This window comes from Caulobacter segnis (assembly GCF_029543125.1).
Classification (GTDB): Bacteria; Pseudomonadota; Alphaproteobacteria; order Caulobacterales; family Caulobacteraceae; genus Caulobacter; species Caulobacter segnis_D.
In genome coordinates this window covers 1-57,322 of record NZ_JARQWW010000006.1, presented here as the reverse complement: position 1 = coordinate 57,322, position 57,322 = coordinate 1, and the positions used below count along the sequence as shown (strand labels likewise).

Here is a 57,322-nt window from a genome sequence, read left to right as displayed (position 1 = left end):
ACGTGGGACTGCTTTTCACCGGGGTAGGGGCCGGCTTCCTGACCGGGATCGTGCTGCTGGGCGCGGCGGTGAGCCGACGGTTGCACGACAGTGGTCTGAGCGGATTTGTCGGCTTGCTGCCCACGCCTTTCATGCTGTTTGGGGTCATCGTCGGGTCGCGCCTGTTCGCCAGCTTTGGGGCTGAGGAAGTCGACCTTTCGCTGTTCATGCTGATGTTCACGAACAACGTGTTCTACATCGTGTGCCTGTTCCTGCTGGCGGCGCTGCTGGTGCGGCCGAGTACTGCTGGGCCGAACCGCTATGGCGAGGCGCCCTAGCCCGCGTCACCCCCGCACGCGACAAACGGGCTCGCGTCGGCTATTCCCCCGCGCATGTCGCCGAACCCGTCATCGCGTCCGTTCTGGGAATACAAGCGCCTGGAGCAGATGACCGTCCCCGAGTGGGAGAGCCTGTGCGACGGGTGCGGGCTGTGCTGCCTGGTGCGGTTCGAGGACGAGGAGACCGAGGAGGTCATCCCGACGCGGGTGCATTGCAAGCTGTTCGACAGCGAGAAGTGCAGCTGCAAGGACTATGCGAACCGCAAGCAGTACGTGCCCGACTGCATCAAGCTGACGCCGTACAACATCGAGGACCTGCAGTGGATGCCGCCGTCCTGCGCGTACCGGCGCCTGCATGAGGGCAAGACCCTGCCGGCGTGGCACCCGCTGATCACCGGCGACCCGGAGAGCGTCCACAAGGCCGGCGTCTCGGTGCGCGGCCAGACGGTGACGGAAGAGGCCCTGGACGACCCCGAGGACGCGCTGGACTTCGCCGCCTGGGACCTGAACCGGGACAAGGGCGACGAGGGGTACGAGGGGTAGGTTTTGATCCCTCTCCCTTGATGGGAGAGGGGCAGGGGTGAGGGTGGCTGCTGAGATTCAGCCGCGCTTTCGTCCGACGTCGCATCACCCTCATCCCCGACCCTTCTCCCATCGAGGGAGAAGGGGGCTTAGGGCTCTCCGTCCGCGCCGAATATCCGGCCCCTGAACTCAACAAAAACAACCGCTTCCCACTTTCTCGGCGCAAAGGATCAGCGGCGCCCGGTGGTCTCGTATGTTTGTGGCATGACGGGAAGATCCGACAGAGACAAGCGGGTGCTGGCTTCGGTGGAGGCCAAGTTCAACGAGGCCATGGAGGCCTTCGATGTGCTGGCGGAGGCGGGGACGATAACCGCGCGGGCGCCGACGTCGATCAATGCGGCCAACCTGTCGCCGCAGTTCGTGGCCGACCTGACGGCGGGAACGGATGGCGCCTCGATCGGCAGGTGTCGCTGGCCCTGATCGTGACCCTGCTGCTGCAGGCGGCGGGGGGCTTCATGTGGGCGGGGCGGAGGGGGACCGCGAAGCGGTGGAAGGGAACTTTGCTGACTCGGCAGGCCCCCTCCGGCCCTCTGGGCCACCTCCCCCTGAGGGGGAGGATTGGGGGATTGGAGGCTTGAACCACGCTGCGAATGGCGTAACTGAGGGCCTCAAGTCACGCGGGGACCTTTAGTTGGCCAACGATCCGTACACCGAGCTGGGCGTCTCGCGCACCGCGAGCGCGGATGAGATCCGCAAGGCGTTCCGCAAGCTGGCCAAGGCGAACCACCCGGACCAGAACCCCGGCGACAAGGCGGCCGAGGAGCGGTTCAAGCGCGTGTCGGCGGCGTTCGACATCGTGGGCGACGAGACCAAGCGCAAGAAGTTCGACGCCGGCCAGATCGACGCCGACGGGCGCGAGACCTTTGGCGGTTTCGGCGGGGCGGGCGGCTTTGGCGGCGGACGCGGCCCGTGGGGGCAGCGCGGCGGCGGACGCGGCGGCGAGGCCGAGTTCGAGGGCGTCGATCTGAACGACATCCTGGGCGAGATGTTCGGGCGCGGCGGCGGGCCGAACGCCCGTCGCGGCGGGTTCGGCGGCTTTGGCGGCGGTCAGCCGGCCAAGGGCGCGGATGTGCGCGCGCGGCTGGACATCGACCTGGAGGAGGCGATCCGGGGCGGCAAGAAGCGCGTGGCCTTCTCCGACGGGCGGACGCTGGACGTGACCATTCCGGCCGGGGCCCAGGAGGGCCAGGTTCTGCGCCTGAAGGGCCAGGGACAGCCGGGGCGCGGCGGGGCGGGGGACGCCCTGATCGAATTGGCGGTCAAGCCGCACAAGCTGTACCGCGTGGAGAACGGGACGCTGGTCATGGACCTGCCGATCTCGGTCCCCGATGCGGTGCTGGGCGGCAAGGTCGAGGCGCCGACGCCGGATGGGCCGGTGAACCTGAATGTGCCCAAGGGCAGCAACAGCGGCGCGACCCTGCGCCTGAAGGGCCGGGGCCTGTCGGACGCCAAGGGGAACCGCGGCGACCTGCTGGCGCGGCTGGTGGTGACCTTGCCCGAGACCGTGGACCCGGAGCTGCAGAAGCTGGCCGAGGTCTGGCGCAAGGACCGGCCTTACGCGCCGAAGCGGAAATAGCGGCGGGCTGAAACAGGCCGGAAACGTGACAGTGTGAACCTGTCGCTCCATAAAGCTTTCCGTTCAGGGGCTATTCAGCCGCGACCATGCACAAGGGGGTCATGACGCGCTTCGCCGCCATATTCGCCGCCGCTCTTGTCGCCGTGACCCTGCCGGTCGCGGCCGAGGCGCAGGGCCGCCGCCAGGACAGCCTGGGCGCCGACTGGCGTCCCCGGCAGGACGAGGCGCGCTCCGGCGCCCGTGAGGGCCGGCTGGTTCCGCTGGAGCGGGTGATCCAGAACATCGCCCGCCGGGTTCCGGGCCGTCCGCTCGATGCGGGGCTCGAGGGCCAGTACTACCGCGTGCGCTGGGCGACCGAGGACGGGCGACGCATCGACTTCATCGTCGACGCCACGTCGGGTCAGATCGTCAGCGGCAATTGAGTTCGAACTAGGGAAATCACATGCGCATCCTGCTGGTCGAGGACGATCCGGACCTGTCGCGGCAGCTGAAGGCCGCCCTGGGCGACGCCGGCTACGCGGTGGACCACGCCGGCGACGGCGAGGAGGCGCAGTATCTGGGCGAGAACGAGCCCTATGACGCGGTGATCCTGGACCTGGGCCTGCCGAAGATCGACGGGGTGTCGGTGCTGGAGCGCTGGCGCCGCCAGAACGTGGCGACCCCGGTGCTGATCCTGACCGCGCGCGGCGCTTGGAGCGAGAAGGTCTCGGGCTTCGACGCCGGGGCCGACGACTATCTGACCAAGCCGTTCCACACCGAGGAGCTGCTGGCGCGTCTGCGGGCGCTGCTGCGGCGGTCGGCGGGACACGCGGCGCCGAGCCTGTCCTGCGGCGGGCTGCGGCTGGATCCGCGCGCGGCGCGGGCCAGCGTCAACGGCGAGCCGCTTCGCCTGACCTCGCTGGAATACCGGCTGCTGCACTACATGATGATGCACCAGGGCCGGGTGATCAGCCGCACGGAGCTGGTGGAGCACCTGTACGACCAGGACTTCGACCGCGACAGCAACACCATCGAGGTGTTCATCGGCCGCCTGCGCAAGAAGGTGGGCGCCGAGCGCATCGAAACCGTCCGTGGCCTGGGCTATCGCCTGGCGCCGCTGGAGGGCGAGGCCTGATTTGAGACTGCTCGAAGCCCTGGCGCGGCCGTCACTCGTCCGCCGGCTGGTCCTGCTCGCGGCGGGATGGAGCCTGGCGACGCTGGTGGTGGCGAGCGTGGGGCTGGGCGCGTTCTTCCGCCAGGCGGCGATCGCGCGCATGGACACCAACCTGTCCGAGCTGATCGACAATCTCTATGCCGGCTCGTCGGTGGACTACAGCGGCACGGTGACGGCGCCGCCCCTGACCGACGCCAAGGCGTTGCGGGTCTATTCCGGGCGCTACTGGCAGATCGCCGAGCCGGACGGGAACGGGGGCCTGCGGGCCCTGACCTATTCGCGGTCGCTGTTCGACGCCGAGCTGAAGGTCGACGCCGACACCCTCAAGAAGATGCATGATCAGCGCGGGCGGGCGGTCTATTTCGACACCATGGGCCCGCTGGAGCAGCCCCTGCGTGGGGCGGCGCTGGAATCCATGCTGCCGGGGCGGGCGAAGCCGGTGGTGTTCATGGCCGCCGAGGACCGCAGCCCGGTTGAGCGGGACACGCGGCGGTTCGCGGTGACCGCCTCCATCGCCGTGGCGCTGCTGGGCGTGGGCCTGGTGGCGGCGGTGTTGGTGCAGGTGCAGGTGGGCCTGGCGCCGCTGTTCTCGCTGCAGCGGGAGGTGGCGGACGTGCGCAAGGGCAAGGCCGAGCGGCTGGCCCGGCGCTATCCCATGGAGCTGGAGCCCCTGGCCGACGAGCTGAACGGCCTTTTGACCCATAACCAGGAAGTGGTGGAGCGGCAGCGGACCCACGTGGGCAACCTGGCGCACGCCCTGAAGACGCCCCTTTCGGTGATGCTGGCCGAGGCCCAGGCGCAGCCGGGACCGCTGGCCGATGTGGTCACGCGGCAGGCGGACGCCATGCGCGGGCATGTGGACCACCACCTGCGCCGGGCGCGGGCGGCGGCGCGGTCGCAGACCAGCGGCGAGCGGACTGAGGTGGCCCCGGTGCTGGATGATCTGGCCGTGGCGCTGGAGCGGATCTTCCAGGACAAGAACCTGGAGATCGACTGGCGCTGCCCCGACGACCTGTGCTTCCAGGGCGAGAAGCAGGACTTCCTGGAGCTGGCCGGCAACGTGGTCGAGAACGCCGGCAAGTGGAGCAAGCGGCGGGTGAAGGTGATCGCCGAGGCCATCGCCCCGAACCGCTTCACCCTGACCGTGGACGACGACGGGCCGGGCCTGCCGGCGGAGCGCCGGGACGAGGTTCTGAAGCGCGGAACGCGGCTGGACGAAAACGCGCCGGGCTCCGGCCTGGGGCTTTCCATCGTCGATGAGCTGGCCCGGGCCTATGGCGGCGAGGTCAAGCTGGATGACGCACCCCTTGGCGGGCTTAGGGTCGTGCTGACATTGCCCATGGCCGAGAGCTGAGCAGCACGCTGCGCGCAATGGCCGCGAACGTCGTTTTCACGTTCTTAACCTCGTCGCCCGCATCATTAGATTTAGCCCTAGACTCAGGGCATTAGCTGCGTCCTGACCATCAGGACAACCGAGCCGGGGGCCGATGGCCGCGCTTTCTCCGAACAAGCTGAAGATCGTTCGGGCCATCGTGGAGACGGCTCCGGATTCCGCGATCCGCAGTCTGGAAATGGCGCTGTCGGCCGAGGGGGGCTCCGGCGCCCTGGCGGCCGTGCGCGAGCTGGTCGAGACCGAGGCCGCCGACCGCTTTGTGCGCAATGCGGTGTTCGCGCCGGTGAAGGCGCTGTTCGCGTCGTCCAGCAGCAAGATCTCGTTCCCGCCCCGGGCCCTGGGCCTGATGTGGCGGGGGCTGAAGGCGGACCACGCGGACCTGATCCGCGAGGCCGCGGCGCATTGCGGCCCGTGGGATGCGGAGATGGACAGCCCGCAGGTGCTGAACGACCTGTGCACCCTGGCGGCCAAGGGGTTGCGGGAGCGGACCCAGCCCGACTTCAAGGCGGCGGCGGAGCTGTGTGACGACTTCTCCAGGGGCGGAGGCAGCGACGCCCTGATCGCGTGCCTGGACCTGTCGCCCATGACGCGGGGCGCCCTGGCGCGGCTGAGCGAGTGGGTCAGCCGCATGACCGTGGAGCGGACGGTGTCGGTGCGCCTGGCCTATCGCGACACCCTGGAGGTGGCGCCGGACGCGGGGCCGCGCTTCTTCGAGATGCTGGCGGCGCCGCTGCCGGAGCCGTGGCTGATCCTGCGGGTGATCTCGGCGGTGATGGACCGGCCGCACGAGACCTATCTGGCGGAGTCCGAGCTGGGCGACTTCGGCGAGCGGACCCTGGACGACATCGACAACTGCGTGAACTTCGTCCGCAAGTTCCAGGCCGATGAGGGTGTGGAGGCGGGGCGCAAGGCCGGGCAGATGGTGCAGCGCGCCCTGCTTCAGGTGTTCGAGTTCGAGGGCGCCATAGAGACCACGCGGCTGGGGCCGTGGGGCGGGCGGCTGGGCCGTCTGCGCGAAAGCCTGGCCCAGAGCGTCGAGCGGATCATGACCGGGGCGGGCGAGGCGGTGAACAACGCCCTGCCGGTGGAGACCTCGCGCCTGCGGGGCGGGGCCAACCGGGGCGCGCCGCGCATGACCGACGACCCGAACCCGCGTCTGGTAGCGCGGGCGGAATCCCTGCTGGCCTTCGCCGACGAGGTGCGCAGCGCGGCGGCCAACGGCGGCTTCTCCGGCGCGCGCAACCGGATGATCGAGAAGGCCAACCAGCGGCTGGACCACTATATCGACTATTTGATCGCGGTGATGCGCGACAACGAGGTGGACGACCGCGAGCGGGCCCGGAAGTACCTCGAGGTCGCGGCGGACTTCATCGCCTACACCCGCGACGAGAAGACCGCGCAGATCGTGCGGCGGCGGCTGGCGGCGGCCTGAGTTCTTCTCCTCCCTTGCGAAGCGGGGGAGGAGATATGATTGACCCACATCAAGACGCGCGGCGTCAGAGCGCTCGCCTCGGCTCCCCTTTTTCGGTAACAGGCGCGCATGATCGCGTTCTGGATCGCAGCCGCCGCCGTTTCGGCCCTCGCCGCCGCCCTGGTGCTGCGCGGCGCGGCGCGCCCGGCTCCGGCCGGCGATGAAACCCTGAGCCTGCACAAGCGCCAGCTGGCGGAGATCGACGAGTTGGCCGAGCGCGGCCTGCTGGCCGAGGGCGAGGTGCGTTCGGCGCGGACCGAGGCGGCCCGCCGGCTGCTGTCGGCGGCGGATGAAGCAGCGACGGCGACGCGCCAGGGCGGCCGGCGCACGGCGCTGATCGTGGCGGGGATCGCTCCGCTGGCGGCGGTGGTCATCTATGTGCTGGTGGGCGCGCCGGATCAGCCGGACCAGCCCTACGCCAAGCGCATCGCCGAGTGGCGGGCGTCGGACCCGCGCAGCCTGGAGCCGGACGCCATCGCCGCGGTGCTGGAGGCGGCGGCCAAGGAAAAGCCCAACGATCCCGAGCCGCTGCGCAATCTGGCGATCCTGAAGTCGGCGCTGGACGACGCGCCGGGCGCGCAGGCGGCTCTGCGCCGGGCCTTGCGCGTGGCGCCGGATCGGGTGGACCTGTGGACCGCCCTGGGCGAGGCGTTCGTTCTGGAAGCCCGGGGACAGATCAACGACGACGCCGTGCGGGCGTTCGACGAGGCCGTCAAACGCGATCCCAAAGCCCTGACGCCCCGGTACTATCTGGGCCGGGGGAGGATTCTGAAGGGGGAGGCCGCGGAAGGCCTGACCCTGTGGCGCGGCTTGCTGCCGGACATTCCGGCGGGCGACCCGCGCCGGACGGTGCTGGAGGGCGAGATCGCCGCCGTGGCGCGCGACGGACGCCTGCCCATGCCGGAACCGGAGGCGGCGCAGCCCCAAGTCAGTCCCGCCGACATTCAGGGCATGGTCGACGGCTTGGCGGCGCGACTGAAGGAGCAGCCGGACGATCCGGAAGGCTGGGTGCGCCTAGTGCGGGCCTATGCGGTGCTGGGCGATGCGGCCAAGCGCGACGCGACGCTGGCCGAGGCGCGGGCGCGGTACAAGGATCAGCCGCAGGTGCTGGATGCCCTGACGGCGGCGGCGGAGGTTCCGCGATGAGTTTCAGTTTCTGGCCCAAGTCGCGCACGGCGCGCCGGCGGCTGATGGTGGTCCTGGCGGCGGCGCCGGTCCTGGCCCTGGCGGTCGGGCTGTCGCTGTACGGCCTGCGGGACTCGATCTCGCTGTTCTACACCCCGGCCCAGGCGCAGGAGGCGAAGGTGCCGGCCGGCCGCGCCGTGCAGCTGGGCGGTCTGGTCACCGCCGGCAGCGTGGTGAAGCACCCCGACGGCCGCGTGGAGTTCGTGGTCGCAGACCAGAAGGCCAGCGCGAAAGTGGTCTATCAGGGCGACCTGCCCGACCTGTTCCGCGAGGGGCAGGGGATCGTGGCGACCGGCTCGTTCGATACAGAAGGCGTGTTCGTGGCCAAGCAGGTGCTGGCCAAGCATGACGAGCGCTACATGCCGCGCGAGGTGGCCAAGGCCATCAAGGAGCAGGGCGAGTGGCGCGGCGAAGGTACGCCGCCGGTTGATCCCAAGGCCTATGGAAAGCCGACCGAATGATCGCTGAACTTGGGGCGTTCTGCCTGGTCCTGGCCCTGGTCCTGTCGGTGGTCCAGGCGGGGTTGTGCGGCGTGGGCGGCGGCCGCCGCCTGCCGGTGCTGGCCGGGGCGGGCGAGGGCGCTGCGTTGGCGGCGTTCCTGGCGCTGCTGGCGGCGTTCGGCTGCCTGATCTGGGCGTTCGTGACGTCCGACTTCTCTGTCTCCAACGTGGCGGCCAACTCCCACACCCAGAAGCCGATGCTGTATCGCGTGGCCGGGGCGTGGGGCAGCCACGAGGGCTCCATGCTGCTGTGGTGCCTGACCCTGACGGGCTATGGCGCGGCGACGGCGGTGTTCGGGCGCGGGCTGCGCCTGGGGCTGCGGTCCTACGCCCTGTCGGCGCAGGGCGTGCTGGGCGTGCTGTTCCTGGCCTATACGGCGTTCGCCTCGAACCCCTTCACCCGCGTGTTTCCAGCCCCGGTCGAGGGGCGGTCGCTGAATCCGCTGCTGCAGGACCCGGCGCTCGCCTTCCATCCGCCGTTCCTCTACGCGGGCTATGTGGGCTTTTCGGTGGTGTTCAGCTTCGCGGTGGCGGCGCTGATCGACGGGCGGCTGGATTCGGCCTGGGCGCGCTGGGTGCGGCCCTGGACCCTGGCGGCCTGGAGCCTGCTGACCGTCGGGATCGGGCTGGGCGCCTTCTGGGCCTATTACGAGCTGGGCTGGGGCGGCTGGTGGTTCTGGGACCCGGTGGAGAACGCCAGCTTCATGCCTTGGCTGGTGGGGGCGGCGCTGCTGCATTCGGCCATCGTGACGGAGCGGCGCGGGGCGCTGACCGGTTGGACGGTGTTCCTGGCCCTGGCGGCGTTCGTGTTCTCCATGCTGGGGGCGTTCCTGGTGCGGTCGGGCGTGCTGACCAGCGTCCACGCCTTCGCCGTCGATCCGACGCGGGGGGTGATGCTGCTGAGCATTCTGGGCGTGACGGCGGGGGCGGGCTTCATCCTGTTCGCGTGGCGGGCGCAGACCTTGGCGCCGGGCGGGGCCTTCGCCCCGGTGAGCCGGGAAAGCGCCATCGTCTTGAACAACATCCTGCTGTCGGCGGCGACGGCGACGGTGCTGCTGGGCACGCTGTATCCGCTGATCCGCGAGGCGACGGGCGGGGAGACGGTGTCGGTGGGGCCGCCGTACTTCAACCTGACCTTCACGCCGCTGCTGATCCTGGCCTTCATCATCCTGCCGGCGGGCCCGTTGCTGGCCTGGAAGCGCGGGGACGCCAAGGGCGTGGCCCAGCGTCTGGGCCTGGCGGCGGCGATCGCCGCGGGCTGCGCGGTGCTGGCGGTAGTGCTGATCAGCCCGCGCCATGCGGTGGCCAGCGCGGGCCTGGGCGTCGGGGTGTGGCTGATCTGCGGGGCGGCGGTGGAGATCGCCGAGCGCATCAAGCTGTTCAAGGCTCCCGGGGCGGAAGTGAAGCGCCGCCTGACCGGCCTGCCGCGCGGGGCGTGGGGCACGACCCTGGCCCATGCGGGCCTGGGCGTGTTCGTGCTGGGCGCGGTCTATGAGACCACCTGGAAGGTGGAGGCGGCCGAGGCCCTGACCCAGGGCGGGCGGTTGAGCCTGGGCGCCTATGAGGTGCGGCTGGACAGCGTGGCGGTCCATGACGGCCCCAACTATCTGGCGGAGCGCGGCGTGGTGCGGGTGACGCGCGACGGCGCGGCGGTCTGCACCGCGCAGCCGGAGCGCCGGTTCTATCCCGCCGGCGGGCAGACCACCTCTGAGGTGGCCCTGTGCCTCAAGGGCGTCGACGACCTTTATATCGTCCTGGGCGAGCGGCGGGCTGGGCCGAACGGCGAGCCGGCCTGGCTGGTGCGGGCCTATTTCAATCCGTGGGTGCGGCTGATCTTCCTGGGGCCGTTGATGATGGCGCTGGGCGGGCTGGTCTCGCTGTCCGACCGGCGGCTGCGGTTCGCCGCGCCGGCAAAGGCCGAAGGGGCTAAAGCATGAAGACGGCGGCGCGCCTTTTCGCCGTGATCGGCGCGGTGCTGTGCATGGCGGCGGCCTCCGATCCGTCCGAACGCCTGGAAGATCCGGCTCAGGAGGCCCGCGCCCGCGAGATGTTCCGCGAGGTGCGCTGCCTGGTCTGCCAGAATGAGTCGATCGACGATTCCGAGGCCGAACTGGCGGTGGACCTGCGGCGCGTGGTGCGAGGCGAAATCGTCGCTGGCCGCAGCGATGATGAGATTCGACGCTTCCTCGTTGAGCGTTATGGCGAGTTCGTGCTGCTGAAGCCGGCGTTTTCAGCCGGAAACGCGGTGCTTTGGCTCGCGCCTTTTGGGATCGTGCTGGCCGGCGGAGCGTTGCTGTTCGGGTTGCTGCGCCGTCGGCCTAAGAAAGCCGAGGGGCTAAGCGCCGAAGAAGAAACCCGCCTGAAAGCTTTGCTGGACAATGACTGAAACGGACTGACACGAACGCGCCTCAAAAACGCCGTTCGCGCATGTCGGAAAGTTACGTCGGGAGCCTTTGCTCCCCGAGGCATCGCACCTAGGTTCTCTGCGAGACAAATCCCGGCCGAACACCGGGGACGAGGAAAGAGACGAGAATGGCCGCAAGGAAGACCGGAATGATCGTGGGCGCCGTGGCGGGCGCGGGCGTGGCCTGCGCAGCCCTGGCTGGCGTGGGCTTTCGGATGGCCCCCGCCAACGCAGACTCGCGACCGGTGTTGATGAGGACGTCCGCCACCACGCCGATCTTCGCGCCGCCCCCGGGCGCGCCGATGTCCTTCGCCGACATCTTCGAACAGGTGTCGCCGGCGGTGGTCTCCATCGACGTGACCTCGCGCGCCGATCCGCGCACCCTGGCCCAGCGCATTCCGGGCCTGCCCTTCGGCCTGCTGCCGCAGCAGCCGCAGGGCGAGAACAACGAAGAGGGCGAAGGCCAGACCCAGCAGGGCCAGCCGCGCCTGCCGCGCCAGCAGTCCTCGGGTTCGGGCTTCTTCATCTCGGAAGACGGCTACGTGGTCACCAACAACCACGTGATCGAGAACGCCGAGGAGATCACCGTCACCCTGAAGGACGGCAAGGAGCTGAAGGCCACCATCGTCGGCCGTGACGAGGGCACCGACATCGCCGTGCTGAAAGTGCAGGGCAAGTCGGGCGAGAAGTATCCCTTCGTCAGCTTCGAGAACGCCGCCAAGCCCCGCGTGGGCGACTGGGTCATCACCATCGGCAACCCGTTCGGCCTGGGCGGCACGGCGACCGCCGGCATCATCAGCGCCTACGGCCGCGACATCGGCGAGAACTTCGTCGACTTCATCCAGATCGACGCGCCGATCAACCGGGGCAACTCGGGCGGCCCGACCTTCGACATCTATGGCCGGGTCATCGGCGTGAACACGGCGATCTTCTCGCCGTCGGGCGGTTCCGTGGGCATCGGCTTCGCCATCCCCGCCGATCTGGTCGAGAGCGTGTCCAAGCAATTGATCAGCGGCGGCAAGGTCACCCGCGGCTATATCGGCGCCACCATCCAGGCCTTCACCGCCGAGATGGCGGAAGCGCAAGGCATGGGCGACCAGCGCGGCGCGATCATCGCCGACCTGGTGCCGGGCGGCCCCGCCGAGCGCGGCGGCCTGAAGCCGGGCGACGTGGTCACGGCGGTCAACGGCGTCGACATCAAGTCGAACGGCGAGCTGACCCGCGAAGTGGCCAAGGCCAAGCCGGGCGAGAACATCGGCCTGGACGTCATCCGCGACGGCAAGCGCACCAAGGTCAACGTCCGCTCGGGCACCCGGCCGTCGGAAAGCGAGCTGAACGCCTCCACCGACGGCGACGGTTCGGGCCAGGGCCGCGCCACGCCGAACACTCCGTCCGCCGGCCAGGCGGTGCTGGGCATGCAGCTGGTGCCGCTGGACGACGCGGCGCGCCGCCGCTTCAACCTGGACGCCAATGTGCGCGGCGTGGCCGTGGACAGCGTGACCGCCAACTCCAACGCCGGCGAACTGGGCCTGCGTCGCGGCGACGTGATCACCAGCGTCAACACCCGCGCTGTGACCTCGGCGTCGGAAGTCTCCTCGGCGGTGGACGCCGCGCGCAAGGCCAACCGCACCAGCGTTCTGCTCGGTGTGGTTCGGCAGGGCCGCGCCCTCTACCTGCCCTTGAAGATTACGAACTAAACTTCGTCGGCGCGGAGGTGAGTCGCCTCCGCGCCGAAATCATTGCGGCGAGGGGATCGCCGGGGCGACTGTCGAGCACTGGGGGGCTCCAAGCATGCGTATCCTGATCATCGAGGACGATCTGGAGGCGGCCGACGCCATGAAGCGCGGCCTGACCGACGCCGGCTACGAGTGTCTGCACGCGCCCGACGGCGAGGAAGGCCTGAAAGCCGCCCGAGACGGCGAGTTCGACGTGCTGATCGTCGACCGCATGATGCCCAAGATGAACGGGGTGGAGGTCGTGGAGACCCTGCGCCGCGAAGGCGACGGCACCCCGGTGCTGTTCCTGTCGGCCCTGGGCGAGATCGACGACCGCGTGGTCGGCCTGAAGGCCGGCGCCGACGACTATCTGGTCAAGCCCTACGCCTTCGCCGAGCTGACCGCCCGGGTTGAGGCCCTGTCGCGCCGCCGCGAGACCGGCGCCGTGGCGACCACCCTGAAGGTGGGCGAGCTGGAGATGAACCTGATCGCCCGCACGGTGCATCGCGCCGGCACGGAGATCGACCTGCAGCCGCGCGAATTCCAGTTGCTGGAGTTCATGATGCGCCACGCCGGCCAGTCGGTGACCCGCACCATGCTGCTGGAGAAGGTCTGGGAATATCACTTCGACCCCCAGACCAACGTCATCGACGTCCACATTTCGCGTCTGCGTTCGAAGATCGACAAGGGCTTCGACCGTCCGATGCTGCAGACGGTCCGCGGGGCGGGCTACCGTCTGGACGCCTAGGGGCGGGCTATGCGCCTGCCGCGCCTTCTCCGCACCACGCCGTTTCGGCTGACGCTGCTGTTCCTGGCGCTGTTCGCGGCGGCGGCGGCGGCGTTCCTCGGCTATATCTATATCGCCACCGCCGGCGAGGTGAACCGCCGCGCGGACAAGGAGATCAGCCGGGAGATGGAGTCGCTTCAGGCGGCCTATCGCCTGGGCGGGGCCGACGCCCTGAACCAGACCCTGGTCGAGCGGTCCCTGGGCGAGCGCCCGTTCCTGTACCTGCTGATGACGCCGGACGGGAAGCGGCTGTCGGGCTCCATCGAGGAGAGCCCGGTGGCCGATTTCGGCGACGCCAAGGACAAGTGGACCACCTTCACCCTGACCGAAACCGACCTGGACGGGGCCGAGGTGAAGCGCCCGGCGCGCGGCTATCAGGTGCGCCTGGACCAGGGCGAAATCCTGTTCGTGGGCGCCGACGTGGGCGAGTCCGAGTCCTACGTCATGAAGATCGTCCGGGCCCTGTGGGGCGCGGGGGCGCTGGTGATCGTGCTGGGCCTGGCGGGGGGCGTCCTGATCAGCCGCAACGTCAGCGCCAGCATGGGCGGCTTGGCCGAGGTGGTGAACGCTGTCCGCTCCGGCGACCTGAAGGCTCGCGCGCGGGTCCGCGGCACCCGCGACGAGTATGACGAGCTGGCCGAGGGCCTGAACGACATGCTCGACCGGATCGAGCGGCTGATGGGCGGCCTGCGCCACGCGGGCGACGCCATCGCCCACGACCTGCGCTCGCCCCTGACCCGCCTGCGCGCGCGGGTGGAGGTGGCCCTGATCGAGGCCGAGAACGGCAAGGGCGATCCCATGAAGGCGCTGGAGCAGGCGCTGGAGGACACCGACGGGGTGCTGAAGACCTTCAACGCCGTGCTGGCCATCGCCCGGCTGCAGGCGGCGGGCTCGGCGCCCGACCCGCAACTGTTCGACGCGGCTGACCTGGCCTCGGACATGGCAGAGCTCTACGAGGCCGTCTCCGAGGAGAAGGACCAGACCTTCGAGGCGGAGATCACGCCGGGCCTGGCCATCAACGCCAACCGCGAGTTCATGGCCCAGGCCCTGGCCAACATCCTCGACAACGCCATCAAGTACACGCCGGAGGGCGGGGCGATCATGCTGCGTCTGCGCCGGCGTTCGTCTGGCGACGTGGAGTTCTCGGTGACCGACAACGGGCCGGGCGTGCCCGAGTCCGACCGCCCCCGCGTGGTCGAACGCTTCGTGCGCCTGGAGCGCAGCCGCAGCCAGCCGGGCGCGGGCCTCGGCTTGTCGCTGGTCTCGGCTGTGGCGGCGGCGCACGGCGGCCGCATCGAGCTGGCCGAAGGCGCGGGGGAATATGACGGCCGCGGCCCCGGCCTGCGCGTCGCCTTCGTGATCCCGCCGGCGAGCTGATGACTTTTCTCAAATTGTAGATACAATATGTTCAGCTTCGATGCGCAGAAGGACAGGGTCAATCGTCAGAAGCATGGCGTCTCCCTGTCTCGGGCATCGGAAATCGATCTCTTGGCGATCGTTCCAGACGATCGCCTGGACTATGGCGAGGCGCGGTTTCGAGGGTTCGGCCTTCTTGATGAAGAGCCGCACTGTCTGGTGTTCACGCTTCGTGATGGGCAGGTAAGGGCGATCAGTCTTCGCCGGGCGCGTATGAAGGGTTTCGACGTTATGTCCCAGAAGCCGACTGACGAAGAAATCATCATCGACGATGAGAATCCGGAATGGACGGAATCGGACTTTGCGCGCGCTAAGCCGCCACATGAAGTCCTGCCTCCTGAAGTCCTTGCCCTGTTCAAGAACACCAAGCGCCGCGGCCCGCAGAAGGCGCCAACCAAGGCGGCCGTCTCCCTGCGTTTGAGCCCGGACGTTCTAGAGCACTTCAAGGCGAGCGGTCCCGGATGGCAGACCAGGATCGACGAGACGCTGAAAAAGGCCATCGCGCGTAAAATCGCGTGAGACTCGTCGAGCTGATCCAACCCTGCGGGCCGGTGATCGACGCCAAGGCCGCTGAGCGCACCCATGAGATCCTGGCCAAGGCGGCCACGGTCGACGGCTGGATCGCCTCGCTCGAGGCGGGTTGGCCGTCGCTGGCGCCGGTGTTCGCGGCCGCGCCCTATCTGGCGGGGCTGGCGCGGCGCCGTCCGGCCAGTCTGCGCGCGGCGCTGGAGGGTGATCCGGCCAAGGTGGTCGAAGCCATCGTCGCCGAGGCCGAGGCCGCCGGCGACCTGGAGCTGGAGCCCGCCCGCGAGCGCCTGCGGCATCTTAAGGCCGACCTGCATCTGACCACGGCCCTGGCCGACCTGGGCGGGGTCTGGGACCTGGACGCGGTGACCGGCAGCCTGACCCGGTTCGCCGACGCCACGCTGCAGGCGGCCCTGAAGCTGGCCGCACGGGCGGAGGTGGAGCGCGGGACCCTGACCGCCCTGGGCCAGGGCGCGGCGGGGCCGGTCCCGGGCCTGTTCTGCGTCGCCATGGGCAAGTACGGGGCGTTCGAGCTCAACTATTCGTCCGACATCGACTTCTCGATCTTCTACGAGCCCGAGGCCCTGCTGCTGGCCGAAGGGGCGGAGATGGAGACGGTCACCGTCCGCATCGCCAAGGCCACGGCGCAGATTCTTCAGGACCGCACGGCGGATGGTTATGTCTTCCGCATCGACCTGAGGCTGCGACCCGACCCGTCCTCGACCCCGCCGGCCATGACCGTGGACGCGGCCATGGATTACTACGAGAGCGTCGGCCAGAACTGGGAGCGGGCGGCCCACATCAAGGCCCGCAGCGCGGCCGGCGACATCCCGCGCGGCGAGGCCTACATCAAGGGGCTGCAGCCCTTCATCTGGCGGCGGAACCTGGACTTCGCGGCCATCGCCGACATCCATTCCATCAAGCGCCAGATCCACGCCTACAAGGTGGATGAACGCCTGACCGCCAAGGGCGCGAACCTGAAGCTGGGGCGCGGCGGCATCCGCGAGATCGAGTTCTTCGTCCAGACCCAACAGCTGATCCTGGGCGGGCGTCGGCCGAACCTCCGGGGCCGGCGGACCCTGACGGCGCTGGACGCCCTGACCCAGGAAGGGCGGGTGGAGCGCGAGACCCGCGACGCCCTGACCCAGGCCTATCGCGACCTGCGCGCGCTGGAGCACCGGGTGCAGATGATCGCGGACGAGCAGACCCACAAGCTGCCGGAGAGCGACGCCGAGCGTAAGAAGGTGGCCGCCCTGTGGGGGCAGGCGAACCTGCGCAGCTTCGACGCCGCCGTGGGCCGTCTCCTGAAGGACGTGAACCGCCGCTACGGCAAGCTGTTCGCGGGGGAGGAGGCGCTGTCCTCCAAGTTCGGCAGCCTGGTCTTCACCGGGGTGGAGGATGATCCGGCGACGCTGGAGACCCTGAAGCGCATGGGCTTCTCCAACCCCGAGCGGGTGTCGCAGACCATTCGGGGCTGGCACCACGGCCATGTGGCGGCCACGCGGACGGAGCGGGGGCGCGAGCTGCTGACCCGGCTGGGCCCGCGCCTGCTGGACGCCGCCCACGCCACGGGGGCGCCCGACGCGGCCTTCAACCGGTTCAGCGACTTCTTCGCCGGCCTGACCTCGGGCGTGCAGATCCAGTCGCTGTTCCTGGCGCAGCCGAAGCTGTTCGAGCTGATCGTGCAGGTCATGGCCTTCGCTCCGCGTCTGGCCCAGACCCTCGCCCGGCGGCCGGCGGCGCTGGACGCCCTGCTGGACCCCAGCTTCTTCGGCGCCATCGAGATCGACGCCGCGCCGCAGCTGAACCTCGAGGATTTCGAGGGCGGCATGAACCGGGTGCGCCGCTTCTATCGGGAGCAGGCGTTCCGAGTCGGCTTCCGCGTCATGAGCGGTTCGGTCAGCGCCTCGGACAGCGGCCACGCCTTCGCCGACCTGGCCCATGCGGTGATCCGGGGCCTGGCCCCCGCCGCCATGGCCGAGACCGTGCGCCAGGGCGGCGCCTTTCCCGACGGGGAGGTGGCGGTGATCGCCCTGGGCAAGTGCGGTTCCGGCGAGATGACGGCGCGATCCGACCTGGACCTGATGACCCTGTACCGCTCGGCCGATCCTGCCGCCATGTCGGAGACCAAGGGCTGGGGGGCGGAGACCTTCTTCGGCCGCTTCACCCAGCGTCTGATCGCGGCCCTGTCGGCGCCGACGGCAGAGGGGGACCTGTACGAGGTCGACATGCGCTTGCGCCCCACGGGCAGCAAGGGACCGGTGGCGGTGAGCCTGTCGTCCTTCGACCGCTACTATGCCGAGGAGGCGGAGGTGTGGGAGCTGATGTCCATGACCCGCGCCCGCGTGGTCTGGGCCAGCAGCGAGGCCTTCGCCGCCGACGCCCAGGCCGCCGTCGAGACGGCCCTGCGCCGCCCGCGTGATCGCAAGGCGACGGTGAGGGCGGTGCGCGAGATGCGCGCCCTGGTGGCCCGCGAAAAGCCGCAGAAGGGCGACTGGGATCTGAAGCTGGGGCCGGGCGGCTTCGTGGACATCGAGTTCGCCGCCCAGTTCCTGCAGCTGGCCCACGCGCCGGACGGCGGCCCCCTGAACCAGAACATCGCCGACAGCTTGGCCGCCATGCGCGAGGCTGGCCTGGCGGACGCCGAGGCCCTGACCGTGCTGGAGCAGGCTTGGGACCTGCAGCAGGCCGTGCAGCAGGTGCTGAAGGTGGCCCTGGACGACTACGCCGACCCGGCCCTGGAGCCCAAACCCTTCCAGGCCCTGCTGGCCCGCGCCGGCGGCGCCAAGGACCTGAAAGGCCTGAAGACGAAGATCGCCAAGGCCCAGAAGGACGCCCACGCCGCGATGAAGGCGGTGGTGGGCTAGGCGCTCAAGCCTTGCCACAACCCCGATAAGCCGCTCTCCTTCGCTTTCGCGCCAGGGAGGTGTCGGCGATGGGGTTCAACTCGATCAATCTGCGGGTCGTGCAGCGGGTGGTGATCTGGGCGGCGGTGGGCGCCGTCTGGGTGGGGACCGCCGCGACGGCGGCCCTGAACGTGCGCAAGCAGGAGGCCGCCGACCGGCAGGAGGCCGCGCGGTGGTCGGTGGACGGCGAGCCGTGCCCGGTCATCACCGAGGCGGCCTATGACGCCGCGCCCCTGTCGGTGTCGGAGACCCGTTTCTACGGCATGAAATTCGAGCGGCGGGTGGGGCACGTGATGTGTACGCGCGTCCTCGTGGACGGTCAGAAGGACAAGCAGCCGGTTTGCCAGTTCACCGGCCCGGTCTTCCTGCGCGCCGAGGCGGCGGGGAAGGCGGGCTACTACGCGCCGGGACAGGGCAAGGCGGCCCGCGTGGCGATGGTGGACGGCAAGCTGCGCTGCGCGATGGTGCCCAAGTTCAAGATGTTCGCCGAGGGCGGGCGGTTGAACTACGGGGAGTGAGGCGGTCCCTCAGCGGGGCTTTCCCCCATCCGTCATCCTCGCCCTTGTGGCGAGGACCCAGAAACGGCTGAGCTTCAGAAGGAGGCGGTGCGGCGGCTGCCGCCTTGGATCATCTTTCGGCGCGGAGTCTCTGGGCCCTAGGCACGAGGCCTAGGGTGACGGGTGAGGGAGGCTTACAACGCCACCTTCACGGACGCCCGCACCACGCGCGGCGCGCCGGGGAAGATCCAGAGCGGGCTGTAGGAGCTGGCGGCGTAGTGCTCGTCGAAGAGGTTGTCGGCCTCGACGCGCAGGCTCACCCGCTCCGTGACGCCGTACTCCACCGCCGCCTTGGCCTTCCAGTAGGCGGGCAGGCGCACGCCGCTGCCGTCGATGGCGGCGGCGCGGTCGCCGGTGTGGGCGAGGCCGGCGGTGACGGACCATTCCGTGCCGTGGGTCGTCGGGAAGCGGCCGACCACATAGAGCGAACCGGAGTGTTCGGGGACGTTCAGCACGTCCTTGCTGGCGAAGGCGGCGTCGTCGGTTTCGGCGTCGGTCCAGGCATAATTGCCCACCACCTGCCAGGCCTCGCCCAGGCGCCAGGCGGCGTCCAGCTCCAGCCCGCGCGTGGTCAGCTTGCCCACCGGGGCCAGGAAGTTCGGGTCGGTGGGGTCGTTGGTCAGGATGTTGCGCTTTTCGATGTCGAACCAGGTGAGGTTCACGTCGAGGTCGTCCCAGGCGCCGGAGAGGCCGACCTCCCAGCCCTTGCCCTCCTCGGGCGCGAAGCCCGCGCCGGTGCGGCCGGTGCCCGAATTCAGGACGAAGGAGCGGCCGTAGCTGGCGTGCAGGGTCCAGGCCTCGGCCAGGCGGTAGCGGCCGGCCAGGCGCCAGTCGAGGGGGTTGTCCTCTGCCTTGCCCACCGCGCCGGTGCGGTTGTTGCGGATCTTCTGGCGGTAGTTGTCGTAGCGCAGGCCGCCCAGCAGGCTGAGGCGGTCGGTGACCTCCCACAGGTCCTGGGCGTAGAGGGTGACGACGTCGCGGGTCTCGCGGTTGTCGGTGAAGGGCGCGAGGGTCGGCTGCGGGCCGCCATAGACCGGGTTGTGGACGTCGATCGGATAGGGCGCGGCGGCGGTGGGGTTGCGGCGCTGCCAGCGCTCCTGGAAGTCCATGGTGTAGGCCTTCACCCCGAAGCCCAGATTGTGGGTCCCGGCGGCTTCGACGCGGCCGTTCAGCTCCAGCCGGCCGGAGATGTCCTGGGTGCTGAAGTCGCGCTCACGGCGCTGGCGCCACAGGGTGTCGCCCACCAGTCGGGAATGGTCGCTGGACAGGCCCCTCAGCGTGCCGGTGCGGTAGGCGAAGCCGCCGTTCAGGCTCCAGTCCTCGTTGAGATGCCAGTCGCCGGTGACCTGATGCCGCTCGTTGCGGAACTTGGTGGTCCCATCGGCGGGCTCGCCGAAATAGCGCGAGCGGGGGATGGCCAAGGCGTCGCCGTTCAGGGCGGGCAGGCCCCGGTCGAAGGGCGTGTCGAAGCGGGTGAACTCGCCCACATAGGTCAGGCGCAGGTCGTCGGTCGGCCGCCAGGTGAGGGATGGGGCGATGACCTGGCGGTCCAGGTCCACATGGTCGCGCCAGCCGTCGCTGTGCTCGGCGGCCACCACCAAGCGGGCGGCGAGGTTGTCGGTCAGCGGACCGGTCAGGTCGACCTCGCCGCGGCGCAGGCCGAAGTAGCCGACGGTGGCGGTTAGGCTGACGGCGCGCTCGAAGCGCGCGGTCTTGGAGACGATGTTGACCCGGCCGGCGGGGTCGATGTCGCCGAACAGGGCGCCGGCGGGGCCTTTCAGGATCTCGATCCGCTCGGCCGTGGCCGGGTCGCGGGGCGGGGCCAGGCCGCGGTTGGCCAGGAAGCCGTCCACATAGTACTCGGCCCCACCGTCGGGCGTGCCCAGGAATCCGCGGATGGCGAAGTTGTCCATGACCCCGCCGCGGTTGTTCTGCTGGCTGACGCCGCTGACCAGCTCAAGCGCGTCGGCCAGGCGCACGGCGCCCACGGCCTCCAGCAGGTCGCTCTCCACCGCGCGGCTGGACGGAGACATGCGCTCCGTCACCGCGCCGGCGCTGAGGGTCACGTCGCGGGCCACGCCCCGGCGGCCGAGGATGACGATCTCGCCGACCTCATGGGCGGCGTCGGGCTTCACCGGTTCGACCTGCGTCGGTTCAGGGGCGGCGAGCAGGCACAGGCTCGCGCAGGTCGAAAGGAAGGACACCAGCAACTCCGTTTGTAATGTTATTACATATCGGTTACTGGCTCGACCGTTATGATGTCAACCGCTCCCGCCGCCGCGCCCACTGGCCGCATCCGCTCCATCGACGCCCTGCGGGGGCTGGTGATCCTGCTGATGCTGGTGGACCACGCGCGGGAGTTCTTCTTCATCCACGCCCAGGTCTCGGACCCCATGGACGTGCAGGCGACGGAGCCGGCGCTGTTCTTCACGCGGCTGTCGGCCCACTTGTGCGCGCCGGTGTTCGTGGCCCTGACCGGGCTGGGGGCGTGGCTGTACGGCGCCAAGCAGGGCGGGGCGAAGGCGGCGTCGAGCTTCCTGCTGAAGCGCGGCCTGTTCCTGGTGGGGCTGGAGCTGACGGTGATCAGCTTCGCCTGGACCTTCTCCCTCACGCCCTCGACCCTGTACCTGCAGGTGATCTGGGCCATCGGCCTGTCGATGATCGCCCTGGCGGGTCTGGTCCACCTGCCGCGTCCGGCCCTGATCGCCGTGGGGCTGGTCATCGTGCTGGGCCACAACCTGCTGGACCCCATCACCTTCGCCAAGGGCGAGCCGGGCCATGCGGTCTGGGCGATCCTGCATGAGCGAGGCTTCATCGACATGCCCTGGGGCGGGCGGGTGCGGACGTCCTATCCGCTATTGCCGTGGATCGGGATCGCGGCCCTGGGCTACGCCATCGGGCCGTGGTTCGCGGGGGAGGGCGCCGCGCGCCGCCGCCGGTTGGCGATCACGGGCGTGACCATGTTGGCCCTGTTCGCGGCGCTGCGGGCGATCAACGTCTATGGGGAGCCGACGCCGTGGGCGGCGCAGGGGGACACTCTCCGCACGGTGATGAGCTTTCTGAACATGACCAAGTATCCGCCCTCGGCCGACTTCGTGCTGCTGACCCTGGGCGTGGGCGCGCTGCTGCTGGCGGGGCTGGAGAAAGCGCCGGAGCGGCTGGTGGGACTGCTGGCCGTGTTCGGCGGGGCGCCGCTGTTCTTCTATCTGATCCACCTCTACGGCCTGCACCTGCTGAACCTGGCGGCGCTGGCGGTGTTCGGGCCCAATCAGGGCGAGGTGTTCAGCGTGCCGGGCGTGGCCTGGTTGTGGCTGCTGGCGGCGGTGGTCGCGGTTCCGTGCTGGTACGCCTGCCGCTGGTTCGCGGGCGTGAAGCGGCGAAGCGGACGGTGGTGGATGAAGTATCTGTAGCGGTTGGGGGTTGCGTGCTCGACTGGTCGCTGACGCCCCCGCTCAGCATGACGAGCTCTTTGCACTGAGTTCGTCATCCTGAGCCTGTCGGAGCCTGCCCTCGGGCCGGCGAAGCCGGTCCCGGGGGGACGCACGGCTTCCCGATCCCCGCCCATCCGCCTTCGCGGGGATGAGCGGAAGTCAGGTGGTCTTTACGCGTCCTGCAAGGAAGCGTTGTCGATGACGAAGCGGTACTTCACGTCGCTGCGCTGCATCCGCTCATAGGCTTCGTCGATCTGCTGGATGCGGATCATCTCGATGTCGGAGACGATCCCCTTCTCGGCGCAGAAATCGAGCATCTCCTGGGTCTCGGCGATGCCGCCGATCAGGGAGCCGGCGATCGACTTGCGGCCGAAGATGAGCGTTCCGACGTTCGGCGACGGGTGGGAATGCTCCGGCACGCCGACCAGGCACAGGGCGCCGTCACGCTTCAGCAGGGCGGTGAAGGCGTCCAGGTTGTGGCTGACCGAGACGGTGTTGAGGATGAAGTCGAAGCTGTTGGCGTGCGCCGCCATCTCGTCGGCGTTGCGGGAGACGACCACCTCGTCGGCGCCCAGGTCCAGGGCTTCCTGGCGTTTGGACTCCGAGGTGGTGAAGGCCACCACGTGGGCGCCCATGGCGTGGGCCAGCTTGACCCCCATGTGGCCCAGGCCGCCGATGCCGACGATCCCGACCTTCTTGCCCGGACCGACGTTCCAGTGACGCAGGGGCGAGTAGGTGGTGATGCCGGCGCACAGCAGCGGGGCGACCGCGGCGAGCTGCTCCGGCGCGTGCTTGATGCTGAGGACGAAGTCCTGGTCGACCACGATGCGGTCGGAATAACCGCCAAGGGTGTGGCCGGGGGCGTCGTCGGTGGGGCCGTTGTAGGTGCCGACGAAGCCGGAGCCTTCGCAGTACTGTTCAAGCCCTTCGTCGCAGGAGCGGCAGCTCTTGCAGCTGCCGACCATGCAGCCGACGCCGACCACGTCGCCTTCCTTGAACCTGGTCACGCCCGAGCCGACGGCGGAGACGCGGCCGACGATCTCGTGGCCGGGAACGCAGGGATACAGGGTGCCGCCCCATTCGGAGCGGACGGTGTGAAGGTCGGAGTGGCAGACGCCGCAATAGGCGATCTCGATCTGCACGTCCTTTTCGCCAGGGGCGCGGCGGACGATGTCCATGGGTTCGAGGGGTTTGTCGGCGGCGTGCGCGCCATAGGCTTTAGCGGTCATGGGGAGAGAGCCCTCGCGTGAAGTCGAACGGAAAGGACGGCCGCCGTCGCGTCGTCCGCAGGGCAAGGTAAGGCTTCGCGATTGCTGGGATTAGGGGCGGAATGTGGCATGTAGTCATGAGCTGAGATCATGAATTCGCGGAGCCGGCGGCCATGGCCCGGACCAACATCAACGACCTGTCGGCGTTTCTGGCGGTGGCGCGGCAGCGCAGCTTCACCCGGGCGGCGGCCAATCTGGGCGTGTCGCAGTCGGCGCTGAGCCACACGATCAGGGGTCTTGAGGCGCGGCTGGGCGTGCGGCTGCTGACCCGCACCACGCGCAACGTGACCACGACGGACGCGGGGGAGCGGCTGCTGCAGACCATCGGCCCGCGCCTGGACGAGATCGACGCGGAGCTGGCGGCCCTGAGCGAGCTGCGCGACCGGCCGGCGGGCAACTTCCGGATCACGGCGACGGAGCACGCGGCGGCTACGGTCATCCTGCCGGCGCTGGAGCGGCTGTTGCCGGCCCATCCCGACATCCATGTGGAGGTGGTGGTGGACTACGGCCTGACCGACATCGTGGCCGAGCGGTACGACGCCGGCATCCGCTTCGGCGGCACGGTGGCCAAGGACATGATCGCGGCGCCGGTCGGCCCTGACCTGCGGATGATGGCGGCGGCGTCGCCGGCCTATTTCGCCGACCGGCCCAAGCCGCTGACGCCCCAGGACCTGACGGCGCACAACTGCATCAACATGCGCCTGCCCACCTATGGCGCGCTTTACGCCTGGGAGTTCGACGACAAGGACGGGCGCGAGCTGCGGGTGCGGGTGGACGGGCAGCTTGCGTTCAACAGCGCCGACCTGATCATCGGGTCGGCGCTGCGGGGCCTGGGCATCGCCTTCCTGCCCGACGTCATGCTGCAGGCCCACATCGACCGGGGCGATCTGGTCCCGGTCCTGACCGACTGGTGCGCGCCGTTCGCCGGCTATCACCTTTACTATCCCAGCCGCCGTCAGCTCAGCCCGGCCTTCTCGCTGCTGGTCGAGGCGATGCGGTATCGCGGGTAAGATCGGCCGTCAGGCGGTGACGGCCATCTCCTCCAGATACAGGGCCTCCAGGTCCTGGGCGGTGACCGAGGCGGCGGGCAAGGTGCGACGAAGCTTGCCGGCCCGCATCAGGCCGATGGTGTCGCCCACCTCCCGCGCGCGGAAAAGGTCGTGGGTGGCCATGAGGATCGCGGCGCCGCGGTCGCGCTGGCGGCTGAGCAGGTCGTGGAACTCGGCCGAGGCCTGCGGGTCGAGGCCGGAGGTGGGCTCGTCCAGCAGCAGGGCCTTGGCCTGCTTGGCGATGGCCAGGGCGATGCCGACCTTCTGGCGCATGCCCTTGGAATAGCCGCTGACCCGGCGGTCGAAGGCGGACTCCTGAAGCCCGGCCTCGGCCAGGCACGCCTTCAGCCGGGCGGGAGAACGGTCCTGCACCTGACCCAGATCGGCGAAGTAGGCCAGGTTCTCCAGCCCGGTCAGCTCGTCGTACAGGGCGACCATCTCGGGGATGTAGAGCAGGTGGCGGCGGGCGCCGAGCGGATCGCGGGCGACCTCGATCCCGTTGACGGAAGCCGAGCCGGCGGTGGGCTGCAGCAGGCCGAGGAACAGCTTGATGGTCGTCGACTTGCCCGCTCCGTTGGCGCCGAGCAGGCAATAGATCTCGCCCGGCGCGACGGCGAGGTCGAGGTGGTCCAGGGCGGTGTGCGCGCCGTAGGTCTTGGTCAGTCCGGTGGCCGTGAGCATGACGGCGTCTCCTAGAGGCTGGCGGCCGACCGGCGGCCAAGAACGGCGCCGGCGGCGAGAAAGGCGATGGCGGCGGCGAGCGCGGCCAGATCGACGAGGACGCCGGTTTGGAAGGCGCCGGCGGGGGCTTCACGGAACTGGAAGCGCGGCAGGTGGTCGTAGTCCTCCGACGCCAGGGGCTGGTCGTTCGCCAGGCGCTGGGCCAGCCAGGCCTTGGTCTGGGCGGTGAAGCTCATGGCCTGGGACTGGAAGGCGACAGCGCGGTCGGCGTCTGCTCCGGCGATGCGGTCCAGGGCGTCCTGCACGGCCACCGACGGCAGGAACAGGCGCAGGGCGTCCAGCACCGCCCGGCGTTCGGCGCGGGCCTGAAGCTGGCTCTGGACCAACGGCGCGAGGCGCTGGTCCTCCGCCGTCCGCTCCTTGAAGAAGTTGCGGATGCGGTCGGGGATCTTTGGGGCGGGATCGCCGGGGAGCTCCGGCCCGCGGGCCTCGCGCTGTTCCTTGCGGATGGCGCGGCTCTGTTCGAGGTAGTTGGCGGAGAACTGAAGCTCCGACGGGGCGGGCGAGACCACATTGGCCGTGGCCAGCGCCAGGGCGGGGGCCAGGACCCCGATGGCCAGCCAAGCCGCGCCGCCGGCCAGGGCGGCGTCGGTGGAGCGGCGGGCGAAGACATTGATCAGGGCGGCCAGGGCGATCCAGAACAGGCCATAGACCAGGACCACGACGGCCGTGGCGGCCAGGCCCTCCGGCTGGCTGGCCCCGAAGGCGATGAGGCTCGCCAGGACGATGGCGATCACCGGCGGCAGGACGAGGAGCGCCCGCGCCAGGGCCTTGCCCGCCAGCAGGCTGAGCGGTCCGACCGGCTGGGACAGGACCATGGCCGCCACCCCGCGCTCCCGCTCCCGCGACCACAGGTCGAAGGCGGCCGCCAGCAGGACCAGCGGCAGGACGAAGACGATGACGAAGGCCAGGTCGAAACGCCCGGCGGCGCGCACGGCGGGATTGTCCACGTCGACCTTGAAGTAGTCGAACATGGTGATGTCCTGCAGCGGGATCATCCGCGCGGCATAGGGATAGGCCTCGGCCTGGCCGATGGACAGGGCGGCCATGGCGCCGGGCCGTAGCACCAGGCGGAAGGGCGCGAGCTGCGGGGTGGACGAGAAGGGCCAGGTCCCGGCCGGCGCCTCGGCCAGCTGTTCGCGGCGCATCTCGACCAGGGGGCCGAGCTCATCGGTGATCAACTGAACGGTGGCGGCGCGCTCCTTCGCCCACTGGGCGCCGTTCCAGGCGCCATAGGCGGCCAGGGCGGCGAACAGGACGAGAAGCCAGGGCAGGGCGCGGTCGCGCAGGGCGCGGCGCAGTTCATGGCGGGTGATCGCGATCAGCGTCGTCACGGGGTGCGCTCCAGGCGGGCGGCTGCGAAGCCGGCGAAGGCGAGGCTGGCCAGCAGCCAGGCGGCGAGGATCAGCAGGTTGGTCTTCTGCGCCGCCCAGGCCTCGGCCGGGGTGGTCAGGCGGGGCTTGAAGGTGAGGCCGGCCGAGATCTTGGAGACGTCGGCCAGATAGACCTCGTCGGTGTTGGGCCGGTTCAGGCGCACGTCGCCGTTGAGCTTCTGGATCAGGGCGTAGCGATAGGTCTCCGCCTCGCTCAGGAACAGGCGGTGGGCGGCGAAGTCCGTGCCGGCGAAGGCGCGGGACCAGGGGGCGACGGCCATGGCGGGCGAGACGAGGCTGAAGGCCTGCTGCACGTCGTCCTGTTGGCGATAGGCGCCGAACAGGGCGTCGTAGTGGCGGTTGTAGGTGTCGGTGGAGTTCTTCTCCCCGAACTCCAGGGCGACGCCGGAGAAGTTGAAGGGCAGGTCCTCGACCTTCGTCACGCCGTGCTTCTTCAGCAGGCTTTCCTTGAGGGCGTCGAGGCGTTCGTCGGCGGGGTCGTGGCCGGAGACGCCGTTCTTGGCCTCGTCGGTGACGGCGGCCTCGAAGGCGGGGGCGCTGGGCGTGGGGTGCAGGCTCTCGGCCAGGGCCGGGGCGATGCGGGGGACCAGCAGGGTGGCGACGGCCCAGAAGCCGAGCAGCAGGACCAGGCTGGCCCGCGCCGAGGACAGCAGCGCCGAGACGCCGATGGTCAGGGCGGCGAAGGCGGAAAGATAGAGCGCATAGCCGGCGGTGATGGCGAGCAGGCCGACCGCGTCCGCCGCCGAGGCGCCGCCGGCCAGGAGCGCGGCGGCTCCGGCCAGGGCGAAGGCCGCCAGCAGGATGAGGCCGGCGGCGGCGAGACCGATGAGGCGGCCGAACACCAGGGTGCGGGCCGGGGCGCCGGCGCCCAGCTCCTGCTTCAGCCGCTCGCGGGCGCGTTCGCCGGAGAAAATGCTGAAGCCGGCCAGGATGATCAGCAGCGGGCCGACCACCTGCAGCGCCCAGGCGGCGGAGAAGCCGCCGAAGCGGCTGATCGCCGAGCCGCCTTCCATGGGCCGGTCGCGGGAGGGGTTCTGGGAGTGCCCCTCCAGCCGCACGGACGAGCCGAGGAAGTCATTGAGCCCCGGCTCGAAGGCCGCGAGGGGCGAGACCGGAGCATAGACGGTGCGGCCCGCATGGGCCGCGCCGTGGGGATTGATCGGCCCGAGATTGTCCCAAAGGACCTGGTCGCGGACCGTGGCGGCCTGCCGCTCCAAGGCCTGCGCCTGGAGGCGGGCGGCGCCCGTGGCCAGGCTGGCGGCGACCAGCAGCAGGATGGCGGCCGCCAGCAGCCGCAGGCGGTTGTCGCGGGCCATCAATTGGAGCTGGTTTCCCGCGACCACGAGCACCGGAGCGGTCATCAGAACCTCGCGCGCAGGGCGACGGTGACGTTCCGCGGGTCGCCGTAGGTGTTGTAGGTGTTGGGGCCGCCGACGCGGGCGTAATAGACCTTGTCGAAGGCGTTGTTCACCGAGGCGGACAGCGAGATCTTCGGCGTCAGGGCATAGCCGCCATGCAGGCTGAGCAGGGCATAAGGCTTCTGCTCGCGCACGCCGGCGACCCCGCCGCCGATGAAGGTGCTCTGGGCCTGAACCCCGGCGGCGACCCAGGCGCGGTTCCAGCCCGGAGCGGTGGGCGTGTACTTGGCGAAGGCCTTGACCGTGTGCTTCGGCTCCCAGGTGTCGAAGGCCGTGCCGATGAGGCTGGCGTTGGAGTTGGCCAGGTGCTCGGTCTCCAGGAAGGAGTAGCCGAAGGAGAGGTCGATCCCGGCATAGGGGCTGCCGTTGACCTCGAAGTCGGCGCCGCGCACCTCGACCTCGCCCAGTTGCAGGAAGAAGCCCGGGTGGGCCGGATCGGCGAAGGAGCGGTTGACGTCGCGGGTGCGGAACACGGCGAGGGAGGCGTTGAGGCCTTCGTTGAAGAAGCTGCCCTTGATCCCGCCCTCGATTTGCCGGCCCTCGCGCGGGTCCAGGGTCGTGCCGCCGTTCTCGTTCCACTTCAGGGCCGTCTGCGGGATGAAGATGTCCGAATAGCTGCCGTACAGGGTGATGTTCGGGCGCACGTACCAGACCACGCCGCCATAGGGGGTGACGACGCCGTCTTCCTTGCCCTGGCTGGAGAAGTTCGCGGGGTTCGGGTTCGGCGCGATGTTGCGGAACCTGGAGTCGAAGTCGCTGATCCGCGCCCCGACCACGACCGACAGGCCGTCGATCAGCTCGAACCGGCCCTGGCCGTAGAAGCCGCTCTGTTCGGTGCGGGTGATGCCGCCGTTGTTGTGGACGAAGTTCGGCATGGGAACCGCCGCGGCGTCGCCGAGCGCGATGCCCGAGCCGGCCGGCGTGCCGGTGTAGACGGGCAGGTTGGTGATGGCCGTGTATTCGTTGTCGTAGTTCTCGTAGCTGTAGCCGAAGGTCAGGGTGTGCTGGCGGCCGAACAGGTTGAGCGGGCCGGAGGCGTAGAGGTCGACGCCCGTGCGCTCGGTGGTCCCGTCGTTCTCGCGGCGAGTGTAGCTGGTGAAGCGCTGGGTCACCGGGTTGAAGCCCGTGCCCGGGGTCGGGTAGCCGTCGCGGAAGATCTTCTGCTGTTCGCGATAGGTGGCCTTGGCGCGCAGGACCCAGTCGTTGGCCAGTTCGTGGCGCAGGTCGGCGGCGTACTCCAGCGTCTCGTAGACGTTGAGATTCCAGTCCGGGTACTGGTTGGTGGAGCGCGGGACATCCAGGAACTGGTTGTGCAGCGGATGGCCGACCAGGAAGTAGTTGGCCAGGCCCATGCTCATGGCCTCGCCCCGGTCGTCCTGGTAGGTGATCATGGCCGAGGCCAGGGTGCGGTCGGTGACGTCAAAGTCGATGGCGCCGTAGGCGACGACCTTATCCTCCCGCGAGCGGTCCACGAAGAATTCGCGGTCCATGTACGAGCCCGCGAAGCGCCCGCGCAGGCGGCCGTCCATGGCGAGGGGGCCGCCGATGTCGGCCTCGATCCGGTAGTTGTTCCAACTCCCCGCCGACGCGGCGATGGAGCCGGCGAACTCACGCGGGGCGCGCTTGCGCACGAAGTTGGCGGTGCCGCCCGGCTGGCCCGAGCCCTTGAAGATGCCGGCGGGGCCGCGCAGCACCTCGATCTGGTCATAGACGACGAGGTCGAACTCCTGCGCCTGGCCACTGTTCCAGGCGGGGATGCCGTCATAGGACACGTCGAGCAGATAGCCGCGCGAGCGGATCTGGCCGATCAGGCCATCCCAGCTGGTGACATAGACGCCGGGGACCTGGGCCAGGGCGTCGACCATGGTGACCAGGTTCTGGTCCTGGATGCGCTGCTGGGTGATGACGCTGATGGTGTTGGGGACGTCGAGAACGGAGACCGCCTCCTTGCCGCCGATGGTCACGGTCTTGGCGGCGTAGCTGCCCTTGGCGCCCTGGACCGTCACGGAGGAGACGGAATGCTCCTCGCCGGCTTCGTCAGCGGCGGCGGGAGCGGCGATCAGCAGCGCCGCCAGAGGCGCCGCGCCGATCGCACACAGCACAGTGCGCGCATCCGCCAACAGGGCGGAGCGGGTGGTCTTGAACATCATGAAGCATCGCCCCCAAGGCGCAATTCCTACGAAGCGTTATGATATAACATACGATTCGTGAGGTGGCGATGTGGAGCGGGAGTTGTGGTGGGCCGGACTACAATCTCAGGCAGTCCGGCGCTTGGATTTTGCCGCCTATTCAGCCGCGGCGGGCAGGGCGACGCCCATGGCCGCCGCGACGCCCGCGCCATAGGCGGGGTCGGCGCGGGTGCAGTTGTCGATGTGCCGCTGCTTCACATGCAGGGGCGCGTCGGCGATGGATCGCGCGGTGTTCTCGAACAGGGCCGTCCGCTGGTCCTGCGTCATCAGGCGGAAGAGGTCGCCGGGCTGTTCGAAGTGGTCCTCGTCCACGCGGTGGTCGTAGTGGCGCGCCTCGCCTTCCAGGGGCAGGGCGGGTTCGGCCAGCATCGGGCTGTCGGCCCATTCGCCCAGGCTGTTGGGGAAGTAGTGCGGCGTGGCGCCCAGGTTGCCGTCCGTGCGCATGGCGCCGTCGCGGTGATAGCTGTGGAACGGGCACTTGGGCGCGTTCACCGGGATGTGGTTGAAGTTGACCCCCAGGCGATAGCGCTGCGCGTCGCCATAGGAGAACAGCCGCGCCTGCAGCATCCGGTCGGGCGAGAAGCCGATCCCCGGGACCACATTGGCGGGGGAGAAGGCGGCCTGCTCCACCTCGGCGAAGACGTTGTCGGGATTGCGGTTGAGCTCCAGCTCGCCGACCTCGATCAGGGGGTGGTCGGCCTTGGGCCAGACCTTGGTCAGGTCGAAGGGGTTGTGCTTGTGAGCGCGGGCCTGGGCCTCGGTCATCACCTGGATGGACAGGGTCCATTTGGGGAAGTCGCCGGCCTCGATGCTGCCGAACAGGTCGCGCTGGTGGCTTTCGCGGTCGGCGCCGACCACGGCCGCGGCCTCGCCGTCGGTGAGGTTCTCGATCCCCTGGTGAGAGCGGAAGTGGAACTTAACCCAGACGCGTTCGCCATCGGCGTTGATCAGGCTGAAGGTGTGGCTGCCGAAGCCGTGCATGTGGCGGTAGCTGCGCGGCAGGCCCCGGTCGCTCATGACAATGGTGATCTGGTGCAGGGCCTCGGGCAGCAGGGTCCAGAAGTCCCAGTTATTGGCGGCGCTGCGCATGCCGGTGCGCGGGTCGCGCTTCACCGCGTGGTTCAGGTCGGGGAACCGCAGCGGATCGCGGAAGAAGAAGACCGGGGTGTTGTTGCCCACCAAGTCCCAGTTGCCTTCCTCGGTATAGAATTTCACCGCGAAGCCGCGGATGTCGCGCTCGGCGTCGGCGGCGCCGCGCTCGCCGGCCACGGTGGAGAAGCGCAGGAAGACCGGCGTCTGCTTGCCCACCTCGGAGAACAGCTTGGCCCGGGTGTAGGCGGTCACGTCGCGGGTGACGGTGAACGTGCCATAGGCGCCGGAGCCCTTGGCGTGCATCCGGCGCTCGGGGATCACTTCACGGTTGAAGTGGGCCAGCTTCTCGATCAGCCAGATGTCCTGCAGCAGGGCGGGGCCGCGATGGCCGGCGGTCAGGATGTTGAGGTTGTCCGCCACGGGCGCGCCGGTGGCGTGGGTGAGAACAGGCTTGCCGGACATCGGACGCTCCATCGCTTGAGACGCCCGAGAATTTCTCGGGGGAAGCGGCAGCGCTTGGAAAATGCCGACATTGGAGTGACGTCTGGCGCGCGTATGGCGCAAAATCGGCAGAGGCCCGATCCGCTCGACAACGCCGGTTTCCAAAAATAGCCTTTTGCTTTTCGCCGACACCGCAAGATGCCCTCGACCTTTCCCCGAACCTGGACCTCGCGCTCTTCACCAGCCTCTACGGGGCGGTCGCGCTGGGGGTGTTTCTGGGCTTCGCGGGGCCATTCGGCTCCTTCCGGTGCCTGGCTTTCCCGCAGCGTTACGCCTTCTGGTTCGGGTGCGTGGCGACGGGGTACGGGCTGGCGATCGCCGCCTTGCAGATCTTCAGACGCACAGGCGGTGGTGGGTGGCGCGAGGCGCGATCGCCCAGGTGCGCCGCGACGGGCCGCAGACGATGATTGAGCTGACCGGCGGTCTGACCGTGCCGGTGGGCCGGACCTACCTCGCGGCCGTCCGCTCAAGCCTTCAGGTCCCCGTCTCCTGAGGCCGCCGGTGGCGTCGCCGTAAATTGCGGGCGCGCGAATGGCGTTGACGGATTGGGCCGTTGTTCGTGTCGGCGAGCCGGGTGAGAGGGCGGCGACCTTGAAGCTGCTGTATCGGAGATCCCATGCGACACCGACTTTTCGCCTGCGCCTTGCTGCTTGTCACCCCCGCTCCCGCCGTCGGTCTTGCGCAGAAGACGCCGTACTGAAGACCACCTGCGCCCAGACGCCTTCCGCCGTGAGCGAGCCGGACCTGGCCGGGCTGTGGGACTTCTACATGGACGTGGGCGGCGTCCCGAGTTTCGGCCTGCTGACCATCGGCCGGCTCGACGGACGCTATGGCGGAACCCTGACGCCCACGCGGACTGCGCCGGTGGTTTTGCACAGCCTCACCGTCAGCGACCGGAAGGTTCAGATGATCGTGGGCTCGCTGGAGAGCGACGTGGCCTTCAACGCCACGCTGTCCGGCGCGGGCGACCGGATGTGCGGGCTCGTCGCCTATCACGGCGGCCACCTGTACCCGATGGTGGCGCAGCGCCGGCCGCAGCGCTCGCCGGTAGGGCGGTAGTCCGCTTCAGCCGCCCAAATCCGCCTTACCGGGATTTCATGTTGGCCGCCCCAATCTTGCCACAATTCGCCACGCATGTAGCGCTACACATGTAGCGAGCATGCCTGGAGGCCGCCGTGATCGAAGCCCTGCCGCGACGCGAGAGGGAAGTGTTCGAGACCCTTTGCCGGTTGGGCTCGGGCGGGGCGGCCAGCGTCCGCGCGGCCCTGTCCGATCCGCTCAGCGACTCGGCGGTGCGCACCATGCTCACGCGGCTGGAGGCCAAGGGCCTTGTGGAGCGCGCTGACGGTGTGTTCCGCCCGGTCCAGAGCACCGAGACGGTGGCCGCCGGAGCCCTGCGCCGGATGGTCGACACCTTCTTCGCCGGGTCGGCGGCCAATGCGGCCACGGCCTTGCTGGGCATGGGCCCGCGCCTGACGCCTGAAGAGGCGGCGGCGCTGGAGAAGGCCATCGACGAAGCCCTGGAGCGCAAGTCATGAGCTGGACCCTGCTCGCGGCGCTGATGGTCAAGTCCGGGCTGATCGCCGGGGCGGGCCTGATCTGCGCGGCCCTGCTGACCCGCCGGCCGACGGACCGGGTGGAGGTGCTGCGGGGGGCGGTTTGCCTGCTGCTGCTTCTGCCGCTGGCCATGCTGGTTCTGCCGTCGCTGGACCTGCCGGTGCTGCCGGCCCTGGCGAGCGAAGCCGTCTCTTCCCTGCCGCCATTGACGTCGGTTCCGCCCGTGAAGATCGAGGTCTGGCCCCTGGCCAGTGTTGAGGTCTCCGCGCCGCAGATCGCCTGGCCACCCATGGCGACCGTGATCGTGGCGGCGTGGCTGGCCGTAGCGGCGGCCATCGCCGGGCGCTTCGCCTTGGGCGTGCTGCTGCTGGACCAGTGGACGCGGGAGGGAAAGCCCGTGGATTGCCCGGCCTGGCTGTCGGCGCTGGAGCGCCTGGCCCCCCTGGGCCGGCCGCGTCTGGTGGGCAGCGGCCGGGTGGGCGGTCCCCTGAGCTGGGGCGCGGCGCCGGGGGCGATCCTGGTCGATCCCGCCAGCCTGTCCCAGCCGCAGTCGGCGCCCGCCATCCTGGCGCACGAACTGGCCCACCTGCGCCGGAAGGACTGGATATTCCTGCTGCTGTCGCGGGCCGCCGTCGCCCTGTTCTGGTTCAGCCCCCTGGTCTGGCGGCTGCACGCCGCCCTTGCCGAGGCCTCTGAAGAAGCCGCCGACGCCGCCGCCCTCGAGACGGTCGACCGTCGGCTCTACGCCCGGGCGCTGGTGCGCCTGGCCGCCCAACCCGCGCCCGCCGCCGCCTTCGCCATGGCCGCGGACGCCCGCACCCTCAAGAAAAGGATCGCCAGCATCATGGCTGAAGACACCCCCCGCCGTCGCCCGCTGGCCGCCGCCTTCACCGTGGCCGCCCTGTGCGCCGTGACCGCGCCCCTGGCCGCCGTGGAGCTGAGCCGCCAGGCCCGTGCCGAGGCCGCCCCCGCGACCGTCGACACCGTTGTTTCCGAAGCCGCCGCCGATGCGGCCAAGATCATCCCGTCGCAGAAGCACGGCGTGAACCTGGCCGTGCTGGGGATCGAGCCCCCCGCGCCGCCGGCTCCGCCTCCGCCGCCCGCTCCGCCGGCGGCCTTCGCGCCCGCCGCCCCGCCGGCTCCGGCGCCGGTTCCGGCCCCGTCGGCCATCCCGGCTCCGCCCGCGCCCCCGGCCCCGCCGGCTCCTCCCGCTCCGTCGGCGAAGGGTGTCCACTATTACTATGCCTACCGCGAGGCCACGCCGGAGGAGCGCCAGGCCGCCGAGGAGGCCCGCCGTCAGGCCGCTGTCGCTCGTGAGCAAGCCGCCGTCGCCCGCCAACAGGCCGCCGAGGCTCGCGCCCAGGCGCAGCTGGAGCGGGCGAGGGCGGCAGCCGAACGCGCCGCCGCCGAAGCCCGGCGCATCAACGTGGCCGAGATCCGCGCCCAGGCCGAACGCGCCCGCGCGGAAGGCGAGAAGGCCCGCGAGCTGGCCGCCCGCCATCGCGCCGACGCTCGGGTCCACATGCGCGACGGGGCGGTGAACATGCGTCGCGGCGCCCGCCAGATGCGCGAGGAGGCTGTGCGCCTGCAGGACCGGTCCTATCGCGCCAAGCAGATCGCCGAGAACAAGGCGCGCGGCAATGACGTCACCGACGCCGAGCTGGTGGCCCTGAGCAAGCGCCTGCCGGGGCAGGCCGATGACCTGGAGCGCAACGCCGACCGCCTGGAGCAGCGGGCCGCTGACCCGGTGTAGATTTGGACTTTTCCTCCCCCGTTTTACGGGGGAGGAGAGAGGTTCGGGAACACTCCAGCTTGATGGGCGCTTAGGCTTCTCAACCGTGGTTACGCCACTGAAGAGGCTCTTCGATGTCCATTCTCATCTTCGCCGTCATCGTCCTGATCGTCGCCGCCCTGATCGCCTGGGCGGTTCAGAAGCTGCCGCTGCCGGCGCCGTTCGGCACGATCATTCAGGCCCTGATCCTGATCATCGCAGCCATCGTCATCGCCCAGCGGGCGGGACTGTTCTAGGCGTCGTCCGACTTCAGCACCACGGCCGAGCTGACCGCGCCCACGCCGTCGACCGCGCTCAGGCGGTCGACCAGGGCGGACAGGTCCTGGGCCGTGGCCGTGCGCACGACGGCGATCCCGTCCACCGGCCCGGTCACAGAATAGTAGCGCGTGATCTCCGGCCAGTGGCGGAAGCGCGCCACGACGGGCGCGCAGGGACGCTGGCTGAAGGTCAGGGATAGCACCGCCTTCAGCCCCTCGTCCTCGACGGCTCCGAGCACGGCGCGATAGCCCAGGATCACTTTGTCCCGCTCCAGCCGGGCCATGCGCGCCTGCACCGCCGTGCGCGACAGGGCCAGCTTCTGCGCAAGCGCCGTCAGGGTCATCCGCGCGTCCCGCGACAGCAGGGCGATGAGCCTTTCGTCGGTCGCGTCGCGGGCGCCTGCGTTCCGCCTAGGAGCCAGTTGGTTTTCGCTCATTCCGCAAGGTCCCGCCGCCGTCTTGCTCATGGCGACGGTCATTTCTCGTCCTCACAATCGACGGCCGAAGAGGGCTGTCAAGATGACGAGGGTCGGGGACTTGAGACTGCTGGACGACAAGGCCGTGCTGCTGGTGATCGACGTGCAGGCGGGGTTCGACGACCCGGCCTGGGGCGAGCGCAATAACCCGCGGGCTGAGAGCAATATCGCGATGCTGCTGACGGCCTGGCGCGGAGCCGGCGCGCCAGTGGTCCATGTGCATCATGACTCCGTGGACGTCGCCGGCCGGCTGCGGCCGGGCACGCCGGGCAACTTGCCGAAGCCGGTGGCTCAGCCCTTTCCGGGGGAGCCCGTCTATCGCAAGCGGGTCAACAGCGCCTTCATCGGCACGGGGCTGGAGGCGGACCTGCGGCGGCGGGGCGTGACGACCCTGGTCCTGGTCGGGCTGACCACCAATCACTGCGTCTCCACGACCGCGCGCATGGCGGGCAATCTGGGGTTCGACGTGGTCGTCGTATCGGACGCCACGGCGACCTTCGCCCGCGCCCATGTGGACGGGCGGATGCGGGACGCACAGGCGGTCCATGACGCGGCGCTCAGCGATCTGCAGGACGAGTTTGCGCGCGTGGTCCAGACCCGCGCCGTGCTGAACGGCTTGATGACCCCCGAGGCGGCCTGTGGATAGGGCGCTGTTCGCGGCCGCCGCCCTGGTGCTTGTTTCGGGGACCGCGTTGGCGCAGCCGAAGCCGGGGGATGATTTCTACGCCTACGCCAACTCGGACTGGTTGAAGGCCACGACCCTGCCGGCGGGGCGCGTCAGCCTGGACACCACGGCCATGCTGCGGGACCAAGCGACGGTGCGTATCCGGACGCTGGTGGAGATGGCGGCCAACGAGCGCGTCGCGGGGCCGGGCCGGCGGGTGGGCGACTACTACGCCGCCTTCCTGGACACGGCGGCCATCGAGGCGAAGGGACTGACGCCCATCGCGGGCGAGCTGGCAGCGGGTGCAGACCGAGGCGGCGCTGGAACGCCAGATCGCGGCCGACATCCACGCTCCGGGGCCCTACCGCGCCAGCATGGTCCGCAACCACGAGGCCTGGGTCCGAGCGTTCGACGTGACGCCGGGGGATCGGCTGAGCGTGGAGCGGGAGGTGAAGTTGTGGTGAGAGGCTAGAAGGACACCCCCGGCCGCAGCACGATTTGAAAGACCGCCAGCACGACGGCCAAGGCTACTGCGGGGACCACCAGTGCCAGCGCCTGAACCGCCACTACGCCCGTATGACGCCGCCGGTCGGCCGCAGCGCCCAGGGCCAGCCAGCCGGCGGCCGTCAGGTGGACGAGGAGGGGGATCAGCACCACCTCGATCGGGTGGCGGGGGACGCGGAAGGGGACGACCAGCACGACCGCCGCCAGCAGGGTGATCAGCACGCTCCAGCCGAAGGCGCGGCCTCGCGCCTCCAGCGGCGACAGGCGGGCCAGGACCGCGCCAGCCGCGGCCATGGCGACGGCGGCGAGGACCAGCAGGGCCGCCTTGGCCGGCGCGCCGACCTGTAGATAGGCCAGGGCGCGGCCCATGTCGTTGCCGGATAGGACCGTCCCGATGGCGAGCTGGCTGAACGCCTGGAACAGGCCGTGGGCCGCCATCCAGAAGAAGAACATGCGCCACGTGGACGACGCGCCGCGCATAGCCGCCAGCAGGATCAGGAAGACCACGCCGCTGCTCAGGGTGCCGAGCGCGCCGGTCCCTTGCAGCAGCTCGGCCACCGGCGCGTCGCCGGCCCAGTCGTGATCGTTGTGGAACAGGGTGGGCGACAGGCCGGCCCAGGCCTTGGGCAGGACCAGCCACAGCTCCTGCCAGAAGAAGGTCAGGTTGAAGGCGAGGGCGCACAGCACGACCGATCCCGGCGCCGGCAGGACGCGGTCATGACTGGGCCGGGCGAGCACAAGCCCCGCGATCAGCGGCGTGATCCCGAGGGCGAGAAGCACATAGAGGACGACGGTCATGGCCGCTGGCTTAGTGTTCGTACTTTTTGTTTCATAATCCGCCTGTCTCTAGGCAGGATTGATCTATGCGCAACTTGCTGCCGCATGGGCAGGTTTTCCCACTGCAGTGAGGCACCCGCTAGACCTCAGGGTTATAGATGACCGAGAAATGTCTCAGATCGTCCCAGCCCAAGTCGAGTCTTTCCCTACCGCCCCAACAACTCATCCATCGCCCGGGCCACGTTCTCCATGGTGTAGGGCTTCTGGACAACGGTGCGGGTCTGGTGCTGCTCGGGGAGTTGGGCCTGTTCGCCGTAGCCTGAGGCGAAGAGGAAGGGCACGCCCAGTTCGGCCAGCCGGTCGGCGATGGGGAAGCTGGTGCGGTCGCCCAGGTTGATGTCGAGCATGGCGGCGGTGGGCTTGAAGCTCTCGATGGCCTCCAGCCCCGCGGCCAGGGTGGCGGCGGTGACCACCTTGTCGGCGCCCAGGCGCTCGGTGATGTCCTCGGCGTCCAGGGCGATGATCAGGCTGTCCTCGACCAGCAGGACCTGATGGCCCTTCAGGAGCTGCTCCGGCGGCTCGACCGGGTGGCCGAGGGCGGGGCGGGGGTATTTGGACTTGATGGCGGGGGTGTGCTCGCCCGCCACCTCGGTCACATGGCGCGCGGGGATGCAGAACGTGGCCTCGACCCCGGTCTTGGGATAGGTGATGTCGGCGCTGCCGCCCAGGTCGTAGGGGACGGAGCGGTCGATGATGGTGGAGCCGAAGCCCTTGCGGCTGGGCTTGCGCACCGGCGGGCCGCCTTCTTCGCGCCAGGTGATGATCAGGTCGCCGTCGTCGTTGCGCTTCCAGTCCATGGAGACCGTGCCGCTGTCGGACAGGCTGCCGTACTTGGCGGAGTTGGTGACCAGCTCGTGGATCACCAGGGCCATGGTCGAATAGGCCTGGGGGTTCAGCAGGACATAGCCGCCGCTGGTGCGGATGCGGTCGGGGCGGTCGGCCAGGAAGGCGGCGGCCTCGGCGTCGATCAGGGCCTGGATGGGGGCGGGGCCCCAGTGGTCGTCGGTGATCTGGTTGTGGGCGCGGGCCAGGGCGTGGATGCGGCCGTCCACCAGCTTCACGAAGCTTTCGATGTCGTCGTCGTGCGGCTTGGACTGGCGCACCAGGCCGCGGATGACGCCCAGGATGTTGCGCACCCGGTGGTTCAGCTCGGCGATCAGCAGCTCCTGCCGCTCATTGGCCTGCTGGCGCTGGTGCATGGCTTCGTCGGCCATGCGCAGGACCACCTCGGTGAGGGTGGCGCGCAGGGTTTCGGCCACGCGCAACTCCGACGGGCTGAACGGCTTGGCGTGGCCCTCCACCAGCTCCTTCCACTCGGCGAAGCTTTCGCGGGGGGTCAGGCGCGGGCCGTTGGGGCCGTATTCGACCGGCTTGTGCGGATCGCCGCCCCAGCGGACGGAGCGGATGATCTCCTGGCGGAACAGCACCACATAGTCGCGGGCGGCGCGGGAGATGGGGATGGCCAGCAGGCCGGCGGCGCGGTCCTGGAACCGCTCCGCCTCGGGCAGCAGGTCGGCGATGTGGTCGGTGGTGAACACCTTGCCGTCGGCCACCTGGTCGATGGCGGCGACCAGGTGGCGGAAGTCCTCCACCTCCGGCGTGTGGCCGGACAGGGCGCTGGTCCCGTTGACCCAGACGCCCACGCCGTCGGCGTTGATGGCGTCGGTCAGGATCGAGCCCAGCCAGTCCGGATCGTTCAGCAGGGTGTCGTCGCTGGCCACGGCGCCGAGAAGCTGGTCGGAGATGTCGCGGGCCCGGCGCTCGAACTCCATGGTCTCACGGCGTTCGCGGCTTTCCAGGCGCATGGCGAACATCTGGGCGAACAGCTCGCAGACCGAACGCAGCTCGAAGCTCGGCCGCAGGGTTCCGTAGTGGTGGCAGGCGAACAGGCCCCACAGCTCCCCATCGACGATGATCGAGATCGACATGGAGGCGCCGACCCCCATGTTGCGCAGGTACTCGATATGGATCGGCGAGACCGAGCGCATGATCGACAGCGACAAGTCCAGCGGCTTGCCCGCCTCGTCCAGGGCCGGCAGGACCGGGACCGGCGTGGCGTTGATGTCGGTGATCACCCGCAGCAGGTTGCGCTTGTACAGGGCGCGGGCCTGGACCGGGATGTCGTTGGACGGATAGTGCAGGCCCAGGAAGCTGCCGATGCCGGGGCGCACCGCCTCGGCCACGACCTCGCCGGATTTGTCCTGGTCGAACTGATAGACCATGACCCGGTCGAAGCCGGACAGGGCGCGGATCAGGCGCGCGCCTTCGCGATAGAAGCTCGGGAAGTCCGTGGTGCGGTCGATGCGGGCGACCATGGAGCGCACGGTGTTGGTGGCGTCGCCGTGCATGCCCTCGGCGGGCTCGGCCTCGATGACGAACTGCTCGCCCGAGACGTGCAGGCCCACGTCGAAGGGCGGCAGGTCATCGCGCAGGCGGATGTTGAAGATCCGCTCCACCGCGTCCTCGCCGTTCAGCAGGGCGAAGCGGTTCTTGATGGCGTGGGACGCCTCGGTGGAGATCAGGTCGGCCAGACGCTGGCCGATGGCGGCCTCCCAGGTCTCGCCCAGGAAGGTGTCGAGATTGGCCGAGGCGCGCTCCACCACCCAATGCGGCGACAGGGCCAGCAGGAAGCCGATCGGCTGGATCGCGCCCAGCAGATGGATCGGCTCGCGATCGCAGTTGGTCAGATCGACGGGCTCAGACAAGGCCGACATGCCAACGTTCAAGTTCATGTCGTCCCGTGGTCTCGAAGCATTGGAAGACCGCCTTCGCGGCGCTGATGGCGGACGTCAGGGCTGCGTCCTCGGCGAGGTGCAGATCCAGTGAGGTTATAAAGCTTCGCCATGCATTTGGTTCACCGCCGGCCTTCAGGAAGTTCGACGGGGCGCCGGGCGGCAGGCGCTTGGCCAGCACGCCGCCGCCGAAGCGGGAGCCCTCCAGCACATAGACCGCGCCCAGGACGGCGGCGTCGTCGGCGAAGGCCGGAGCGGGGATCGGGGCGGGCGGCGTCAGGCCCAGGGCCGCCAGATCGGCGGCCAGGAGATGGGCGCGGGTGCGGGCGGTCCAGTCGCCGAGCAGGGCCTGGGCCCGGTCGGCAAGAGCGGTCTCCACGGCGGTGAAGCAGGCGGATTGGGCGGTCAGGAAGCGGCCGTAGTCGTCCGCGTCCGACAGGTCGAAGCGGGAGTACACCTCGTCGACCACATCATGTTGCGGCCGTGTGGCGTCGCGCAGTCGGGCGCGCGCGTTCATGAGTCAGCCGCTTGTGTCGACAAGTCTACATTACGCAACAAAGGGTTAGGTCCGAATTCGCTTGGACCTCATCCCGGCGGGTTAAGCAAGCGAAAGCGGGGCGGAGCGAGCCTTTCGTGCGGAATGCACGAACCTTGGGTGGCGCGCCGCGGCGGCCTCGCGGTCAGGCCGCGCTGCGGCCGATGTCCAGGCCTTGCTTCACCGGCAGGACGAAGCTGACCGTGGTGCCTTCGCCCGGCTCGCTGGACAGCTCCAGGGCGCCGTCGTGCATCTCGATCAGCGACTTGGTCAGGGCCAGGCCGAGGCCGGTGCCCTGGGTGCTCTTGGAGTGCTGGTGGCTCTCCACCTGCTCGAAGGGCTTGGCCAGGCGGCTGAGGTCCTCGGGGCTGATGCCGATGCCGGTGTCGCGCACGCTGATCCGCACCCGCTCGCCCAGGACGTCGCGCCAGGACTCGCCGCGGATGGTGATGGTCCCGCCCTTGGGCGTGAACTTGATGGCGTTGGACAGGATGTTGAGCAGGACCTGCTTCAACGCGCGGAAGTCGGCCTCGATGTCGGGCAGGGCGGGCAGCTCCACCAGGATCTTCAGGCCGGCGGTGTCGGCGCGGTTGCGCACCAGGCGCAGGGCGTCGTCGGTGACCTCGGCCATGCGGACGGCCTCGAACTTGAGGTTCATCTTGCCCGCCTCGATCTTGGCCATGTCGAGGATGTCGTTGATCAGGGCCAGCAGGTGCTGGCCGCTGTTGTGGATATCCTGGACGTAGCCCTTGTAGCGGGCGTCGCCGACAGGGCCGAACATCTCGGCCAGCATCATTTCGGAGAAGCCGTTGATGGCGTTGAGCGGCGTGCGCAGCTCGTGGCTCATATTGGCCAGGAACTCGGACTTGGCGCGGTTGGCGCCCTCGGCCTTGACCTTCTCCATCTCGTACTTGCGGGCGAGCTCGGCCAGCATCTCCTGGCTGCGCTCCAGGCTGACCACAGCGCGTTGCAGCTCTTCCTCGTTGCGGCGGCGCTGGGCTTCCTGGTTCTTCACGGCCGTGATGTCGGAGGCGGTCATGACCAGGCCGCCTTCGGCCGTGCGGCGTTCGGAGATGTGCAGCCAGCGGCCGTCGGTCATCTCGGCCTCGCGCACGCCCTTGGTTCCCTCGGGGGCCGGGTGTTCGCGCAGGATGGCGAGCTGGGCGTAGCGCTTGACCTGCTCGCGCGCGGCGCCGGGCTTCAGCAGCTTGGGGTCCAGGTTGAAGACCTGACGGTAGTTCTTGTTGCACATCAGCAGGCGGCCGCCCCGATCCCACAGGACGAAGGCTTCCGATGCGCTTTCGATGGCGTCACGCAGGCGGTTCTCGGCGGCCATGGCGCGGGCCTGGGCCATGCGCTCCTCGGTGACGTCCAGCACCACGCCGATGATGCGGGCGTAGCCATCCTTGCCCGGCTCCCCGGCGCCCTGGCCGCGGGCGTCGATCCAGATGGCGCGGGCGCCGCGAAGGCTGGGCACCTTGAACGAGACGTCGAAGGCCCCGTAGACGGCGGCGTTGGACAGGGCCTGGCGGACCTTGTCGCGATGCTCCGGCGAGACCCGGTCCAGCAGCTCCTGGCCGGAGACCACCCCGGCGCCGCCCCAGCCGAAGATGCCGCCGGTGATGTCGGACAGATAGACCCGGTCCTGGGCCAGGTCCCATTCCCAGATCCCGCAGCGCGCCGCCTCCACCGCCGTGCGGAAGCGGTTTTCGCTCTCGGCGAACTTGCGCTGGTCGGCGTCCATGCGCCGGGCCTGCAGCATCAGCATGCTGATCAGCACCCCGCCCACGCCCAGCGGGGTCAGCAGGGACATGATCCCGCTGATGTCCGCGCCGAAGGCCGGGCGGGCCACGGCGACCACGGCCAGCAGGGCGCCGTCGGCCACGGGGGCGGTGGCGGTTTCATAGCGGCTTTCGCCCTTGCCGCCGGCGGCGATGACCTTGGTGGCGGCGGTGGGGCCCTGGATCACCAAGGGGCGGCCGTCGGGCAGGGCGACGGCGACGCCGGAGCCGTCCTGTTCGCCCAGGCGCAGGCGGCGGGGATCGACGGCGGCGATCAGGCGGACGCGGCGGCCGGCCTCGTCGCGGACCACGGTGGAGGCGAAGATGTGCTCGGTGTCCGGCGGGGCGCCGATCCAGTGCGTCTGGCGCGAGACGTCGGCGGTGACGGCCACCATGCCCCAGTCGACACCCGAGGCGCTGCCGACTTCGCCCACCAGCTCGCCGTTGGACAGAACCGCGATGGCCTGCACCGCGCCGCCGGCGGCGGCCAGGGCCACGTCGGCGGCGTCGTTCGGCGTGGACTGGGTCTGCTGCATCACCGCCGCGCCGGCGGCGAGGGCGGCGCGCCAGGCGGCGGCGTGTCCGTCGATCTCCGCGGCCAGGGCCTTGGCGTGGGCGGAGGCGGCGCGTTGCTGCTCTGAACCCCGGGCGGCGTCCTCGAAGGATTTCAACCCGACCGTCGCGTAGACGGCCAGCAGGACGAGGGCGGCGATGATCGCCAGGCGGACGAAGATCTGGGACGAGCGCTGCTGGGCCGCGGACGCGCTGGCGGACATGGCGTCGGCCGATCCGGCCGTTCCTTCTCCGCTGCGTTTCCAAAGGGCCAAGTCGAGCGCTCCCCTACGACCGACGAATCGCAAATCACCCCGAGGCGGCCAGACTACTTTAGCTGGCGCCGGGGGTCACTCGACTAAGCCTTGCGAAATCTAGGCCAAGGCCTTCGAGGCGAGCTCGTAGACGTTCTTGGACAGGCCTTCATGAGCCACGATGCGCTCCAACTCCTTGCGCATCAGGGCAGCCAGCTCCGGCTTGTAGCGCCGCCAGCCGCCCAGGGGCTCGACCAGGCGGGCCGCCGTCATGGGATTTCCGGCGTCCACCGCCAGGATCTGGTCGGCAAGAAGGCGATACCCGGCGCCGCTTTCATCGTGGAACCGGGCAGGATTGGCCGAGGAGAAGGACTGGATCAGCGCGCGCAGGCGGTTGGGGTTCTTAGGATCGAAGTCCGGGTGGGCGGTCAGGCCCAGGATGCGGCCCACGGCCCCCTCGTGCGGATCGCGGCCCTGTGCGGCGAACCACTTGTCCAGCACCAGGGGCTCGTGGCGCCACTTGGCGTGGAAGTCGGCGATGGCCTTCTCCGCCGGCTCGCCGCCGATGGCGATCAGGGCGTTCAGGCCGCCCATGGCGTCTGTCATGTTGGCGGCGGCCTCGAAGTGGCCGACGGCCAAGGCCACGTTCTCCGCGTGCGGATCGGCGGCCAGCAGGTCGAGCACGGCGTTGCGCAGGGCGCGGCGGCCGGCGGCCTCGGCGGTGGTCGAGAACTCTCCCGCCTCCTGCATGCCGGTGTGCAGGCGGCGCAGGAACTCGCTCAGATGCACGGCGATGCGGGTGCGCAGCATCTCGCGCGCCTCGCGGATGGCGGCGGGATCGGCCGGCTGCATGGCCATGGCCAGGTCGCTCTCGCTGGGCAGGGACAGCAGCAGGGCCTTGAAGGCGGGCTCGGCGGCCTGATCGTCCAGGGCGCGGCCCAGGGCTTCGGCGAAGCGGGTTTCGTTGACCTCGTCCGGGGCGCCGCCGGCGCGGGCCAGGATCAATTGGCGCGCCAGGGCCTGGCCGGCCTCCCAGCGGTTGAACAGGTCGGGGTCGGAGCCCAGCAGGACGTAGCCGTCCTTGGCCGGGGCCGCGACGGTCAGGTTCACCGGGGCGGAGAAGCCGCGCAGGACCGACAGCACCGGACGGCGGGCGACCCCGTCCCAGCGGACGGTCTTCTCGGCGGCGTCGAGGACGATGATCTCCGTCTCGCGCAGAACCTCGCCGCTGTCGTCCAGCAGGCCGATAGCGACGGGCAGGGGCAGAGCCTGTTTGGTCGGCTGGCCCGGAGTGGGGGCGGTGGACTGGGTCAGGGTCAGGGTGACGGCCTTGGCCGCCTCGTCATAGTCCGCGGCGACGGTCACGGACGGCGTGCCGGCCTGTTCGTACCAGGCGAAGAAGTGGTCAAGGTTCTGACCCGACGCCTCGGCGAAGCAGGCGATGAAGGCCTCGACCGTGGTGGCCTCGCCGTCGTGGCGATCGAAGTACAGGTCCATGCCGGCGCGGAACGCCTCGGCCCCGATCAGGGCCTTCAGCATGCGGATGATCTCCGCGCCCTTCTCGTAGATGGTCGCGGTGTAGAAGTTGTCGATTTTCAGATAGCTGGACGGCCGCACGGGGTGGGCCAGGGGGCCGGCGTCTTCCGGAAACTGCCGGGCGCGCAGGGCCTTCACGTCCTTGATCCGCTGCATGGCATGGCCGCGCATGTCGGCGCTGAACTCCTGGTCGCGGAAGACCGTCAGGCCCTCCTTCAGGCAGAGCTGGAACCAGTCGCGGCAGGTGATGCGGTCGCCGGTCCAGTTGTGGAAGTACTCGTGGGCGACGACGCTCTCGATCCGCTCGTAATCGAGGTCGGTGGCCGTCTGCGGATCGGCCAGCAGCAGGGAGCTGTTGAAGATGTTCAGCCCCTTGTTCTCCATGGCCCCGAAGTTGAAGTCGCGCACGGCGACGATCATGAACAGGTCCAGATCGTACTCGCGGCCGAAGGCTTCCTCGTCCCACTTCATGGAGCGCTTCAGGGCATCCAGGGCGTAGGCTGCGCGGGCCGACATGCCGGTGTCAACGAACACCTTAAGGGCGACCTGGCGGCCGCTCATGGTGGTGAAGCTGTCCTCCAGCACGTCCAGCTCGCCCGCCACCAGGGCGAACAGATAGGCGGGCTTCGGGAACGGGTCCTCCCACTCGGCGAAATGGCGGTTTCCGGGCAGGGCGCCGCTGTCGGTCAGGTTGCCGTTGGACAGCAGGTGGGCGAACTGGCGGTCCGCCTCGATCCGCACGGTGAAGCGGCTCAGCACATCCGGCCGGTCGGGGAACCAGGTGATGCGGCGGAAACCCTCGGCCTCGCACTGGGTGCAGAACCGGCCGCCGGACATGTAGAGGCCCATCAGGGCGGTGTTGTCGGCGGGGTCGATCTCGACCTCCGTCTCCAGCACGAAGGCGTCGGGCAGGTTGGAGACCGTCAGCAGGTCGTCGGCGACGACGCGGTCTTTCGCCGGCTCGCCATCGACCAGCACGCTGACCGTGCGCAGCTTCTCGCCGTTCAGGACCAGCGGCTCTGCGTGCTCGCCGTTGCGCCGGACCGTCAGCCGCGCCTTCACCCGCGTTCCGTGCGGCTGCAGATCGAAGACCAGGTGCGTCTGGTCGATCAGGAAGGCGGGCGGCCGGTAGTCGGCCAGGCGGATCGGCTGGGGCGTTTCGGTGCGCATGGGTTCCGATTTAAGGGATGGATGAGGCAAGCGCGAGGCTTGACGGGGTAAGGAAGTTGTCTGCCCATCGTTCCATGATCACGAGCCGCATCGATAAGCGAGGTAGGACGACTGTTCCAAAGGCGGTTAGGGCGGCGCTCTGCCTGACGTCGGACGCGGCGTTGATCTACGAAATCAAGGAAGGCGGGTGGAGTTGCGGGCGATCCCCGCCGATTTTTCGGTCTTCAATGAGTGGGCTGGAATGGCCGATCTGAAGGCTTACGAAGAACTTTGAACTCCGCTCACCCCGGCGAAGGCCGGGGTCCAGATCACAAGCGCCGAGCTCTACGAACTGGATCCCGGCCTTCGCCGGGATGAGCGGGTTCTTTGCATCCTTCGACTCGTCCGCTGTCGCGGACGGCTAAGGATGACGAGCTCAGAGTCCGTCATGCTGAGCGTGAGCGGCAGCGAGCAGTCGAAGCCCGCAGGGCTTACTCCGTCGCGCTCGGCGCCGACTTTCCTTTCGCCACCATCACCGTCTTGGTGTTCGTGAACTCGCGGATGCCCAGGTGCGAGCATTCGCGGCCGTGGCCGGCGTGCTTGATGCCGCCGAAGGGCAGTGCGGGATCGGAGCGGACGTTCTGGTTCACGAAGCTCATGCCGGCGGCGATGCGGCGGGCGGCGATCTCGCGGCCGCGCTCCAGGTTCCGGGTGAGGACGCCGGAGCCGAGGCCGAACTCGGTGTCGTTGGCGATGCGGATGGCGTCCTCCTCATCCTGCGCCACGATAATCGCGGCGACGGGGCCGAAGACCTCCTCATCATAGGCGGCGTGGCCGGGCTTCACGTCGGCCAGGATCGTGGCCGGGTACCAGGCGCCGGGGCGGTCGGGGATTTCGCCGCCCAGGACCAGGCGGGCGCCGGACTGGATGCTGCGGACCACCTGATCGTGGATGTCGTCGCGGGCCTTGATGCTCTGCATCGGGCCGAACTTCGCCGCCTCGGTGGTCGGGTCGGCGGGGAGGTAGGCGGACATCTTCTCGACCAGGGCCGCCTCGAAGGCCTGGGCCACGTCCTTCAGCACCACGAAGCGCTTGCCGGCGATGCAGCTCTGGCCGCCGTTGACCATGCGGGCGGCGGCGGCGATGCCCGCCGCCTCGTCGACGTCGGCGTCGGACAGGACGATGTACGGGTCCGACCCGCCCAGTTCGAGCACGACCTTCTTCAACGCTCCGCCCGCGGCGGCGGCCACGGAGCGGCCGGCGGGCACGGAGCCGGTCAGGGTGACGGCGGCGACACGGTCATCCTCGATCAGGGGCTTCACCTCGCCAGAGCCGATCAGCAGGGTGCGGAAGACGTTTTCCGGAAAGCCCGCTTCCCGGAACACCTCTTCAATCGCTAGCGCGCTGCCCGGGACGTTGCTGGCATGCTTGAGGATCGCGGTGTTGCCCGCCATCAGGGTCGGGGCGGCGAAGCGGAAGACCTGCCAGAACGGGAAATTCCACGGCATCACCGCCAGGATCACGCCGAGCGGATTATAGGCGATGAAGGCCTCGCCGCCGTTGAAGGGCAGGGGTTCGTCCGCCAGGAAACGCTCGGCGTTGTCCGCGAAGAAATCGCAGTTGGCGGCGCACTTCTCGATCTCGGCCCGGCCGTCGCTCAGGGTCTTGCCCATCTCGGCGGTCATCAAGGCGGCGAACTCGTCCTTGCGGCGGCGCAGGACGGCGGCGGCGGCCTTCATCAGCCGCGCCCGCTCGGCGAAGGGCGTTTCGCGCCAGGCGGGGAAGGCGGCGTGGACCTGTCCCAGGATCGCCCCGGCCTCATCCGACGTATGCCCGTCATAGACGCGGCCCTTTTGACCGGTGGCGGGATCGACGGTCTGAAAGACGGGCTTGGCGGCCATGGGGGAGGCTCCTTGGGAAGGTGATGAGCACCTAACGAGATAGGCAGCCGCCTGGTCTTTTACGACCACGACCAAGCTTGAAAACTATCGTCATCCTGATGAGGCGACGGGACGAAGCACGCGAAAATCCCTTCCCCGCTTGACGCGAGGTCAGGCTTTCCCCTCGCGTAAACGTCGATAAGCTGACCGGGTCAGACGGGCGAAAACAGTCCGCGACGGGAGGACCAGCCGTGGATTTTGACTTTTCCGACGACCAGAAATTCCTGAAGGGCGAGGCGCGTAAGTTCCTTGAGGCTCGGTGCGCCATCCCCGCCGTGCGCGCGGTGCTGGACGATCCTGACAAGGCGTTCGACGCCGGTCTGTGGCGCGGCGTGGCCGAGCAGGGCTGGCTGGGCGCGGCGATTCCGGAGGAATTCGGCGGGCTGGGCCTGGGTCATGTGGAGCTGTGCGCCATCGCCGAGGAGCTGGGCCGTGCGGTGGCCCCGATCCCCTTCGCCTCGACCGTCTACATCCTGGCCGAAGCGGTGATGCTGGCCGGCACGGACGCGCAGAAGCAGCGCATCCTGCCGAAGATCGCGGCGGGAGAGCTGATCGGCTGTCTGGCGACCTCTGAAGGGCCGGGCGCGATCACCGCCGCCTCGATCCAGGCGACGGTGAGCGGCGCCAAGCTGTCGGGCGTGAAGATCCCCGTGACCGACGGCGACGTGGCCGACGTGGCGCTGGTGCTGGCGAAGGAGGGCGGCAAGCCTGGGCTCTATCTGGTGGAGCTGAGCGGCGACGTCGGGCGGGTGAGCCTGAAGTCGCTCGATCCGACGCGCAGCATCGCCAAGCTGACCTTCAAGGACGCTCCGGCCGAACGGTTGGGCGGCGCGGGCGAGGGGATGGAGCTGCTGCAGGCGGTGCTTGACCGCGCGGCGGCCCTGCTGGCCTTCGAGCAGCTGGGCGGCGCCGACCGCTGCCTGGAGATGGCCAAGGCCTACGCCATGGAGCGCTACGCCTTCGGGCGGGTGATCGGCGGCTATCAGGCGATCAAGCACAAGCTGGCCGACATGTACGTGAAGAACGAGGTGGCCCGGTCCAACGCCTATTATGCGGCCTGGGCCCTGAACACCTCCGCGCCCGAGCTGCCCATCGCGGCCTCGGCGGCGCGGATCGCGGCGTCGGACGCCTACTGGTTCGCCTCGAAGGAGAACATCCAGACCCACGGCGGCATGGGCTTCACCTGGGAGGTGGACTGCCACCTCTACTACCGCCGGTCCAAGCAGCTGGCCCTGGTGGCCGGCGCGCCCAAGGCCTGGAAAGAGCGGCTGGTCAGCCAGCTCGAACGCAAGAACGCGGCGTAGGAGACGGTCATGGATTTCAACGACAACGCCGAAGAAGCCGCCTATCGCGAAACCGCCCGCAGCTGGCTCGCCAAGGCCGGCGCGGAGCACCGCAAGACGTTCGGCGAACCCAAGCCCAACACGCCGGAGCACAAGGCCGCGGCCAAGGCCTGGCAGGCTGAGAAGGCCAAGGCCGGCTACGCCTGCATCACCTGGCCCAAGGTCATAGGCGGAGGCGGCGGCACGCCGATCCAGCAGGTGATCTTCAACCAGGAAGAGACCAAGGCGGGCATCGCCTACGGCTACTTCACCATCGGCCTGGGCATGTGTGTGCCGACCGTCATGGCCTTCGCCGACGACGCGACCAAGGGCCGGTTCGTGGGGCCGGCGGTGAAGGGCGAGGAGATCTGGTGCCAGCTGTTCTCCGAACCGGCCGGGGGCTCCGACGTGGCGGCCACGCGGACCCGGGCCGTTCAGGATGGTGACGACTGGGTGATCAACGGCCAGAAGGTCTGGACCACGGGCGCGCAGCACAGCGACTACGGCATCCTGCTGGTCCGCACCGACGTGGACGCGCCCAAGCACAAGGGCATGACCATGTTCTGGATCGACATGCGCGATCCGGCCGTGGAGGTCCGCCCCATCCACCAGGCCAGCGGCGGCAGCGAGTTCAACGAGGTCTACTTCACCGACCTGCGGGTCAAGGACAGCCAGCGCCTTGGAGCGCCGGGCGATGGCTGGAAGGTGGCCCTGGTCACCCTGATGAACGAGCGCCTGGCGGTGGGCGGCTCGGCCGGCCCGAACTACGGCGAGATCCTGGAGCTGGCGCGCGAGACGCCGGGCACGCTGGCCGACAGCGCTTTTCGCGAGCGGCTGGCCGACTGGTACGTGGCGGCGGAGGGGCTGAAGCTGACCCGCTTCCGCACCATGACCGCCCTGTCCAAGGGGCAGACGCCGGGGCCGGAGAGCTCAATCGGCAAGATCATCTCCGCCAACCAGCTTCAGGAGCTGAGCAACGCGGCGGTGGAGATGGAGGATCAGTTCGGCATCATCGCCGATCCCGACGTGGCGCCCATGCGCGCGGCCTTCCAGCAAAGCCTGCTGTGGGCCCCGGGCCTGCGCATCGCCGGCGGCACGGACGAGATCCTCAAGAACATCATCGCCGAACGCGTCCTGGGCCTGCCGGGCGACGTGCGCGTCGACAAGGACGTGGCGTTCAAGGACATGCCGACGGGGCGGTGATTATTCGGGTGAACCCTCTCCCTTGATGGGAGAGGGCAGGGTGAGGGTGACTGCTGAGGGTCAGCTGGTTGTGGCCCACGCAGCATCACCCTCATCCCCGACCCTTCTCCCATCGAGGGAGAAGGGGGCTACTTGTTCGCCTCAAACGCGTACCCCAAGCTCAGCACCCGGGCGTCGTCCCAGGCCGTGCCGACAATGGACAGACCGACGGGCAGGCCCTGCACCTCGCCCATGGGCACGGTCAGATGCGGATAGCCGGCCACGGCGGGCGGGCCGCCGATGCCGCCGCCCACATAGCCGCCGCGCAGGACCGGATCGATCAGATAGGCCGGCGCCATGGTCGGGGCGACCAGGGCGACCACGTCGTTCTGTTTCAGCAGGGCGTCGATCCCCTCCGGCCCGGCGATGCGGTGGGCGTCGGCCTTGGCCTTCAGGTAGTCGGCGTCGTCCAAGCCCTTGGCCCGGTCACAGATCTCGAACAGCTCCTGGGCGAAGAGGGGCATCTCCTGCGCCGCGTGGGCCTTGTTGAAGGCGATCAGGTCGGTGAGGTTGCGCACCTTCACCTTGGCAGGGTCGGTGGAGGCGAGATAGGCGGCGAGGCCGGCTTTGAACTCCACGCACAGGACCCTGTTCTCCAGCGGGCTGATCTCGCGCCGGCGGGGGAAGTCCTTCACGTCGACCAGCACCGCGCCCTGGGCCTTCAGGGTCGCCAACGCCTTTTCGAACACCGCGTCGGTCTCCGGATGGAAGCCGGCGGCGTAGCGGGCGACGCCGATGCGGGTCCGCTTCAGGGCGTCCTTGCTCAGGGCGGCGAGGAAGTCGGTCTTCCTGGCGTCCGCCTGCGCGGTGGCCGGATCAGCGGGATCGGAGCCGGCCATGGCGGTGAGCAGGGCGGCGGCGTCGGACACGGTGCGGGTCATGGGCCCGGCGGTGTCCTGGCTGACGCTGATCGGCACCACATGCGTGCGGCTGACCAGCCCGACCGTGGGCTTGAAGCCGACGATGCCCTCCACCGCCGCCGGGCAGATGACCGAGCCGTTGGTCTCCGTCCCCACGGCGGCGTCGGCGAAGCCGGCGGCCACGGCCGCGCCGCTGCCCGAGCTGGAGCCGCAGGCGTTGCGCAGCCGGTCGCGGGCGTTTCGGCTCAGGCCGCCCACGGCGCTCCATCCGCTGAGGGAGGAGGTGGAGCGGAAATTGGCCCATTCCGACAGGTTGGTCTTGCCCAGTATGACCACCCCGGCCTTGCGCAGGTTGGCGACCAGCGGCGCGTCGCGGCCGGTCATGTTGTCCTTCAGGGCCAATGACCCGGCGGTGGTCGGCAGCTCGGTGCTGTCGATGTTGTCCTTCAGCAGCACGGCCCAGCCGTGGACGGGGCCGCGCGCCTTGCCCGCCTTGCGCTCGGCGTCCCGCGCGCGGGCCTGGTCCAGGGCGACGGGGCTGACGGCGATGACGCTGTTGAGCGGCGGCTTGCTAGGGGCTTCGACGCGGTCCTCGGCGGCGATCTTTTTGAGGTAGGCCGCCGTCCGCTCGGCGGAGGTCTCGGCGTGAGCGGCTGTGCCCGCCATGGCCAGCGCGGCGATGTAGATCAGTTTCATAGGGCCCCTCCCGACGCCGGCATGAGAGGGGAAAGCGCGAGTTGGGGCAACTGCTTCTCCTCCCCCTGCGAAGCGGGGGAGGAGATCTCCTAGGCGAACCGCGCCCGCAGCCAGTCCATCAGGCCGAACCCGCCGTCCTCCTTGCCGCGCTCCAGCAGCCAGTACGTGACCGGGGTGGCCACCCGCGACAGCAGGGTCGAGGTGATCAGGCCGCCGATGATGCCGATGGCCAGGGGCGAATAGAGGCCGGACCCTTCCAGAGCCAGGGGCAGCAGGCCGCCGATGGCGGTGACCGAGGTCAGCAGCACCGGCAGGAAGCGCACCTCGCCCGCCTTCTCGATCGCCTCGCGCAGGGGCATCCCCTCCTTGCGGAGCTGTTCGGTGAAGTCGACCAGCAGGATCGAGTTCTTGATCTCGATGCCGATGAGGGCGATCAGGCCGATGGTGGCGGTGAAGGACAGGCTGTGGCCGGTGACCATCAGGGCCGCCACCGCGCCGAAGATGCCCAGGGGGATGACCCCGGCCACCACCAGGGCGGTGCGGAACTTGCCGAACTCCAGCACCAGCACGGCCAGGATGCCGCCGATGGCGACCATGATCGCCGCGCCCATGCCGCCGAAGCTTTCCTCCTGCGCCTCGGCCTCGCCGCCCAGGGCGATGCGGTAGCCGGGGGGCAGGGACAGTTCCGCCTCCAGCCGCTTGACCACATCGGCCGTGACAGCGGAGGTCAGGTAGCCGGTCTTCACATGGGCGCTGACGCTGACCGTCCGCTCGCGCTCATAACGGCTGATGTTGGCCGGGCTGGAGCGGAAGGTCGGCTGCGCCACGGCGCCCAGAGGCGCGGACCGGCCATCGACGGTAGGGACGTAGATCCCCTGCAGGGCGTTCAGGTCGTTGCGCTCATCCATGGGCAGGCGAACCCGCACGGCGTAGTCGTCGCCGTCGATGTCGCGGAAGCGGCCGGTCTCCTCGCCCGACAGAGCCAGACGGGCCACGCGGCGGGCGGCGCCGGCCGGCACGCCGAGGGCGGCGGCCTTGGCCTCGTCCACCCCGAGGTCCAGGTCGGTGCGCGCCAGGCGCAGGGGGTTGTTCACGTCGCGCGCGCCGGGTGTGGCCTTGATGATGCGCTCGGCTCGGTCGGCCAGGGCCTTCAGCACATCCAGGTTCTGGCCGCGGATGCGGACCTGGACCGGGGCGTCCACGGGCGGGCCGTTCTCGAAGGTGATCAGGCTGATCTTGGCGCCGGGATACTTGGCGAAGTCGGCGCGGATGGAGTCGAGCAGCTTCTCGCTCTCGCCCGGCTCCCACTTCTTCAGGGCGGTGAAGACCTCGGCATAGTTGGCCTGGGCGTTGCCCTGGCCCTGGTTGTAGTAGATGCGCGGGTTTCCGCGGCCCAGATTGGCGGCGACGAAGCGGATCTCCGGCTCGCGCGACAGGCGCTGCTCCACATAGCGCAAGGCCTTGTCGGTGCGCTCAAGGGCCGTGCCCTCCGGCGTCTCGACGCGCACCAGGAACTGCGGCGTCTCCGCCGCCGGGAACAGGCTGGAGCCGATGATCCCCATGATCGGCACGGCGCTGAGGCAGATGAGCCCCAGGATCGCCGAGGCCAGCCACGGACGGCCCAGCGCGCGATGCAGGATGGGCGTGTAGAAGCGATGGATGCCGCCGTTCACCGCGCGGAGGATGCGGTTGCCCTCCGGGTCCTCGTGCCGCGACAGCATCCGGCTGGCCAGGAACGGGATGATGGTCAGGGACACGATCAGCGACGCGCCGACCGTGCAGAGCACCGTCACCGGCAGCGACTTGATGAACTGGCCCGCGCCGCCGGGCAGGGCCAGCAGGGGCAGGAAGGCCAGCATCAGGGTGGCCGTGCAGCCGATCACCGCCAGGGAGATCTGGCCCGTGGCCTTGATGGCGGCGGTGGTGCGGTCCTCGCCCTCGCGCAGGTGGCGGGCGATGTTCTCGGTGACGACGATGGAGTCGTCCACCAGCAGGCCCAGCGACAGGACGAAGCCGGCGATGGAGAGCTGGTTGATGGTGAAGCCGAAGGCCTGAAGCAGGGCCAAGCCGATCAGCAGCGACAGCGGGATCGACAGCATCACCACGCCGCTGGCGCGGATGCCCAGCGGGAGCAGGGTGACCAGCACCAGGGCCAAGGCCAGGCCGAAGTCGCGGAACAGCGAGCCCAGGCGGTGCTTGATGTTGTCCGACTGCTGGAAGGCGCGCTCCAGCTTCACCCCGGCGGGCAGGGTCTGCTCGAACTCATCGAGGGCGGCGTTGACGTTGTCGGTGACCTTGGTCACGTCCACCCCGTCCTTGGGCATGACGGTGACGAACACCGCGCGCTTGCCGTCGAAGCGGGCGAGGTGGTTGGCCTCTTCCTGCGCCCAGCTCACATTGGCTACGTCCTGAACCCGGACGACCTGACCATTCACCTCGCGGACCGGGGTGTTCTTCACCGTCTCCAGCGAGCGGAAGGCCCCGCCCGATTTCACGTTGAAGCGCCGGTCTCCGGCATGCACCGAGCCGATGGGCGCGTCGGAGCCGGCGGCTCGCAGGGCGTCGGCTACGGCGCTGGCCGGTAGGCGCAGCTCGGCCAGGCGGCCGGCGTTCAGACTGACGCGCACCTCAGAGGGCGGGGCGCCGTAGTATTCGCCCTTGCGGACGCCAGGCACACGCTCCAGCCGTTCGCGCAGGCGGTCGGCCAGTTTCTCCAGCCGGCGCATGGGCAGGGTTTCAGAGACCAGGGCGGTCTGCACGAACGCCACCTCGATGGTCCGAATGCGGCGCACCTCCAGCCGGACGATGCCCTGGGGCAGGGTGGCGCGGATGGCGTTCAGCTCGCGCGTGACCTCGTCGTACTTGCGCTCGGGATCGACGCCCCAATCGAACTGGACCTGAACCGTGGCGGCGCCGTCGACGCTGCTGGAGGCGACGTCGTCGATATTGTCGAGGCCCGCCATGACGTCCTCGATCGGCTTGGCGACCAGCTGCTCCATCTCCGCTGGCTCGGCACCCGGAAGGACCGCCTGGATGATGTAGATCGGCGTCGGGAACTGCGGGTCCTCCGAACGCGGGGTGGTCATGAGCGCGTTGAGGCCAAGCGCGATCAGCAGGCCAAAGGCGACGAGCGTGAACTGCCAGCGCCGGACGGCGAAGGCCGCGGGGTTGAGGTTCATCAGCGCGCCGCCTTGTCGGCGGCGGCGTTCAGGGCGGCGGGATCGATCACCCGCACCTTGTCGCCGTCGCCGATGAAGCCGGCGCCGGCCGTGGCGATGCGCGCGCCGGCGGGCAGGCCGGCCACCAGGGCGTCGTCGCCGTCAAAGCCGCCGAAGCGGACCGGGCGGCGGCGGGCCGTGTCGCCCTCGATCAGGAACACATGGGCGCTGGCTCCCTGGGCTTCGAGGATGGCTTCGGCCGGAATGCGGACCATCTGCTCGGCGGCGCCGATGGCAGGCGCGGCGGCGGCGATCTCGGCGGTGGCGATCTGGCCGCTGCGGACGCCAGGGGCGGCGGCGAGCTCGATCTCGACGTCCACGGCGCCGGTGCGGGCGCCCGCCTGCTGGCCGATCCGGGTGACGCGGCCGGTCAGGACGGCGCCGCCCTCGGCCAGCTTCACCTGGGCGGGGGCGCCGACGCGCAGGCGGGCGACCTCGCGGTCCGGCACCGGCAGGCGAAGGACCAGCGGACTGTTCAGATCGGCCACACGCAGGACGGCCTGGCCGGGCTGCACCACCTCGCCGGCCTGGGCCAGGCGCTCCAGCACCACGCCGTCGGCGGGAGAGGACAGGCGGGCCCAGCGGCGGTCGAAGGCGGCGGCGTCCAGGCCGGCCTGAGCGACCTTCAGGGCGCTGGCGCGGTCGTCGACCCGCTGCTTGGAGACGAAGCCCTTGTCGTACAGCGTGCGGTCGCGCTCCAGATCACGGCGGGCCCGCTCCACATCGGCGGAGGCGCGGGCCTGGCCGGCGTTGACGCCCGCGGGGTCGAGACTGGCCAGGGCCTGGCCGGCGCGGACGGGATCGCCCGCCTCGACGTTCATGGCGGTCATCACCCCGCCGATGCGGAAGGACAGGGCCATCTCCCGTCGGCGCTCGATACGCCCGGTGGCGACCACGGCGGCCTGATGCGAACCGGCGGGGGCGGTCACGGCCTGAACCGCGGGGGGCGCGGTGTTCTCCTCGGGCGTCTTCTTGCCACATGCGGCCAGGCCGAGCACGAGCGAGGCCGCAAGGAGCCCTTGGAGCGGAACGATCCGCATGATCTGTCTTCCCCGATAGCCGATCAGTGATAGGTTATCTGTGAGCGATCCAACCTAACACTGTCAAGATGCTTTGCCGCTGATGGCCCGTCAACCAACGAGAACATCGGTATCCCGGTCGCCGCGCAAGCGGAAAGGACAGGGAGGAGAGCGTCGTGAGGAAATACTGGGCGCCGCCCTGCGCCTGATCGGCGAGCGGGGCGTGCATGGCGTCTCCACCCGACAGATCGCCGAGGCGGTGGGCATCTCCCAGCCCAGCCTTTACGCCTATTTCCCCAGCCGCGACGCCATCGTGGAGGAGCTGCACGACCGGGCCTTCGTGCTGCTGGTGCAGGCGCTGGATCGGTTCGTTCCGACGCCGGGCACGCCGTTGGAGCAGGCGGTGGAGTACCTGCGAGTCTATGTTGATTTCGGCCTGAACAACCCCGACGCCTATCGCGTGGCCTTCATGATCGAGGGGGCGGGCAAGCCGAAGCCGCCCACGGACGAGTCGCCCCCGAAGCCGGCGCTGCAGGCGTTCAACAGCCTGCGGGCGGCGATCTGGGCGCTGCACGAAAGCGGCCGCGTGCGGGATCAGGACCCGGAGGTGATCTCACAGTCCCTGTGGGCCGGCGTGCATGGACTGGTGTCCCTGCTGATCGCCCGGCCGCAGTTCCCCTGGGCGGAGCGCGAAGCGCTGATCCGCACGCACCTGACCATGCTGGCGCATGGGGTCCTGAAGGACGCCTAGGTGTCGAAGCTATGAAGGTTGTTCACCCGGGGTTGGGCTGAGAAGCTGGGGTTGCGACGCTCCAACCTCCAAGCCGGG

General features: G+C 69.6%; 46 protein-coding genes and 4 pseudogenes (1 of these 50 cut by a window edge). 31 read left to right on the top strand and 19 right to left on the bottom strand.

What is annotated here, in order from left to right; genetic code table 11:
• The 19 genes and pseudogenes from P7B02_RS17355 to P7B02_RS17270 form a co-directional block, all read left to right on the top strand.
• A protein-coding gene (locus tag P7B02_RS17355) for a DUF805 domain-containing protein (protein ID WP_277787617.1) crosses the window boundary here: on the top strand, positions 1-317 show its 3' portion. The gene continues 247 nt to the left of window position 1, outside the view; the window shows 317 of its 564 coding nt (coding positions 248-564); its start codon lies beyond the left edge, outside the window; it ends in the stop codon at positions 315-317.
• Positions 318-371: 54 nt separating this feature from the next.
• Positions 372-860 carry a YcgN family cysteine cluster protein gene (locus tag P7B02_RS17350; RefSeq protein ID WP_277787616.1) on the top strand — a complete coding sequence of 163 codons (489 nt, stop codon included), beginning with the start codon at positions 372-374 and terminating at the stop codon, positions 858-860.
• Between the two features lie 243 nt (positions 861-1,103).
• Positions 1,104-1,319, top strand: a complete 216-nt coding sequence (locus P7B02_RS17345) for a hypothetical protein (RefSeq protein WP_277787615.1) — start codon at positions 1,104-1,106, stop codon at positions 1,317-1,319.
• A 37-nt stretch (positions 1,320-1,356) separates the two neighbouring features.
• Positions 1,357-1,446, top strand: a pseudogene (locus P7B02_RS19730) (hypothetical protein); the annotation flags it as partial.
• Positions 1,447-1,530: 84 nt separating this feature from the next.
• Positions 1,531-2,475, top strand: coding sequence for a J domain-containing protein (locus tag P7B02_RS17340; RefSeq protein ID WP_277787614.1), 945 nt, complete (start codon positions 1,531-1,533; stop codon positions 2,473-2,475).
• Positions 2,476-2,576: 101 nt separating this feature from the next.
• On the top strand, positions 2,577-2,897 hold the full coding sequence (locus tag P7B02_RS17335) for a PepSY domain-containing protein (RefSeq protein WP_277787613.1): 321 nt from the start codon (positions 2,577-2,579) through the stop codon (positions 2,895-2,897).
• Between the two features lie 20 nt (positions 2,898-2,917).
• Positions 2,918-3,589: a response regulator transcription factor gene (locus P7B02_RS17330; RefSeq protein ID WP_277787612.1), complete on the top strand. Its 672-nt coding sequence runs from the start codon at positions 2,918-2,920 to the stop codon at positions 3,587-3,589.
• Position 3,590: 1 nt separating this feature from the next.
• Positions 3,591-4,982 (top strand): sensor histidine kinase, encoded by a 1,392-nt coding sequence (locus P7B02_RS17325; RefSeq protein WP_277787611.1) that lies wholly within the window; start codon positions 3,591-3,593, stop codon positions 4,980-4,982.
• 133 nt (positions 4,983-5,115) lie between these two features.
• Positions 5,116-6,453 (top strand): hypothetical protein, encoded by a 1,338-nt coding sequence (locus tag P7B02_RS17320; protein ID WP_277787610.1) that lies wholly within the window; start codon positions 5,116-5,118, stop codon positions 6,451-6,453.
• Positions 6,454-6,561: 108 nt separating this feature from the next.
• On the top strand, positions 6,562-7,638 hold the full coding sequence (ccmI, locus tag P7B02_RS17315; RefSeq protein ID WP_277787609.1) for a c-type cytochrome biogenesis protein CcmI: 1,077 nt from the start codon (positions 6,562-6,564) through the stop codon (positions 7,636-7,638).
• Complete coding sequence (gene ccmE / locus P7B02_RS17310) at positions 7,635-8,138, top strand: cytochrome c maturation protein CcmE (RefSeq protein WP_277787608.1); 504 nt, start codon at positions 7,635-7,637, stop codon at positions 8,136-8,138. The genes ccmI and ccmE overlap by 4 nt, the downstream gene beginning before the upstream one ends.
• Positions 8,135-10,114 (top strand): heme lyase CcmF/NrfE family subunit, encoded by a 1,980-nt coding sequence (locus P7B02_RS17305; RefSeq protein WP_277787607.1) that lies wholly within the window; start codon positions 8,135-8,137, stop codon positions 10,112-10,114. Before ccmE ends, P7B02_RS17305 begins: the two co-directional genes overlap by 4 nt.
• A complete protein-coding gene (locus P7B02_RS17300; RefSeq protein ID WP_277787606.1) occupies positions 10,111-10,563 on the top strand; it encodes a cytochrome c-type biogenesis protein in 453 nt (150 codons plus the stop codon). Before P7B02_RS17305 ends, P7B02_RS17300 begins: the two co-directional genes overlap by 4 nt.
• Positions 10,564-10,709: 146 nt before the next feature.
• Complete coding sequence (locus P7B02_RS17295; RefSeq protein ID WP_277787605.1) at positions 10,710-12,278, top strand: Do family serine endopeptidase; 1,569 nt, start codon at positions 10,710-10,712, stop codon at positions 12,276-12,278.
• 94 nt (positions 12,279-12,372) lie between these two features.
• Complete coding sequence (locus tag P7B02_RS17290; protein ID WP_277787604.1) at positions 12,373-13,044, top strand: response regulator transcription factor; 672 nt, start codon at positions 12,373-12,375, stop codon at positions 13,042-13,044.
• A gap of 9 nt (positions 13,045-13,053) precedes the next feature.
• Positions 13,054-14,460, top strand: coding sequence for a sensor histidine kinase (locus P7B02_RS17285; protein WP_277787603.1), 1,407 nt, complete (start codon positions 13,054-13,056; stop codon positions 14,458-14,460).
• Between the two features lie 27 nt (positions 14,461-14,487).
• Entirely contained in the window at positions 14,488-15,018 is a 531-nt protein-coding gene (locus P7B02_RS17280) for a BrnA antitoxin family protein (RefSeq protein ID WP_277787602.1), read from the top strand.
• Entirely contained in the window at positions 15,015-17,891 is a 2,877-nt protein-coding gene (locus P7B02_RS17275) for a bifunctional [glutamine synthetase] adenylyltransferase/[glutamine synthetase]-adenylyl-L-tyrosine phosphorylase (protein ID WP_277787601.1), read from the top strand. Before P7B02_RS17280 ends, P7B02_RS17275 begins: the two co-directional genes overlap by 4 nt.
• A 68-nt stretch (positions 17,892-17,959) precedes the next feature.
• Positions 17,960-18,448 (top strand): hypothetical protein, encoded by a 489-nt coding sequence (locus tag P7B02_RS17270; RefSeq protein ID WP_277787600.1) that lies wholly within the window; start codon positions 17,960-17,962, stop codon positions 18,446-18,448.
• Positions 18,449-18,621: 173 nt separating this feature from the next.
• Here the strand turns inward: P7B02_RS17270 and P7B02_RS17265 are convergent, their stop codons facing one another.
• Positions 18,622-20,691, bottom strand: a complete 2,070-nt coding sequence (locus tag P7B02_RS17265) for a TonB-dependent siderophore receptor (RefSeq protein ID WP_277787599.1) — start codon at positions 20,689-20,691, stop codon at positions 18,622-18,624.
• A gap of 54 nt (positions 20,692-20,745) precedes the next feature.
• On the opposite strand from P7B02_RS17265, the gene P7B02_RS17260 reads away from it, so the two are divergent.
• The gene (locus P7B02_RS17260) at positions 20,746-21,897 is read left to right on the top strand and encodes a DUF1624 domain-containing protein (RefSeq protein ID WP_277787598.1); all 1,152 of its coding nucleotides are present in this window, start codon (positions 20,746-20,748) and stop codon (positions 21,895-21,897) included.
• A gap of 191 nt (positions 21,898-22,088) precedes the next feature.
• Here P7B02_RS17260 and P7B02_RS17255 read toward each other — a convergent pair whose 3' ends face one another.
• The gene (locus tag P7B02_RS17255) at positions 22,089-23,147 is read right to left on the bottom strand and encodes an NAD(P)-dependent alcohol dehydrogenase (RefSeq protein WP_277787597.1); all 1,059 of its coding nucleotides are present in this window, start codon (positions 23,145-23,147) and stop codon (positions 22,089-22,091) included.
• A gap of 152 nt (positions 23,148-23,299) precedes the next feature.
• Here P7B02_RS17255 and P7B02_RS17250 point away from each other — a divergent pair, with 152 nt between their 5' ends.
• A complete protein-coding gene (locus tag P7B02_RS17250; RefSeq protein ID WP_277787596.1) occupies positions 23,300-24,196 on the top strand; it encodes a LysR family transcriptional regulator in 897 nt (298 codons plus the stop codon).
• Between the two features lie 9 nt (positions 24,197-24,205).
• Here P7B02_RS17250 and P7B02_RS17245 read toward each other — a convergent pair whose 3' ends face one another.
• The 5 genes from P7B02_RS17245 to P7B02_RS17225 all read right to left on the bottom strand — a co-directional run bounded on the left by P7B02_RS17245 (position 24,206) and on the right by P7B02_RS17225 (position 31,531).
• Entirely contained in the window at positions 24,206-24,916 is a 711-nt protein-coding gene (locus P7B02_RS17245; RefSeq protein ID WP_277787595.1) for an ABC transporter ATP-binding protein, read from the bottom strand.
• A gap of 11 nt (positions 24,917-24,927) precedes the next feature.
• The gene (locus P7B02_RS17240; protein ID WP_277787594.1) at positions 24,928-26,310 is read right to left on the bottom strand and encodes an ABC transporter permease subunit; all 1,383 of its coding nucleotides are present in this window, start codon (positions 26,308-26,310) and stop codon (positions 24,928-24,930) included.
• A complete protein-coding gene (locus P7B02_RS17235) occupies positions 26,307-27,731 on the bottom strand; it encodes a DUF3526 domain-containing protein (RefSeq protein WP_277787593.1) in 1,425 nt (474 codons plus the stop codon). Before P7B02_RS17235 ends, P7B02_RS17240 begins: the two co-directional genes overlap by 4 nt.
• Complete coding sequence (locus P7B02_RS17230; protein ID WP_277787592.1) at positions 27,731-29,938, bottom strand: TonB-dependent siderophore receptor; 2,208 nt, start codon at positions 29,936-29,938, stop codon at positions 27,731-27,733. The genes P7B02_RS17235 and P7B02_RS17230 overlap by 1 nt, the downstream gene beginning before the upstream one ends.
• 135 nt (positions 29,939-30,073) lie before the next feature.
• Complete coding sequence (locus P7B02_RS17225; RefSeq protein ID WP_277787591.1) at positions 30,074-31,531, bottom strand: catalase; 1,458 nt, start codon at positions 31,529-31,531, stop codon at positions 30,074-30,076.
• 286 nt (positions 31,532-31,817) lie between these two features.
• On the opposite strand from P7B02_RS17225, the gene P7B02_RS17220 reads away from it, so the two are divergent.
• The 5 genes from P7B02_RS17220 (at position 31,818) to P7B02_RS17200 (ending at position 35,155) form a co-directional block, all read left to right on the top strand.
• Positions 31,818-32,063: a LytTR family transcriptional regulator DNA-binding domain-containing protein gene (locus P7B02_RS17220; protein WP_347276665.1), complete on the top strand. Its 246-nt coding sequence runs from the start codon at positions 31,818-31,820 to the stop codon at positions 32,061-32,063.
• Between the two features lie 236 nt (positions 32,064-32,299).
• Positions 32,300-32,629 carry a hypothetical protein gene (locus tag P7B02_RS17215; protein WP_277787589.1) on the top strand — a complete coding sequence of 110 codons (330 nt, stop codon included), beginning with the start codon at positions 32,300-32,302 and terminating at the stop codon, positions 32,627-32,629.
• A 116-nt stretch (positions 32,630-32,745) separates the two neighbouring features.
• The gene (locus tag P7B02_RS17210) at positions 32,746-33,108 is read left to right on the top strand and encodes a BlaI/MecI/CopY family transcriptional regulator (protein WP_277787588.1); all 363 of its coding nucleotides are present in this window, start codon (positions 32,746-32,748) and stop codon (positions 33,106-33,108) included.
• A complete protein-coding gene (locus P7B02_RS17205) occupies positions 33,105-34,880 on the top strand; it encodes a M56 family metallopeptidase (protein ID WP_277787587.1) in 1,776 nt (591 codons plus the stop codon). Before P7B02_RS17210 ends, P7B02_RS17205 begins: the two co-directional genes overlap by 4 nt.
• A 113-nt stretch (positions 34,881-34,993) precedes the next feature.
• Entirely contained in the window at positions 34,994-35,155 is a 162-nt protein-coding gene (locus tag P7B02_RS17200) for a hypothetical protein (RefSeq protein WP_277787586.1), read from the top strand.
• Here the strand turns inward: P7B02_RS17200 and P7B02_RS17195 are convergent.
• Complete coding sequence (locus tag P7B02_RS17195; RefSeq protein ID WP_277787585.1) at positions 35,152-35,613, bottom strand: Lrp/AsnC family transcriptional regulator; 462 nt, start codon at positions 35,611-35,613, stop codon at positions 35,152-35,154. The two genes, P7B02_RS17200 and P7B02_RS17195, sit on opposite strands and share 4 nt — an antisense overlap.
• An 82-nt stretch (positions 35,614-35,695) precedes the next feature.
• Between P7B02_RS17195 and P7B02_RS17190 the strand changes: the two genes are divergently transcribed.
• Together P7B02_RS17190 and P7B02_RS17185 are read left to right on the top strand one after the other, a co-directional pair.
• The gene (locus tag P7B02_RS17190) at positions 35,696-36,298 is read left to right on the top strand and encodes a cysteine hydrolase family protein (RefSeq protein ID WP_277787584.1); all 603 of its coding nucleotides are present in this window, start codon (positions 35,696-35,698) and stop codon (positions 36,296-36,298) included.
• Positions 36,291-36,788 carry a M13 family metallopeptidase N-terminal domain-containing protein gene (locus P7B02_RS17185; RefSeq protein ID WP_277787583.1) on the top strand — a complete coding sequence of 166 codons (498 nt, stop codon included), beginning with the start codon at positions 36,291-36,293 and terminating at the stop codon, positions 36,786-36,788. Before P7B02_RS17190 ends, P7B02_RS17185 begins: the two co-directional genes overlap by 8 nt.
• Here the strand turns inward: P7B02_RS17185 and P7B02_RS17180 are convergent.
• The 8 genes and pseudogenes from P7B02_RS17180 to P7B02_RS17155 all read right to left on the bottom strand — a co-directional run bounded on the left by P7B02_RS17180 (position 36,785) and on the right by P7B02_RS17155 (position 48,097).
• Positions 36,785-37,618: a hypothetical protein gene (locus P7B02_RS17180; protein WP_277787582.1), complete on the bottom strand. Its 834-nt coding sequence runs from the start codon at positions 37,616-37,618 to the stop codon at positions 36,785-36,787. The two genes, P7B02_RS17185 and P7B02_RS17180, sit on opposite strands and share 4 nt — an antisense overlap.
• A gap of 185 nt (positions 37,619-37,803) precedes the next feature.
• Entirely contained in the window at positions 37,804-40,389 is a 2,586-nt protein-coding gene (locus P7B02_RS17175; protein WP_277787581.1) for an HWE histidine kinase domain-containing protein, read from the bottom strand.
• Positions 40,355-40,906, bottom strand: coding sequence for a biliverdin-producing heme oxygenase (locus P7B02_RS17170; RefSeq protein ID WP_277787580.1), 552 nt, complete (start codon positions 40,904-40,906; stop codon positions 40,355-40,357). Before P7B02_RS17170 ends, P7B02_RS17175 begins: the two co-directional genes overlap by 35 nt.
• A gap of 163 nt (positions 40,907-41,069) precedes the next feature.
• Positions 41,070-41,735: pseudogene (locus P7B02_RS19725) on the bottom strand (sensor histidine kinase); the annotation flags it as partial.
• A pseudogene (locus P7B02_RS19720) lies at positions 41,735-41,813 on the bottom strand (histidine kinase dimerization/phospho-acceptor domain-containing protein); the annotation flags it as partial. The pseudogenes P7B02_RS19720 and P7B02_RS19725, both read right to left, overlap by 1 nt.
• Positions 41,814-41,936: 123 nt before the next feature.
• Positions 41,937-42,668: pseudogene (locus P7B02_RS19715) on the bottom strand (PAS domain-containing protein); the annotation flags it as partial.
• A gap of 963 nt (positions 42,669-43,631) precedes the next feature.
• Positions 43,632-46,217 (bottom strand): aminopeptidase N, encoded by a 2,586-nt coding sequence (gene pepN, locus P7B02_RS17160; protein WP_277787578.1) that lies wholly within the window; start codon positions 46,215-46,217, stop codon positions 43,632-43,634.
• Positions 46,218-46,687: 470 nt separating this feature from the next.
• Positions 46,688-48,097, bottom strand: coding sequence for an NAD-dependent succinate-semialdehyde dehydrogenase (locus P7B02_RS17155; RefSeq protein WP_277787577.1), 1,410 nt, complete (start codon positions 48,095-48,097; stop codon positions 46,688-46,690).
• Between the two features lie 230 nt (positions 48,098-48,327).
• On the opposite strand from P7B02_RS17155, the gene P7B02_RS17150 reads away from it, so the two are divergent.
• Both P7B02_RS17150 and P7B02_RS17145 read left to right on the top strand, forming a co-directional pair.
• A complete protein-coding gene (locus P7B02_RS17150) occupies positions 48,328-49,440 on the top strand; it encodes an acyl-CoA dehydrogenase family protein (RefSeq protein WP_277787576.1) in 1,113 nt (370 codons plus the stop codon).
• 9 nt (positions 49,441-49,449) lie between these two features.
• Positions 49,450-50,661, top strand: a complete 1,212-nt coding sequence (locus P7B02_RS17145) for an acyl-CoA dehydrogenase family protein (RefSeq protein WP_277787575.1) — start codon at positions 49,450-49,452, stop codon at positions 50,659-50,661.
• 128 nt (positions 50,662-50,789) lie between these two features.
• Here the strand turns inward: P7B02_RS17145 and P7B02_RS17140 are convergent, their stop codons facing one another.
• From P7B02_RS17140 to P7B02_RS17130, 3 genes are all read right to left on the bottom strand, one after another.
• A complete protein-coding gene (locus tag P7B02_RS17140) occupies positions 50,790-52,256 on the bottom strand; it encodes an amidase (protein ID WP_277787574.1) in 1,467 nt (488 codons plus the stop codon).
• Positions 52,257-52,345: 89 nt separating this feature from the next.
• Entirely contained in the window at positions 52,346-55,435 is a 3,090-nt protein-coding gene (locus tag P7B02_RS17135; RefSeq protein ID WP_277787573.1) for an efflux RND transporter permease subunit, read from the bottom strand.
• A complete protein-coding gene (locus P7B02_RS17130; protein ID WP_277787572.1) occupies positions 55,435-56,514 on the bottom strand; it encodes an efflux RND transporter periplasmic adaptor subunit in 1,080 nt (359 codons plus the stop codon). The genes P7B02_RS17135 and P7B02_RS17130 overlap by 1 nt, the downstream gene beginning before the upstream one ends.
• A gap of 82 nt (positions 56,515-56,596) precedes the next feature.
• Here P7B02_RS17130 and P7B02_RS17125 point away from each other — a divergent pair, with 82 nt between their 5' ends.
• The gene (locus P7B02_RS17125) at positions 56,597-57,244 is read left to right on the top strand and encodes a TetR/AcrR family transcriptional regulator (RefSeq protein ID WP_277787571.1); all 648 of its coding nucleotides are present in this window, start codon (positions 56,597-56,599) and stop codon (positions 57,242-57,244) included.
• Positions 57,245-57,322 lie beyond the last annotated feature (78 nt).

Excerpts from the sequence above, each read along its gene's own strand:
- P7B02_RS17350 (WP_277787616.1), top strand. The coding sequence starts at position 372 with ATGTCGCCGAACCCGTCATCGCGTCCGTTCTGGGAATACAAGCGCCTG.
- P7B02_RS17345 (WP_277787615.1), top strand. The coding sequence starts at position 1,104 with ATGACGGGAAGATCCGACAGAGACAAGCGGGTGCTGGCTTCGGTGGAG.
- P7B02_RS17335 (WP_277787613.1), top strand. The coding sequence starts at position 2,577 with ATGACGCGCTTCGCCGCCATATTCGCCGCCGCTCTTGTCGCCGTGACC.
- P7B02_RS17330 (WP_277787612.1), top strand. The coding sequence starts at position 2,918 with ATGCGCATCCTGCTGGTCGAGGACGATCCGGACCTGTCGCGGCAGCTG.
- P7B02_RS17320 (WP_277787610.1), top strand. The coding sequence starts at position 5,116 with ATGGCCGCGCTTTCTCCGAACAAGCTGAAGATCGTTCGGGCCATCGTG.
- ccmI (WP_277787609.1), top strand. The coding sequence starts at position 6,562 with ATGATCGCGTTCTGGATCGCAGCCGCCGCCGTTTCGGCCCTCGCCGCC.
- ccmE (WP_277787608.1), top strand. The coding sequence starts at position 7,635 with ATGAGTTTCAGTTTCTGGCCCAAGTCGCGCACGGCGCGCCGGCGGCTG.
- P7B02_RS17305 (WP_277787607.1), top strand. The coding sequence starts at position 8,135 with ATGATCGCTGAACTTGGGGCGTTCTGCCTGGTCCTGGCCCTGGTCCTG.
- P7B02_RS17300 (WP_277787606.1), top strand. The coding sequence starts at position 10,111 with ATGAAGACGGCGGCGCGCCTTTTCGCCGTGATCGGCGCGGTGCTGTGC.
- P7B02_RS17295 (WP_277787605.1), top strand. The coding sequence starts at position 10,710 with ATGGCCGCAAGGAAGACCGGAATGATCGTGGGCGCCGTGGCGGGCGCG.
- P7B02_RS17290 (WP_277787604.1), top strand. The coding sequence starts at position 12,373 with ATGCGTATCCTGATCATCGAGGACGATCTGGAGGCGGCCGACGCCATG.
- P7B02_RS17285 (WP_277787603.1), top strand. The coding sequence starts at position 13,054 with ATGCGCCTGCCGCGCCTTCTCCGCACCACGCCGTTTCGGCTGACGCTG.
- P7B02_RS17280 (WP_277787602.1), top strand. The coding sequence starts at position 14,488 with ATGTTCAGCTTCGATGCGCAGAAGGACAGGGTCAATCGTCAGAAGCAT.
- P7B02_RS17270 (WP_277787600.1), top strand. The coding sequence starts at position 17,960 with ATGGGGTTCAACTCGATCAATCTGCGGGTCGTGCAGCGGGTGGTGATC.
- P7B02_RS17260 (WP_277787598.1), top strand. The coding sequence starts at position 20,746 with ATGTCAACCGCTCCCGCCGCCGCGCCCACTGGCCGCATCCGCTCCATC.
- P7B02_RS17255 (WP_277787597.1), bottom strand. The coding sequence starts at position 23,147 with ATGACCGCTAAAGCCTATGGCGCGCACGCCGCCGACAAACCCCTCGAA.
- P7B02_RS17250 (WP_277787596.1), top strand. The coding sequence starts at position 23,300 with ATGGCCCGGACCAACATCAACGACCTGTCGGCGTTTCTGGCGGTGGCG.
- P7B02_RS17245 (WP_277787595.1), bottom strand. The coding sequence starts at position 24,916 with ATGCTCACGGCCACCGGACTGACCAAGACCTACGGCGCGCACACCGCC.
- P7B02_RS17235 (WP_277787593.1), bottom strand. The coding sequence starts at position 27,731 with ATGACCGCTCCGGTGCTCGTGGTCGCGGGAAACCAGCTCCAATTGATG.
- P7B02_RS17230 (WP_277787592.1), bottom strand. The coding sequence starts at position 29,938 with ATGATGTTCAAGACCACCCGCTCCGCCCTGTTGGCGGATGCGCGCACT.
- P7B02_RS17225 (WP_277787591.1), bottom strand. The coding sequence starts at position 31,531 with ATGTCCGGCAAGCCTGTTCTCACCCACGCCACCGGCGCGCCCGTGGCG.
- P7B02_RS17205 (WP_277787587.1), top strand. The coding sequence starts at position 33,105 with ATGAGCTGGACCCTGCTCGCGGCGCTGATGGTCAAGTCCGGGCTGATC.
- P7B02_RS17200 (WP_277787586.1), top strand. The coding sequence starts at position 34,994 with ATGTCCATTCTCATCTTCGCCGTCATCGTCCTGATCGTCGCCGCCCTG.
- P7B02_RS17195 (WP_277787585.1), bottom strand. The coding sequence starts at position 35,613 with ATGAGCGAAAACCAACTGGCTCCTAGGCGGAACGCAGGCGCCCGCGAC.
- P7B02_RS17190 (WP_277787584.1), top strand. The coding sequence starts at position 35,696 with ATGACGAGGGTCGGGGACTTGAGACTGCTGGACGACAAGGCCGTGCTG.
- P7B02_RS17180 (WP_277787582.1), bottom strand. The coding sequence starts at position 37,618 with ATGACCGTCGTCCTCTATGTGCTTCTCGCCCTCGGGATCACGCCGCTG.
- P7B02_RS17175 (WP_277787581.1), bottom strand. The coding sequence starts at position 40,389 with ATGAACTTGAACGTTGGCATGTCGGCCTTGTCTGAGCCCGTCGATCTG.
- P7B02_RS17170 (WP_277787580.1), bottom strand. The coding sequence starts at position 40,906 with ATGAACGCGCGCGCCCGACTGCGCGACGCCACACGGCCGCAACATGAT.
- pepN (WP_277787578.1), bottom strand. The coding sequence starts at position 46,217 with ATGCGCACCGAAACGCCCCAGCCGATCCGCCTGGCCGACTACCGGCCG.
- P7B02_RS17155 (WP_277787577.1), bottom strand. The coding sequence starts at position 48,097 with ATGGCCGCCAAGCCCGTCTTTCAGACCGTCGATCCCGCCACCGGTCAA.
- P7B02_RS17145 (WP_277787575.1), top strand. The coding sequence starts at position 49,450 with ATGGATTTCAACGACAACGCCGAAGAAGCCGCCTATCGCGAAACCGCC.
- P7B02_RS17140 (WP_277787574.1), bottom strand. The coding sequence starts at position 52,256 with ATGAAACTGATCTACATCGCCGCGCTGGCCATGGCGGGCACAGCCGCT.
- P7B02_RS17135 (WP_277787573.1), bottom strand. The coding sequence starts at position 55,435 with ATGAACCTCAACCCCGCGGCCTTCGCCGTCCGGCGCTGGCAGTTCACG.
- P7B02_RS17130 (WP_277787572.1), bottom strand. The coding sequence starts at position 56,514 with ATGCGGATCGTTCCGCTCCAAGGGCTCCTTGCGGCCTCGCTCGTGCTC.
- P7B02_RS17125 (WP_277787571.1), top strand. The coding sequence starts at position 56,597 with ATGGCCCGTCAACCAACGAGAACATCGGTATCCCGGTCGCCGCGCAAG.